Below are 57671 nucleotides of genomic sequence, written 5' to 3'. Positions count from 1 at the left end.
CGATCGCGACGTAATCCGGCACGACGTTCGAGCACTACCGCCCGGATACCTGGCCCCGCGAAAACGGATGGGCGGCGAAGGGAATCGCCCTCGCGGCCGATACCGACATAGCTGGTCGCGGGCACAGCGCTGCCGCGCCGATGACGTTGGCGGGGCAGCGCTGTGTGGAGGTGCTGACCTCGGTCTCGAAACCGGAGGTTCAGTGGAGAATCGGGAAGTTGGCGCGGAATACGCCATGTGGGTCGCGGGCCTGCTTGAGCTTTCGCAATCGGTCCAAGGTGCCGGTGTCGAAAACCTCCGCGACGCTGTCGCCGGCGGACAGGACGGTGTACGGTTTGCGGCCGCTGACTCGCGCGCCCAGATCGGCGATGATGCGCTTCTGAGTGGCGAGTACCGCGGCAACGGTGTCGGGATCCGAGCCGGTGGCCTGCAGAGACAGCGCGTAGGGCTCCGCGAACGGCGGAGCCGCGCCTCGGGTGGGTTCGGCGAGCGCACCGCCCAACTGCCGGAGCTGGATGCCCATCAGCGGATCGATCGGTGCGTGCAGCAGGATTTCGGCGGCGGTCTCGTCCAGTGCGGTCAGCAGTTCGGTTCGCAGCAGTCCGGGGCTTGGGGCGGTGGGCTCGTTGACGATGGCGCCCAACTCGGTCGGGGACAATTCCCGGCGCGTGTCCGCGAGGATGTCGTCGATCGTGTCCAGCCGTCGCAGCAGGTCCCGTCCGCGCGCCGGTTCGCCCAGGTAGGCGGCGGCGATCGCGATCACCGGCGGAGCCTGCGGCAGTTCCAGCCGATTGAGCCAGACCGTGAGTTCGGCCGGTGCGTGATCGGTGATGTCCTGGAAGGCCGCACGGACCGCCTCGGTCTGCGCGGCCGGCCAGGCGATCAGGCCACCGAACAAGGCCGGAGCCGCGAACAGATCGAACTCCACCGCCGTCACCAGTGCGAAATCCCCGCCGCCGCCGCACAGTGCCCAGAACAGCTCCGGGTCGGATTCCGCCGTGACCCTGGCCTGACGACCGTCGGCATCGACGATGTCGAAGACCCGGACGCTGTCGGCCGCCCAACCGTATTTACGGCCGAACCAAGACAATCCGCCACCGAGGGTATAGCCGACAACGCTGACCACCGGGGAGCTTCCGGCCAGCCCGGTCAAGCCGTGCCGGGCGGCCGCCGCCTGCACTTGCCCCCAGTTGGTCCCCGCGCCGACGCGGGCACGTCGCCGGGCCGGATCCACCTCGATCCGATCGAGTCGGCGCGTGCGCACCAGGATGGCGCCGGCGGTATCACCGGAAGCGCCGTGGCCGTTGGGCTGAGCGGTCACCGACAGGCCCGCGTCGCGCGCGTAGCCGACCACGGCGGCCATATCCTCCGCGTCTTCGACGTGCACGACGGCCGCTACCGGCTGGTCGATATTGAGGTTCCAGGGGGTCCGTGCCGTATCGAACGCTTCGTCACCCGGCAGCAGTACCCGTCCGCGCACGGCGGATCGCAATGTGTTGTGTGACATGTAGATTCCCTTCGCTACAGAAATGTTCACCGCGTCGTGCCCGAGCCGATGGACCGAGCCTGGTTCCGGGTGGCCGGGTCGGTTGCCGGGGAGATGGGTGTGGGCATCGGAAAGGCCGCTTCGATATGGGCGGCGGCCGTCAGCGCGCGGCGCTCGGCGAATGGGGCGGTGATCAACTGGACACCGATGGGAAGACCCTCGGCCGATACGCCCGCTGGGACCGTGACCGCGGGCAGGGCCAGGTAGTTGGCGGCGATGGTGAGGCGATGCGCCGCATACATGGTCGCGACTTGTGCGGTGCCGCCGAGGTCGTAGCCGACCGGCCAGGGCAGTTCGTCCGAGACCGGACCGAGCACGATCGGATGCTCCGCGAGGAAGCGGGACCAGGCCGCGCGGCGGGTGAGGCGCTCACCCAGCGCGGTCATGTAGCCCGCCAGATCCAGCGGCGGGAACAGGTCGATCGCCGCGTCCACGAAGGTGTTCAGTCCGGCGCTGCCGACTCGCCGCATGGCTTCGCGGCGCTGGACCACCACCTCGGTGGAAACCAATCGGCCGTAGTCCGCCGCCACTTCGCCCAATTGCGGCGGATCCAGTTCGGCTACCGGATACCCCGCGCGTTCGAGGGCGTCGGCGCAGCCGAGCAGCGCTGCCCGCACCTGCGGATCGATATCGTCACCGAGCGTGACGGCGACCGCGGGCAGGGCGGTATCGGTCGCGTCACGCACTGGAATCCATCCGGGATCGCGCAGGTCAGCGCTGTCGCTGAGTACCTCGAAAGCAGTCGTCAGATCGCGCACGGTGCGCGCCAACGGCCCTGGCGCCGCGAACAATTGATTCGTCGGCGCGGGTGCGGCCCCGGACAGGCTCGAGGCCACCGCCACCCGGCCGGGTGTGGTGCGCAGGGAGGCGACTCCGCAGAACGCGGCGGGTACGCGCAGTGAACCGCCGAAGTCGGTGCCCAGGCCCAGGGGGGTCATGCCCGTGGCTACCGCTGCGGCGTCACCGCCGCTGGAACCGCCCGGGCTGCGAGTCGGGTTCCACGGATTCACCGTCGGGCCCGCCTCGTCGTTGTCGGTGTGCCAGCGAGTGGCGAAGTCCGGCATGTTCGTTCGCCCGATGACGATCGCCCCGGCTCGCCGCAGAGCGGACACCGCGGGTGCGTCCGCTGCCGCGACGGCCTGCCCGAAGGCCGCCACGCCCCAGGTGGTCGGGCTGCCCGCGACATCGAGGTTGTTCTTGATGGTGACCGGGACCCCGTGCAGCGGCCCCGTCGGCGCCCTGCGGTCGGCCGCGGCCGCCTCGGTGCGCGCGGATTCGCTGAATACCGTGGTGAGCGCACCGATCTCGGAGTCGGCCTGCTCGATGCGCTCGAGATGCGACTCGACGACCTGGGCCGCGGTGACCGCACCCTCGGCGATCAGCGTCGCGAGCGAGACCGCGTCCCGCGTCCACAGTGCGCCGTCCTGGCCGGTCTTCACAATGCCTCCTGTTCGGCGAATACCGCTGCGCCTTGTGGTGTTCGACTGTCGTCGATGGATTTGCCGACGGTGATGAAGAAGAGGATCAGCCCGACGGCCAGCAGGATGTGGCCCACGCCCGCGCCGAGCGCGATCGCCTCACCACTGCTCTTGCCCAGCACGGTGAGGGTTCCGTGCAGCGTCATGGCCGCGACGGTGATGGCCAGGCCGATGTTGTACAGCCAGAAGAACCAGCCGTACAGGCTTCCCCGGGCGCTGAGCGTGAACTGTTGCTCCAAGGCCAGCACGATGAGGAAGAACAGCATGCCCAGCGCCAGCACGTGGGTGTGCACGACACCGAGCTGCGACTGCCCGGTGAAATGTTCGACCTTGGTGATCTCGCGGTAGTAGAACCCGGAGACCAGGCCGATGATCATGTAGATGTGCGCGGTATTGAGCAGTGTCTTCATCGGGCGCTCAGCGATTTTCCCGGCGCAGCAGCAGCGCGCCGGCGGCGGCCACCAGGCCTGCGGTGAGACCGTGCACGCTCAGGGCGGTCGCGGTGGAGCCGCGGCGCACCAGGATGGTGAGCATGTCGCCGGTCGGGATGAGGGCGATGGTGAGCAGGGTCGCGCCGAGGGTGCGGCGCTGCCCGGCCGCGAGCAGGACCAGCATGATCAGACCGATGACCACATCGCGGACGCCTTTGACGTTCAGAAAGCCGTTGGCCTCGCCGCGCGGCCAGTCGGTGAAGCCGAACCCCGGGGCCATTCGCTGCGGGGCGAGCAGATAACCGCCGCCGACGGAGATGATGAACCCGGCTCCCAGTACGGCGCCGGCCCTACCGAGACGTTCGCCGAGTCGGCGGGAACCACGCACGGAAGCAACTGTTTCCGTATTCGAAGGAACAGACATGAGCACTCCTGGATCGGTGGGATACGTGTCCCGAGCATCCAGTGCCGCCCGTACCGTTCGCTGACAGCCGTTGTCAGCGAACGGTACGCAGCAGTTCGAGCACCGCCTCGTCCGGAAGCCGGGCGCCCGCGAGGAATTCCGCGCCCAGGCGCACGGGCCCGAGCGCCGCTTCCGCTTGGTCGAGCGCCCGCCGCCGGAACGGGCCGATGCGGATCACCCCGGCCCTCCGGTTGATCCGGTCGGTGGCGCCGAGAATGCGGGCTGCCTGCTCCGGGGCGTCCTTCGCCAGAGCAACCAGGGCGTAACCGATACCGACCTCGGCCAGCAGCGCCGCCGAGGTCTGGGCAGCCAGATCGCGGGGCATGGCCAGCTCTCGCAGCGCGTCGTCCGGCCGGCCCGCCGCGACCAGGGCCGCCGCCTGCGCGGTGCTCACGAAGGCCAGGTTCACGAAGCGGACGGTATCGTGGCGTCCTGCGGGTGGCGGGCCGTCGGGGAGCGGATGCTCGGACATCCGCCGGTACAGTTCCATCGCGCGGTCGTTGTCGCCGCGCAGGTGGGCCAGGTGCGCCTGCGTCGCCGCCAAGAAGCGCCCAGGCGCGGGGATGATGTGCGGGGTGATCAGGGCCTCGGCCTGGTCGATATAGGTTGCCGCGACCTCGGTATCGCCGCCGACCAGGTGCATATCCGCCGCGAAGAGCAGCACGCCCATGCGCTCACCGGCGCCCAGGTCGGCGCTGAGCAGTTCCAGCGCGCTCGCGATCAGCGGGCGGGCGCTGTCCAGGCCGAGCATCCGGGTCCGGTAACTGGCCAGGGAGATCAGGGCGCGGCTGTGTGACCGGGCGTCGCCGTGCGCGCTCAGGCAGGTCAGCGCCGCCTCCAGAGTGGGCAGGGCGCGGGCCGGGTGGTCGCCGCCCAGTTCATCGAAACCTCTTGCTATCAGCGCATTACCGCGTAGCCATGGATCGTCGGATGTGGTGCACGCGGTCAATAGACTGTCGTCGTCGCCGAGTAGGTCACGCAGCGCCAGTATGAGCACGAACATCGGGTGCGGAGGTCGATCCTCGGTGAGGGCCGCGCGGGTCAGCCGCTCGAACTGCCCCGTGTCATCTCGGATCTGGCCCCACCAGATGTTGGTGAAGTACGCCGGCAGCTCCTCGGCGTACCGGCAGGCCAGATAGGCCCCGGTGCACCCCGGCGGCGGTGTGTCGTCGATCAAGGCGAGGACCTCGCGGCGGCGTTCGGAGATGTCGCCGTGCAACCCGCGCAGCAGCCAATACCAGACGAGGTTCGAGTACAGGCGAACCGCGCGCTCGCCGTCGCCGACGTCCAGCGCCCACCGTAGTGCGGTCTCGCAATTGCCGTGTTCGGCGATCAGCCGCGCGAGCCACTCGGGTTGTGCGGTAGTGCGTAATCCGTGGGCGGCGGCGTCAGCGAATTCCGAGAAGCAGTCGGCATGGATGCGGGCGACTTCGTCCGCATCGCCTGCGGCGGTCAATTCCGCTGTCGCATAGGCTCGGATGGTCTCTGCCATTCGATAGCGCTGTCCATCGAAGTCGACCAACGACTTCGTCACCAGTGAGGTGACCGTGTCGATGGCGTCCGGACCGCACACCGAAGTAACGGCGTCCAAGGTCGCGCCGCCGGCGAAGATCGAAAAACGCCGGGCTGCAGTGGCTTCCGCATCGGTGAGCAGTCCCCAGCTCCAGGCGACGGCCGCGTGCAAGGTTCGATGGCGCGGGACCGCGTGGCGAGTGCTGTTGGTGAGCAGCCGGAAGCGATCGGTGAGCCGGGCGCTGAGGTCCGGTAGCGGCAGGCTCCGCAGGCGAGCGGCGGCGAGTTCGATAGCCAGCGGCATGCCGTCCAGGCTGCGTACGATGGCGCGGATATCCGCGGAATTGAGCTCGGACAGTGCGAAATCCGGGAGTGCCGCGGTGGCGCGGTCGATGAACAGCCGGACCGCGGGCGATGCGGTGACCGCCGCGATATCCGAGTCGGCTTCGGGCAGGTCCAAGGTCCGGACCGGATACAGTCGCTCGCCGTCCACGCCGATCGGCTCCCGGCTCGTGGTGAGCACCCGCAGCAGCGGCAGCCGCTGCAGCAGATCGTGAATCAGGCGCGCGGTCGCCTCCACGACATGCTCGCAGTTGTCCAGTACCAACAGCATTCGGCGGCCGGACAGCGTCCGCTCCAGTACATCGGCCCATTCCGTGGACAGTTCATCGGGTCGCTCGAACTGAGCGAGCGCGTTCGCTATCGCCACTCCGACCGCGTTCATGGCCGGCCGGTCGGGCCGCTCCCGCTCGAGTGCGGCGAGTTCGACGAAAGCGAAACCGTCCGCCCAGTCCTCGGCGTGCGCCCCGACCGTCTCGGCGGCCAGCCGAGTCTTCCCCACGCCCCCGGTACCCGACAGTGTCACCAGTCGGGCCTCGCGCAGCGCCCGTCGCACTCCTTCCACGTCGCGTCCGCGTCCGACGAAGCTGGTGAACCGCCTGGGCAGCAGCGGTGCGGATGCGCCGCTGGTTCGCGATGCTTCCGTAACTCCCGTCGGACCCGATCCGTACGCCGTCTCGATCGCAGGTTTGTCGACTGCGGGATTACGGGGTGCGTTCGTGTGAATTTCGGCCAGGGCCGAGCGCAGGACCTCGGCGGGTGTCGTGCCGAGTTCGTCCAGTAACAGGGTCTCGGTTCGCTGAAACTGTTGTATCGCCTCCGAGGTTCGTCCCGCTGCCGCGAGCGCCCGCACCAGTCGTGCGGCCAGCGTCTCCCGGAACGGATGTGCGGCTACCTCCGTGCGGAGCTCACCCAATACCTCGCCGCCTCGGCCCAAGGCTCGAAAGGCGTCCGCTCGCAGTTCGACCGCCTCGAGCCGCTGTTCGGTCAAATGCAGTGCAGCGACCCGCAATGCCTCCGATTCTCCCGCATCGATCAGCGGCTCCCCGCGCCACAAGGCGAGCGCGGCATCGAAGCACGCGATGGCTCGTTCGGGCTCACCGGCCGCCAGCAACGCTCGCCCTGCCTCGACCTCACGCCCGAATCGATGCACATCGACGTCCTCGGGCGTGAGCTCGAGCACATACCCGCCCCCGTCATTCCGCACCGTGCCCGGTGCCGCCGCTCGCAACCGACTCGCCAGAGTCTGCAACGCATTCCCCGCCCCCGCCGGCGGGTTCTCCCCCCACACCCCGTCCACCAGCCGCGTCGCCGGCACCACTCGCCCGGCTTCGAGCGCCAGCAACCCCAGCAATGCCCGCACCCGCGGCCCCCCGACCGACGCCTTCCTCCCGTCCGCGGCCACCACCCGCACCGGACCCAATAGCTCTACCAGCATGAATCGTCCATCTCGCGATAGATCCTGCGTGGCGCCCCGACCTCTCGTCAACCCGAGCGAACCTGGGGTCTCGCCGCATTGCGGCTATCGAACCGCCTCGAACTGTCGGCGCATGCCGACCGGCGCGGCCTGTCGTCGATCATCACCGAGATCGGCGCGCGTGACGTGATGCCGCGCCCACGGATTTCGCTACCGCGTACCCGATCGGGTGCTTGCGCGGCGTGTATTCGTCACAGAGATCGGGCAGGATATTTCTAACCTGGTGAAGTGCTATCGGTGGTTTCCGCGCGGCACTGTGACGTGAGGCTTGACGGCGAATGAGTGACGAAACGGAACCGATTCCGGTCGTGGTTCCCCGGTCCGGTGGTCGTCATGCTCGGCCGGAAACGCCTGTCGAAGGGGTTCGCGAGGTGTCCGCCCGCGCCGCGAGCGCCCAGCGTTCGCACCGGGCGGGAGACCGAGGTGAGTCTCGTGCCGAGCTAGGCGGATCGGCCGCGGACGGTTCGCACGCGGGGCGGGAGAACTCGGCAACCGCGACTCGCGGTGCAGGCACGCGACCGATGGGCTCTGGTGGTAATCGGCGCACGGAGGCGACCGACCCTGCCGAGGGCCCCACCGACCGGTATGTGCCGGTGCGGCCCACCCGCCGCGACCGGACCGCGCAGTCGTCGTGGCAGGCCAGGGTCGCACGGACCGCCCTTCGCCTGGTCGTTGCCGCTACCTCGGTGGTCGTCGTATCGGGCACCGGATTCGCCTACTACACCGAGCGCGCCGTCGATGACGGGTTCGCCCGGTCCGGGGCGATCAGTTCCGAAGACGCCGCCGCGCTCGACGGCGACATGAACATCCTGCTCATCGGACTGGACACCCGCAAAGACCGCAACGGCAACGACCTACCCAAAGAAATCTTGGACCGGTTGCACGCCGGCGACGGCAGCGAGGGCGGCTACAACGCCAATTCCCTCATCCTGGTACACATTCCGAAGGATCTGAAGAAGATCACCGCCTTCTCCATCCCGCGCGACGACTACGTCGCGGTCACCGGGATCCCCGGCTACGACCACGCCAAGATCAAGGAAGCCTACGGACTGAAGAAGGTGGCGGTCGAGCAGAAGCTCGCCAACCAGGGCGTCAAAGACAAGGTCGAACTGGAACGCCAGGGCCGCGAGGCCGGCCGCGAATCCATCGTGCAGACCGTGAAGGCACTGACGGGAGTACCGATCAACCGGTTCGCCGAGGTCTCCCTCGTCGGCTTCTACGACCTGGCCGCCATTCTCGGCGGCGTCGATGTCTGTCTCAATCACGCCGTCGACGACGAGTACTACTCCGGCGCGGTGTTCCCGGCCGGACCTCAGCACCTCGATGCCGCCAACGCGCTGTCGTTCGTCCGGCAACGTCACGAACTCGACAACGGCGATCTCGACAGGACCCACCGCCAGCAGGCGTTCCTCACCTCGGTCGCCAAACAACTCGCGGAGTCCGGCACACTCACCAACATCGGCAAACTGCAGCAATTGATCAACGCCGCACAGAACGATGTGGTGCTCTCCCAAGGCTGGAACGTGCTCGACTTCGCGCAGACCATGGGAAAGGCGGGTTCGATTCCGATCGAATTCCAGACCTTGCCGGTGCAGGGCTACCAGACCATCGACGGCCAAGACGTCAACGTCATCGATCCGGCCGCCATCAAAAAGACGGTGCGCACGGCGTTCGGCGTGCAGGCAGCCACGCCCACCGCACTCACGACCACACCCACCAGTACCGTCGACGTCGTCAACGCGGGCGGACCTGCAGGTATGGCCGCCAAAGTGTCGACAGTCTTGGCCGACAAGGGATTCGGCAAAGGAAACATCGGCAACGCCGCCTCCACCGATGGTTCCGGCTCGGTCGTCTATTACGGCACAGGCGCCGACACCGACGCCACCCAGGCCGCGAACTTGCTCGGCGGGCTACCGACAGCCGTGTCCAAGAATATCGACCCCGGCCACATCAAGATCGTGATCGGCAGCGACTTCACCATGCCCGACGAATTGAGTGCGGGCACATCGACGAACTCCACCACACCGACCGGCGCAGCCTCGCCCACCGGTGCCCCCACCTCCAAACCCGCCGACGCGGCGCCCGACTCCGGTAAACCCGTTACCACCAGCATCGGATCCAACATCCCCTGCGTCGACTGAGGTTGCCGCCGTGGACGCCTCCGGCCCGGCCTGGTCGGTGCGGCATCGGGCAGACGAGTGTGCGCCTACAGCTCGCGAAGTTCCCGGGATCAGCGCGGCTTGCTCGCTCGGCGAGCCGACCGACCGCTCCCTCATGCCGAGTTCAGGGTGTTCGCAGGAGCGTGGACACGATCTCGGCTGCACCGATGAATTTCTTGTGGATCCGTCGTCGATACCTGTGGATACACCGACATCGGTGGGTCAGAGCAATCGATCCGGACAGTGATCCGGCCGGGTGAGCGGGAGGCGCAGTGAGCGGTACCAGGGTATTGGTGGCGGGGGCGAGTATCGCGGGGCCGGCGCTGGCCCACTGGCTGCGCCGGCGAGGGGCCGAGGTGACCGTGGTGGAGCGGGCCCCCGAACTGCGTCCCGGTGGGCAGGCGGTGGACGCGCGTGGGGTGACCAAGGAGGTCATCCGGCGGATGGGGCTGGACGCGGCGGTGCGCGCGGCCCGCACTGAGACGGCCGGCGCGTACACCGTGGACGGGAACGGGAACGTGCTGGAGACCTATCGCGCGGACGACGATGGCGGTGACGGGTACATCTCGGAGATCGAGATCCTGCGCGGGGACCTGTCCCAGGTGCTCTACGACGACACCCGTGACGGTGTCGAGTACGTCTTCGGTGATCGGATCGCCGAGCTCACCCAGGACGCGGACGGGGTCGACGTGGCCTTCGCGGGCGGCGACCGGCGGCGCTTCGAGCTGGTGGTCGGCGCGGACGGGCTGCACTCGGCGCTGCGAGCGATGGTCTTCGGGCCGCGCGAGCGGTTCGTCCGCCACCTCGGGCACGTGCTGGCTTTCTACAGCGTTCCCAACGAGTTCGGGCTGGACCGCTGGCTGATCGACTACCAAGAGTCCGGGCGCTCCGCCGGGCTGCGGCCCATCCAGGACGCCACCCGGGCGATGGCCATGTTTTCCTTCCCCTCGGGGGACTTCGATGTCGACTATCGCGACGTCGCGGCCCAGAAGCGCCTGCTGCGCGAGCGGATGACCGGCATGGGCTGGTTGACCCCGCGCATCCTCGCGCACCTGGACGACACCCCGGACTTCTACCTCGACCAGGTCGCCCAGGTGGTGATGGACCGCTGGTCGAGCGGACGGGTGGGGCTCCTCGGGGACGCGGCGTTCAGCTCGTCGCCGATGTCCGGGCAGGGCACCGGGCTGGCCCTGGTAGGCGCCTACCTGCTGGCGGGAGAGCTGGCCGCCGCCGGGTGGGACCCGGAGGCCGGGTTCGCCGGCTACGAGGCGCGGATGCGCTCGTTCGTCGAGGCCAACCAGGAGATCGCCCAGTTGAACGCCCGCAGCCGCGACGTCCCCGGGCCGGACGCCGAGCCGAGCCCCGATTTCACCGGGGAGTGGTTCGCCGAGTTGGTCGAGCGCGCGATCAACGGCGTCGAGCTGCCCGACTACACCGGGGTGCCGGACTCCGGGGCCACGGCCGGACCGCCGATCACTGTGTCGGCCAAGCCGTAGGTGTCACATAACGTGTCGAGAGGGACGACGCTTCGGTAGGCAACCGCCGGACTACGTCCGCTCATGGCAGCCGCTTAGGGAGCCTCCCACCGGGCACCTGGGACTCGATCCTGGCCGGGATCAAGCCCTGACACCAGTCTTGAGTAGCCGCATACCGCGCGGATCTGCACTGGTCAGCGTAGCCATCGGAAGATAGCGGGCTTTGGGACTTTCGCCGGATGGCGGTGTAAAGCATCTGCCGGGTGCTTCCGGGGCGGCGTGACACCCAGTTGATGTTCAACGATTCCGTTGTGACACTTCGGTACCCGGGTGTCGATCGGGGGTGCGCAGAGGAGCGCCGACATGGTGCAAGTGTCTCAGCGCCTCGCGGTAAGAGCAGATCAACCCGGTTTCGTGGTAGGGCACGCCGATTTCGGCGCAGTAGTCGCGGACGATCACCTGGGCATGACGCAGGTTCGGCGTCGGCATACTCGGGAACAAATGATGCTCGATCTGATAGTTGAGCCCGCCGAGAGCGAGGTCGGTCAACGCGCCACCTCGTACGTTGCGGGAGGTCAGCACCTGTCGACGGAGGTAGTCGAGGCGGTCGTCGCCGGTCGAGGTCGGCATGCCCTTGTGGTTCGGGGCGAAGATGCAGCCCATGTACAGGCCGAAGAGGCCTTGGTGGACAGCGAGGAACGCGAAGGCTTTGTCGGCGGGCAGAACCGCGAACAGTGCGGTCAGGTAGGTGGCGAAGTGGACGAACAGGAGTGCGGCCTCCAACCCGCGGTGCTTTATCGATCGATTTCTGAGCGCACGTACGCCGGCCACATGGAGGTTCAGGCCCTCCAGCACCAGGAGGGGGAAGAACAGGAACGCCTGCGCCCTCCCGATGAGACGAGGCAGACCGCGACTGGACCGTGCTTGCTGCTGTGACCAGACCAGAATGTCGGGCGCGACATCGGGGTCGAGTTCCTCGTGGTTCGGATTGGCGTGATGCCGAGTGTGCTTGTCCTGCCACCAGCCGTAGCCCAGACCGATGCCGGCGTTGCCGACGACTCTTCCCACGAGCTCCGTCGGCTGCCGGAGCCGGAAAACCTGGCGATGCGCGACATCGTGCATGACCAGCGCGATCTGAGCGAACGTCACGGCCATGAACCCCGCGACCAGCAGCGTCCACCACGAATCGCCGATGAGGACGAACGCTGCCCAGCAGGCTGCGAACGCGACCCCGACGAGGCCGAGCCGGACGGCGTAGTAGACGGGACGCCGGTTCATCAGCCCCGCGTCGGAGATCCGGCGCAGCAGACGAGCGTAGTCACCGTCGGCGCCGCGCCGCGGTGACCGTGGAGATGACTCGGGGACCAAGGCAGGTGTCGTCATAGATCTTCCTGAGAGCTGAGCCGGAGACGCCACCCCTATCCGTCGACGATGTCGGCCGGTCGATGTCGGAGCGGGGCGCGGATTTCGATACCCCGAAGCTATCGGCCGGATTCTCGTTACTCGTAACCCTCTGGTATGACATGGAATCGGACTGCGGTGTGATATTCGATGTCCACAGCTGCGGAGGCGGCTGGCCGGTTGTCGGCCGACACATCCGGGTCGCCGGACCGGACGTCCGCTCATGCCGCTGATCGAGCGATGTGGACAGAACCGTTTCGTCGGATCTGTGGCGCTTGCACCGGGCAAAGCGACCGCCACCCTCCGTCGCCGGCACATATGTTGCAGTAGGGTTCCTGGGAGGTGCCGTCACTCGCTGTGATGCGGCCGGAGGCGCTTCTTTGCCGAGGATCCGATTCGAATTCAAACCTGCACTGACGCAATGGTTCTGTGAAATACTCGTGCTGTTCTCCACTGTCCGAGGAGGGCTTGATGCGATCGGTATCGCAGCTTTTTGCGGTCTGTTCCTGCTTGTTGATCGGTGGGCTGGCCGCGTGCGGGTCGCCCGATGCACCGACCACGGTTTCGCCGACCACAACCGCCCCGAAAGCTGATACGTCCAGCGCAGTGACCACCTCTCCCGACTCGGCGACTGCCAGCTCGGTCCTTTCAGCTACTCCGCCCGTATCCTCCGAGACCGGGCGGGTGATCCCCCCAACCGTGTCAGTCTCCGTGGCGAGTAGCACGACCGGAGTCATCATCCCGACAACCCCGCCCACAAACGTGCCACCGACGGTTCCGATTCTTCCGGGCAGGCCGGGCACTGGAGTCGATATCACGACGACTGTGGCGCCTCACCCAGCGACGACCAGTGAGCCCCCTCGATGAGTGGCGAAGACGCCGATTCGACTGGCCGGCACAGTCTTCGTCGAGCTCTGACCGCTGCGGGAGCCATCGCCTCGCAAGGCGCGGTTATCGCCGCAGTGCTCTACTACTTCGGCATGGTGTACACCCGCGCCTGGTACGGCTATTTCGGCGTGGATGTCGGGATGCTCGGTTTGTCCACCCCCGACTACGTCATCGGCAGCCTCACCAGTAGCTACTGGCCCGTGACCATCGTCTTGCTGGTCGTGCTCGCCTCATACGCACTTCGATCGGTTCCGCTTGCCGTTGCCGTGCGCAGCCGACGACCCGTCGCCACGCTCCGGCGCTGGACGATGGCCATCTTGATCAGCGGCGCCGTCCTGGCCACAGTCTTCGCGCTTCTGGTCATCGTCCGCGACTGGCTACCGCCGTGGCTCGGTTCATACATGCCGATCATGCTCATCGCGGCGGTCTCGCTCCTCGGGTACGCCATCGCGCTGCGGGAAACCTATCCCCGCATTTTCGGCCGCCCCGGCGCCGGTCGCAGACGCACACAATCCACCCCATGGCTACCGATCCTGGCCTTGCTGGGCTTAGGTTTCCTCGGCTTCTCGTGGGCGGTGGGCTCCTACGCCCATCAGCGCGCCATTCGCGACGCCCACCTCACCGTCGAGACCGGCTTCGGCGCACGTCCGGTCGTCCTGCTGCTCAGCGTCGATCGGCTCGCGATCGAAGGCGGCGGCTCCCAAGTTCTCCCGATCACCACACCCGGGGAGAAATACCGCTACGCCTACAGCGGGCTCCTACTACTGGCGCGCACTCCTGACCGCTTCTTCCTGATCCCGCACCAGTGGACGAAGGCCAACCACGACCGAGTATTCGTCATCAGCAACAACGACAACGTCCGCATCGACCTCGCACCCCACCCATAACAAAAGCCCACCACGATTCGGGCACAGCACGCCGGTTCCCTGATGCAGGCACACTCTCGATCCGTCGCCCACGCTGCATGCTCGCCCGATATCTGACCGGTCCAACCTACCTGTCAGTCGCCGACGAACAGGAGATATCCGTTGGCGCGAAGCGCGATCGACGATGCCCGCCTCAGCAGGTCGACCGCCTGCCGCTCGGCATCGGTCCGTACCTCGATCCGCTCGATCGGACTGCGGTGTGATACCGGGTGTCGGCGAGGCGACGGCCTCGGTCGCTGGCACGGTGCTCATCCCGATCCAGACGCCGCCACATCGAAGGTCAGCGAGACCCGTAAGGGTTGTCAGGTGGGCGATGGGTGATCGAAGCTGATTACCCGGTGTCCACCAGAAGGGCGTCCCCGACGCATTGCAGCGTACGTGTAGTGGGCTCCGCTGCGCCTTCGGCGGGAAAAGACATCGAGTAACGGCCGCCCCCGAGGTCACGCCAGGAGCCGGTCGTCGCCCGGGCCCGGTCATCGGCGCCGGGACGGTATTCGACGACGGTGCCGTCTTCTCCGAACTCGAGGCCGCACCGGCCACGTGACCGGGGAAACGGGAAGTCACGTGGCCGATAAATCGACACCGTGTCGGTGTCCTCCTCGTGGGAGTGCACCCATATTCCGAGGATGGGGATCGGTCCGGTCACCGGCGATCCTCACCGGGTCCCCGGCGCCGACCAGTGTGGCGCTCGGGCGAGGACGCCGTTGATCTCGTCGAGTAATGAACGCAACAACGCTACCTCGCCCTCGAGGTCGGCGACCGCACCCGCGCCGCCGGAGGAACTCGAATTCGTCGACGGCACGGAACGGGGTGCGGCCGCCTCGCCGCGTCCGGGCGTCGCCTCCGCGACCATGGAGGACACCGCCGGTCGCAGATCCCCGGCCGGAGCGCGAGCGGCGACCAGGAACGAGGCCCTCGGCCCATCCAGGCACGCGTTCATCCGCAAGGATTGGCCGGTGGTGAACATGAACATCGCCGCGTCGTCGGTGTAGTCCATGTAGTTCATGAACATGTCGCCATCGGGGCCGTTGTTGCAGGAAATGTGCGGGAACTGGGGTTTGCCGAAGTTCTGGGTGGCCTGGTTGGGCGTGTCGTCGACCAGATCGCCACCGGAGCAGCCGCTTCCGTCATCGCCCCAGATATGGCGCAGACTCAGCCAGTGCCCGACTTCGTGCGTCGTGGTGCGCCCCAGGTGGAACGGCGCGGTGGCGGTTCCGATTGTGCCGAAGCAGGTTGTCGCGATGACGACGCCATCGGTGTCGACGGGACCGCCAGGGAATTGCGCGTAACCGAGAATCGAGTTTCCGGGCGCGGTCTGCGGATCGGCGCATACCCAGAGGTTGAGGTATTCGTCGCTCGGCCAGGGATCGGCGCCGCCGGTCGCGGTGGCTTTCACATCGTCGGCTTCGGCGCTGAAGAATGTCTTCGCGGTGGCGGTCCGGGTGATGCCGTCGGTCGCATTGCCATCAGGATCGGTTGTCGCCAAGGCGAATTGAATTCGACAGTCGGCGATGCGGTCGGTCCAGACGGTCGGCACGCCGACGCGGTCGAGATTGGTCGCCCGGAAGTCCTGGTTGAGCACCGCGATCTGGCTCTCGACCTGGGCCGCGCTGATGTTCTCGGCCGGGAACGCGGGATTATGGACGACGTGGACGACCACGGGGATCGTGATCGGACCGGTGTGCATCGGTGCGCGCATACGGCCTTCGTAGGCGAGCGCGCGGTTCTCGAACATCGCCGAACGCTGTCGGTAGCTTTCGCTCTGTTGGAGCAGTTTGTGGTGAACTGCCATGGTGCCGCACAATTCGCGGCTTCGCGCACCAGGTGTAGGGAGATCGGCCATCACATATCCTTTCGCGAATCAGTCGGGATGAAAATCGCTCGGTATGGATGCTTCGCTGATTCTGCGGCCGTGACACGAGTAGCGACTACCTGCATCCGAGCTCACACGGCAAAGATCCGTACAACTTTGAAATATGTGGAAGGTCGGTGACGACCCCGCCGCACAGCGGTGGAGTAACAGCTCGCGCCGGTCGGCACCGGACCGCACACGGCCAAGTCCCCAAACGGATCCAGCGATAACCCCGCCCCGCGTCCCGATGAGTATCGCCGGGTAGAAACCCGTAGCCGACTACTCGTGAGACGACGACATCCGAGGCGAAGACTCGGGGAATCGGATCGTCCGTTGCGGGGCGGTTTCACAGGCAGAGAACGTTTACACGAAATGGAGGACATCATGACCGCAGGCATGGATTCGGCAGTCGTTCACACGGCGAACGAGGCAGCCGATATCAAGAAACAGGATCTGCTCGATCAGACTTCGTGGGTAGCGCATTTGTGGGCCGACGTCCCCGCGGCCATCAGCTACGCGAACTCGCCGCCGCTCTCGCAGGCGGGCACCATCGTCTTCAATATCCGGGACAACGGCCAGGTGTGGACGTACGACCTGCACTGACTCGTGTCACCGGTGAATCGTGGATCCGGTTTCACACTTGCGGGCTGTGTGTGACTGGCATGAGTCGCCCGGCTTGGTATGCGAAGTGGCGTCGGCCTCGTCGGCGGGGTCGTCGCCGCTGGTGGTGATGATCCCGAAATAGCCATGGCGCAGAGCAGAAAATGATAGTGCCCTCGGCGGGCCACGCACAACATGGGCAACTGGGAAACTACTGGTCATCGTGGGTACCTACCCGGTCTGATAGTCATGGTGCGCCCGCACGGATCGGTTCACCGCTCCCATATTCGTCGTTCCCCGGGGGCGGGGCATGTCGAACAGGGGAACGGGATCACAAACGCTGGCCGACGTACAAGCTGGCCTACTGATGGGCAATCCAGTTCATCTCTGTTGCAGCTATGCCGCGGCGCCCTGCCTACCAGGGTTTGGCCGTGGTGCCGTCTGCCTCGAGCCCCCACACGAGCAGGCTCTCGTCTCCGCGTGCCTCGGCCAGTGTTCTTCCGGCGGCTGGGCTTCCTGACAAGGGTGACCACTCTGGCGTGTTTATCGCGCACAGCGCTAGCCGTTCGGCTGTGGCATGGTCACCGCGTTGCAGCAGTTCCTGGCCGAGGGCTACCAGTCCAGTGGAGTTTCCTAGCTCTGAGGCAGCCATGGCCAGAGGCTCCGCTTCTTCGAACTCGCCACGGCGCGCGTGGAATCCAGCGAGCGCAGCGTACGCCGTTGCGACTTCCTCGTCCTCCTCGGCGAAGTCCGGCGGCAAGTCGTCGCCGTCGCTCGGCATCGGCTCGCGTGGCTGCTCTGTTTGGTCGATCAAGCGGTGGGCTGCGATGCGCTCGCCCAATGCGGTCAGGACGTCGTGCAGTGACCTGATGAGCTGCGGCCACGCGTCGGCGATGGCCGCAACCTGGTCGTCCAAGTGAAGTGCACCGGACAGTCCTGCCAGCAACTCCCGGGCCGCGTCGTGGGCACCTGCCCACGCGTGGCTAAGCGCGATGCGCAATGTGTCCTCGGGCGTCTTGGGCTGCGGCACGCGTGCGAGCAATCGCCGAGCCGCCTCCTTGTCACCTCTGTGCTGTCGCTCATCGGCGAGTCCTAGGAGCGCGTCGAGGTGACCGCAGCCCGCAAGGGTCATCGCAAGTTGCTCGGCGCCTTCGAAGTCGTCAACGCTGTCCCGAAAGTCGACCAGTGCTGCCATCGCATCCCACCGCATCTCTGCGGGCAAGTCGCGAATCATCTGCTCTGCTTCATCGGGGGAGTCGAAATCTCGACATTCAGCGATGGACACCGTCGCCCTCCATGACCCCAACTCAGTGGCCTCCCGCGCGACCGATTCCGCGCTCTCCTTCTCCCCGGCTTCTTCCAACAGAGACACCAGCCACTCGAATGCTTCTAAGTCTCCCAGGTTCGCGGCCTGACGAAGTAGTGCCATTTTGCTTTTGGGACTTCGACGGTGCCCTGGGCGCGCCAGAGAGGTCAGTGCCTGCGGCATACCTGCGTCGGCGGCGAGTCGTGCGAGTCGTTCGGCGGCGTCGGGGACATTCCAGCGTTCGAAGTGTTCAGCGAGTTCATGTAGACGTTCCGCCGCGGACCCGGCCGTTTCGTACAGGTGCGCCGCGATCCGCAGCCGGAGTCGGTCGGCGGCTCCGTCGGCCATCTGGATTTTGCTGTCCGAATGCGTCTCGGTCTCGGCGACGACCGTCCAGAACTCGGCAGGCGGGAACTCGAACCGGCGTTGAACCCGGCCCGTCTCGTCCAGAAAGTCATCGAGCCGATAGCCGAGGAGATTCCGGTGCAGTACCGGGCCGCTGGCCGGGCCCGGTACGATCAGGTTCGCGACCGCCGCCCCGAACCAGGATGGGTCATCATCGGTGCTTTGGCGATCAGCCCCGGTAAGGTAACAGCGCGCGATAGCAGCCAGGAACGTTTCCGGGAACCATTCGCCGTGCCCGAACCTGCGGGCATCCATCACTGCGTGAACCACTGCCTGTGATGCCGCGCTGGCCGTCTCGTAGCGCTGCAGGAGATCCGGCGTCCCGGCCAGCTCCTGGGTTATTGCTGTACCGGTCACTCGACTCGCTGCGGCCGTAAGCAGGGGGTTGCCCGATTGACGTGCCATGGTGACTTCGGCATTCGTAAAGCTTTCCGGTACACGCAGGTAGTTCCCGTTTAACAGCCGCCGCGCTGCGGCGAAACGGTCGGCCTCTGCTGTTTCTGGTCTGTGGGTGAGCTCCTGCCAGTGCTCAGGCCACAATGTGCCCAGCACAAGCACTGGCGCTCGGGAGTCGTCCGCAATGAGTTCCAGCAGCGCGGTGGCGATTTCGGTTCGGACGTCGGCCCCGGGGTCGTGCAGGTAGCGCTGTGCCTCGTTGAGCCACACGATCGTCCGCGGCCCAACGTGCTTCAACTCGTCCAGGAACCGCCTGGGCGGTAACGGGTTCACCTCTGGCCATACCCGCCATCCGGCCTCAGCCAGGCTCGCCCTCCCTGGATCGGTCCCGCGCCGGTGCAACGCCTCGTAAAGTGCTCTGGTCTTGCCCGTGCAGGACCCGCCGATAAGTACCTTGCACGCCGAACGCGCTGCTGAGCCCATCGCGTTAGCGACTAGTTCATCGAGTTCGCGATCGTGGGCGCGTACGATGTACTCAGGTAGCACGTCGGCGCCCGCTAATGCGCTGTGCACCTCGAGGTCCGCTGCGGCGAAGGTAGTTACCGGCGCGCCAGGCTCTCGGCGTGCCTGGCGGATGCCTTTCACGGCAGCATCGCGTAATGGTTGCACTGCGGACCCGTCCAGGAGGTGGGTTTCCGGCACCCGCAGCTTCCATTGGCTTCCGTTGGACTTCTCGACCGTCGACTCCGTTACCAGCTGCCAATAGCACAGCCGATGTTCCAGGTCGACCAGTACTATAACCACGGGGATCGAGAAGTCGAGCCAGTACTTGAAGTGCATGGCGTCGTCGCGGAACCACCAGCCGCCCCCGGCAGCAGGTGAGTCGAAATAGCTCCGGCCGGCCTTGATCTGCAGTGCCACCAGCCTGCCGAGCACCGTTTCATCGTCGACTACCTCGATGTGCGCGTCGATCCCGTAGTCCTCGAACGGTTGCTCCCGAAATATCCAGCGCATGCCAGTTTCGACCGCGTGCCTGGTCTGGGTGACCCCGGCACTCGCGGTCTGCGCGGAGGCAGGACGACGGACCATCCCGCCATCTTCGCGCAAGCGCGACTACGCGAATTTTCAGGTCGGAAAACTCGCTGAGCACCTGTGTCTCTGGACGGACCGCGAGCACCGTTGGTGTGCAGAGGCTTCGAGGGGCCAGCTACTTGCAGCGGGGCACCTATGCATTCTTCCGATCCGAGCGGCCAGCGGGCAGCGCTGGCCAACCACCGCCACCGCCAGAACGAAGCATGTATGCGCGATCTCAGCGAGGGTCTTTTCCTCAAAATGGTGATGCTTTTCGCGATATCAGCCTGACGGACAAGGCCACAAAGGGAAGGCTCAGTACGACATCCCGTGGTTGAGCGATCTTGGTCGGACGTGGTGTTTCGGTGAAGCAGCAGGATTGACACCGATGGAGGTGATCGCTACGGTCCAGCCATGACTGATGGGGGAGCTTCAGCCTCCGGCGCAAGCATTTCGGTTGTGCCAGAGGAGGTTCGAGAGGTTGGGCAATACACCTACGAGCTAGCGGAATCCTTGCAGTCCGCCCTGCGGTCCGTAGCTCAGGACGTCGCGGCTTTGCTCGACGGGGGCTGGTCTGGCGGCGCAGCGACCGACTTCTCCGCAGGGTGGTCCGAGGTCCGCGATGGGGGAGTTCAGATCATCACGGCGTTGAGGGAGATGGCTGAAAAGCTTGGTGTTTCCGCCCAAACCTACGAAAGCCGCGACTGCACCAACGCATCAGCGTTGAACACCTCGGCATCCAGCCTGGAGCTTCCATGAGCGAGTTCACCGTCGATGTCGACCACCTGGACCAGATCGTCGCTAGGTTGTCCGGCCTGGCCGGATTCATCAGTGATCACCTCGACGACATCGACGACAAGGTAGCAGGACTCACCGGTACCGGTTGGGAAAGTATCGCAGGCCGGGCCTATTTCGAAGCGCATACGAAATGGGTCACAGCCGCACGGGAGTTCGCGGAGGGTGTCCGCGACATGAGCGACGCCGCCCGCAAGGCACACACGAAGTACATCAACGCTGCCGAGGTCAACAAGCAGATGCTCAACGGCGGATAACGCCCATGGGATGGACCATCGATTCCGGCATCTACTTCGATGCGGCCAAGAAATGCCAGCTGCTCGCCAGCGACATCTCTCTCGCGTTGGGTCCATTGCTGTCCACGTTGGTCCACGAGTGCGGCGGAATGGCAGGCAACCACGAGAAGTGCCAGGCATGGATCACCGCCTACGACCAGTACGCCAGCGATATAGTCCAACTGACAGCGGCCCTGGCGAACGCACTGCAGCGATACGGCGATGTGCTTGCCGCCACCGGCTACAACTGGTGGCAGGCTAACCGCTCCACCACCAGCGGCACCGAACCGACACGTCCAACAGAGTCCCAACTGCTGTACGACACCGGGATGAACCTCCCCGCTACCGCCAAGGGAGACAACGGATCCGGAATCGACAGCCCGATCACGGGCCTACTGGAGAAGGTCGGCAAGATTCCCAACGGGGACGTCACCAAGTTGCACACTGCTGCGGAGGCGTGGAAAACGTTCTCCGAGCACACGAACATCACCGGGGCCGCAAAGCGGATCAAGGGCATCAATGCCAAGTTCGCAGACAGTACCGACCCGAACATCATTGCGATCGAAGAGAAGCTGTCAACGCTGCAGAAGGCCGCGGAACTGTTGGCTCAGGCCGCGAAAGCGTTATACGGCCCGGTCCAGGGACACTACGACGCTCTCGACAAAATGCGCTCCGACATCCAGAAAGCTGTCTCCGACGCCAACAAGGAGCTCGCCGCATCGATAGCTGTCACGATCGCGGTCGTCGGAGTCCTAGCCGTCGTAACTGGCGGTGTAGCCGCTGGGCCTGCCGCCGCTGGTGGCGCTGCGGTGACCACAGAAGTCGTCACGGCGACGGCAGCGGTTATCCGCACTGCCGTTCATGCCAGTGACCTCATCCACATCTACGAGGCGGTCACCTCCGTTGGTTCTGCCGGCTCGGGGGTGTTCTCGGCCATCCCCGACCTCTCTCAGGGCGGCACCAAAGCCGCTCTCGACGGTATCGCGGCAATGACGATCAAGCTGACCGATGGTGGCAGTGGCGGGAACCAGTGGGACAAGGTGGAGGGGGCGAAGCCCAACCCGGCGAAGATTACTATTTCTCAGAAACGGCGGATCCATATCCTCGACGGCGACGGGAGTGACGACATCAACGGTGGTGGGCACGCGCCCGGGACTGGAATGCCCAACAAGACCGAGTTCCCTGACACCGATGACTGGGAAGACGACAAAATCATCGACCGAATAGTCGACGTCGCGAAGAATCCGGACCAGCCGCCAGTCCTCCAGGACAACGGCAACTGGAAAGTCAACGGCACCCGCAACGGCGTCCAAATCGAAGTCATCGTCGCTCCTGACGGCTCAGTCGTGACCGGTTACCCCATCGGCGGCGAGGGTGTAGTCAGGAACGACGCGAATGGCGACCCTATCAAATAGGCTAGGAGAGCGATGAATCCGGACAGGGCGGCACGAGAAGCGCGAAAGCGTCAGCGAGACCCGCAAGCTATCGAAGCCCGTAACCGTCGGCTCAACAAGATGAGCAAGGACTCGCGAGACCTTCTCGAGAGCGTCGCCGACCGTCTGCCTCCTGACCTGGTCGACAGCTACCGGACCTATAGCGACGTTGGTGAGTGGGCGATGCTGGTCGACGTGCTGTGCGCCAGTCTGATCAAGCGCCGGATCCCGGTCACTGAAGCGGAACGCGATGCTGTGGCGAACGTGCTCGGCCAGTTCAATCTCCCAGTGGAGGGATACCGCTACCTCAACGATCCCCAAGGCGTGCTCTCAGAGCTTAACGTGGTCACCGCGTAGATCCTTATGTTCCGATCGCGGCGGACGGCGGAGTCGTGCGCGGCGGCGGTGCGGTTCCGACTTATATCTCCGGTAGCGGTTTCTTGGTCAGGGTAGCTGCCGGTACTGCGCCGCAGCAGGCCGGGTGGTTCGACTCCTGAGGGGCTCTAGGGTCCAGGGCGGGTGCGTAGTACATCACCCCGGCTGGATGGTGGGCCTATCGTGTGCCTACAGATTTCGCTACTCCGATCTGGCTGGCGAATCGCCGTCACGGGATGCAGCCATTGCTCGTTCCTGATGAGATTCTTTCGCCGAGAGCGCCTCTGGGCAGTCAGAGCGCCCAAGACGGTGAGGGCGGCGGGATGGCTCGACGGTCTGGCGTCGACAGAAATCAGCAACCCGCGTTGTTGCTGGACGTCGCTCTTCCATCGTCGTCATCCTTGAGTGGGCCTGGTTACTCTTCGGATCTGGAATTTTTGAAGTGCAGTGGATTTTTGATCGGTGACGGATGTCGAGGCCCTTCTGATGGAGGGCTGGCCGCGCTGAGGGTTTCGGGCAGCGCTCGCAACCGAATCCGGCCACGAGCCGCGAACCGAACGCAGCTCTAACCGGTCCTGGATTGCTAACGGAGCTTGAAGATCGGTTATGTGGCCGCTGTTCTGATCTTCAACGGGTTGATCGGGTAGACCGGCCGTCCCGTCCCGTCACGCGCAGCGCGGCCGCCGACGGCCGCAGTCGTTCTCGACCTCAACCGGAATCGGGCCGTCGCCGGCCTGGGCGAGTGGTTCCAGCAACTGGGCGAACCCGAACGTGTCGACGCCGACATGGGCGCGCGTCCCAACCTTGCCGCTGTCGTCGACGACGGCCACATCGTGATGGGCCTTGAGTCAGTCGATGCCACAGTAGGAACTCGATTCCTCACCGCTCCTCCAGTTTCGCACTTTGCGCGAGCGCGGCGGGGTCGAGCGGCACTCTAATGCCTCGTCAAGCAACGTCGCGTAGGTAATCCGGTTGCCGGATTTTCGAGCTGACGGCGAAGTCGCGGATCGGTCCGGCATGCTGGTTATGCCAGCGGATGTAGTCGCCGATGGCGGTGTCCTGCTCGTCGTGGCTGCGTGGTCGGTGCCGTCCAGGGCGAAGTATCGCAGCGCGGCGAACTCGCACTCGATGCGGTTGAGCCAGGACGAATAGGTCGGCAAGAACACCAACTCCATGTCGTTCTCGCCGCACCATTGCCGAACCTCGCGACGCTTGTGGACCGAGTAGTTGTCGCAGATCAGATACAGTTTCTCGCCCGGCCAACGAGCTCGAAGGGACTTCAGGAAGGCCAAGAACTCCGTCCACCTTTTCCGGTCACGGATGCGGTAATACAACTGCCCGGTCGCCAGATCGAGCGCACCGAACATGTGCCGCACGCCGTGGGTGCGCCGGTAGGTGGCCCGCAGTCGTTTGGGTGTGCGGCGGGCGAACCAGCCCCGCCCGGGACGCGGTTGCAGGTTCAACGGCCCGAGCTCATCGACACAGACCACCCGCCCGTCCGCGGGTGGGTGGTCGTAGAGGTCGAGTACCCGGGCCATCTTGGCGATGAAGTCCGGATCGTTGGCTGGCCTTCCATGTCTTCGTGGCCTGCCACGACACCCCACCGGCCTTCAGGATGCCGCGCAGCGTTTCCCGGCTGATGTCGACGATTCCATTGATACGCAACACATCCGCCAGTTTCGACAGACTCCACGTACAAAACGGCCAGCCCAGGCCGGGCGATATGACAGATCCGCTCACGCGTTTTCGGATCCGTCTTGCTCGGCATGCCCGGCTCCATTTTGGGTCCAACGCACCGAACCCGACCTCGTTGAAGTCGTGAATCACTTGCCGCACATAGGCTTCCGAGACCTGCATCAGCTTGGCGATCAACCCCACCGGCTGCCGTTGCGCCGAGGCCATCACCACGATCGCCCGCCGAGCCCGCACCGGTTGCTTGCTGGTCTTGGCAATCCGCGGCACGCGGCGCCCCTCCTCCGGGGACAACTCCCGCACGAACACATCCGGCCTACGAGCCACCGGCACCACCTCCACCGAGCAGCATCGCCGGTCAAACCCCCCGATTCAATCCGCCACCCCGGCGATTACCGCATCAACCTTCTCGGACGAGGCACTAATCACAGCACTCGGCGGTCCCGACATCTCATTAGCCGTCCGTGACCACAGCACACCGCAGGACCTGCTGTCGCAGAGCTCGAAGGCTCAGGAAACCTCCCAGGAGGTCGCTCCTGCGGCGAGCTCGAGCAACGGAATCCCGCCACCAACCAAGGCGATTCTGCCGTCACGCGCGCCGCTCCTTCAGAAGACGTCGAACACCGGAAGCTTCCAGGCATCGCCTGACAGCAACTCCACCGGACCGTCTCGACGTCAGTCAGAACCAATCCCTACTACTGATTATGAGGTCGACTATTCGGTGGATGGTCTTGGGAGATGCTTGACGGTTTGTCGTCAGGAGACGCCGCCCTCAGGTGCGTGATCAGGTTGTCGTAGGTCCCTGCCCGCCGGCGGGGCACATAAGGATGGGGGCCGGGGTTGACCAGCGGTTTTCGTGGGAACGCTGACGATCGAAACGTGGCAACCTCTCGTAAATCTCACTCGACGGCCGGAAGCTCCTGTTGGTATAGCACTGCGGACGCACTTTCGTGAAGAAAAATACTGGACCCTTCCATCGGGATTAAAGGCTACCGAGCCTTATCCATTCAGTATCTTAGTAGCATGCGCCTCGAAATCATTAAGGTCCCACAGGCGAAATGGAACTCCAGAAATTGAAACTGCCTCAGCTACGAGAAGCGGGTGCGCGACACCCCCTCGACTCCAGTCTGGCTTTTTATCGTTGGTTACCATGACAACTGCATCAATATCGGTAGGTTCGACTTTCGCTAGGCCGTAGAGAAAATCTGCCCATACAAAGAAATCTCCATAGTTGCTAGCATCGTCTTTGAACCCGGGAGGCGTCTTTGTTTCTTTGCGAACCTTTGCCAGTTGATAGAACTGCAGACGTGGTACATAACTGGTAGCAGCAACATCGCGGAGGACACTCAGCGTGCGGTCAAAATTCTTTGCCGAATCGGGATCGATCCATTGACCATGAAGTCTAGTAAAGTCTTCGAGTGCATCCTGAACCCTTTCCCCGAGCTCGCCAGTATGCTGGCCAATACCAGCCATTTCCTGCCTTAACTCTTCGAGTTTCTTTCGGACCTTGCTAGCCTTCGGCTGCACGCCAGACAGGGCATTGTTCCAAGTCTCCTGAATGACCTGTCCGGGAATAATCACTGGGCCTTTGTTCTGCCTCAGGTAGTCAACCGCGTTGTCACCTCGCGTGCCGTTCAATCCAATCCGGTAGATGGCGTTGGTATCGAATCCAAAGGCTATTCTGGTATTACCAGAGAGACCCGGCCTTCGCTTTGGCTGATCAAGTCCGTTATACAATTCGTCAAGGGCAGATATTTCGCTACTACGATTCATCACTGACCATACGCGCATTAGCTCGGGCCTGAAAGGTGCGTTGAAAATTCCTCCCGTCCCGTGGCTCAATTCAATCATGTCAGTCATACCAAACGTCCGCCGCTTTCGAGGCCAGCGAGCTCCCCACGTCCTCGATAGAAGCGACGTCCCAACTCTCATAGGATGAAATCTTGTCACGCCACTCCCCGTTGATACCACGAGGCAACAGGTCATCCTTGAAGCCCGCCCAAGTCGAGCTATTCATCGGCCGCCTGGCGGTCGTTGCTATGAAGGTATTGCCAATAGTCGATGCCCAGTATGCAACGCGATCCTCATCCGACTCCGTCCAATCTGGAGCATTTCGAGGCTTGATATAATATAGATAGCCTGCAAGCTCTGGGGTAATTGTATTTTGCAACACCGACAATCGCATGACCTTGAGAAGGCCCTTGTTCATGGACCGGCGTCCGAGTATCTCCTGAAAATCGTCGATCCCAGGATTGAGATCATCCAAGGATTCGATAGCACCTTGCCATGAGCGCTCGCTGGCAATCTGCTTGGCAGCCTGCCCGAATCTCTTTTCCACACTCCCTGTTCCAAGATTTCCGACTACCGCTCGCCTCACTACCAGCTTCAAAATTTCCCGCATTCCGTCGGCGGATTCAGGCGTTTCTAGCATTGCCAGAAGAATGGGGCGGACAGACACTACGTTGAGTTCATTCAGGACAGAGAATACGGCCAACTGGTTTTGGTCAGCCGGCCCAGCGAGAGTTGGATCCATGGTTTGTAGATAACCAAGAAGATTCTCCTGAAGCGTGCCGAGCAGCTCCCCCCCATCGATCGGCTCGGATGGGGTGACGTTCCTACCTGATAAAACGTCGTATAGATCGCGCGGTGGAACATAACCCTTAGCTGGAGTAATAGCGTGGCGAATATAGTTCACAAATGCGCCAGAATTCTGCCCGGAAAACGAGCGGGCTATGCGCTGCCACTCATCGTATCGTCGCCGATGTTCATCACCGGTCACATCTTTTAGGACATAGCTTTTCAGCAGGTCCGCCGTCGTGAGCCCTCTACCGCGAGTATTGACTACTTCAAATACTCGATAAGCTGAAGCGGGATCGGGGTGAGTGAAAACGGCAAAGTACAGCCTGTTAGTCAGAAAGTCGGCCCATAATCCCAATCGCTTAAATGAATCTTCGTCGAGATCTCCAATAAGTAGGTCACTCAGTAGCCGATATGCGTACAGCACCAGCTTTGAAAATGAGTCATCTTCATCTCTGATGTCTTGCAACTTCTCAGCCGGGTGCGCAAGAGTCTTCTGCAATATCTCATTATCAGTCTTCGACGAAAGCGCCAGTCGAGGAAACACCTCTTCCGACTCAAAGTCTATGTCGCGCAAAAAGGTCGAATCAATCCGATCGGCGAGGGCCTTGCGGTTGAATTTAACCGCCTGGTGATAAATGGCCGACGCGAGGAGAGTCAACGTGAAAATTCGCTGCTGGCCATCAACTACGTCCTTAGTTTTACCATCTCCCGTGAAAATCACCAGGCCTAGGAAGTAGGTGTCGTCGCCGAGCGATTTTGATAGGTCACTGAAAAACTCCCGCACCTCGCTCTCGGTCCAGGCATACTCTCTCTGAAACTGCGGGACGCTGAACCGCCCGCCAGCGAACAGTGAACCAGCCGTGGTGGACGAGGCTGCCAGAGGAGTCTCCATGCCGAAACCATATACTGCACAGCTGATTTGAGGGCACTATACGGCAGCGTCGGTGCCAGCCACTGCAGCTCCACAGCCTTTGCCCTGCCGTGAGCTGCGGATTTCATGGCAATGTCGAGGCGGCTTGGGATCCGCCAGCCGGAAACCGCCTTTGGCCGGGATGTTCGACTTCGGAGCAGCTCAGTCCGCTCGACTCCCACCTGGCGGGCGCTGGCGTCGCACGGCCTGGGCGGTGGCGGCGGGAAATGCCTACTGGATCATGACCCGGCAGACCGAACTGTCCTACGGGCGACGCGCTCACCTCGACGAACTCCTCGCCACTTGCTCGGCGATGACCGATCTGGCCTGGCTGGTCGCAGAGTTCGCACAGCTGATGACCGAGCGCCGTCGGCAGCGAGTTGGATGCGTGGATGAAGCAGGTCCGCGAGGCGCGGCTGCCAGAGCTCGATCCGTTACTGCGCGGCCTCGACGAGGACCATGATGCTGCGATCGCCAGGCTCACCCTGCCCTACAGCAACGGCCCGTTGAGGGCGTAGACACAAACCAAGCTGATCAAAAGAGCAAGTGTATGGCCGCGCGGGCTTCCCACTCCTACGCCACCGCGTCCTGCTGGCCTTAAACTCAACGTCCGCCACCGGAAGTGGACCAGAGCCCGTTTACCGGGCTCGGTGCACATTCGGTGGTAGCCGTGGACGAGTGCTCGCCACGCGGATCATGATGGCGTGCCGGGTCTGTCGGCCGGTCCCGGATGTGCCTGGTCGGTAGCACTCATGTTCAGCCGGTATCCGGACCGCAGCCCGGACGACCACCGAATGTGCACCAGAGCCGTTTACCGTACAGTCCCTCATCGGGGGATCCAGGCTTAGAAGAGTGCCTTGATGTGCTGGCTAACCGTCGCCCAGTCGAGGTCGGGTGTGAGGTGGCTCCATGAGATGCGGAGCGCGCCGGCGACTCGCTCGTCGGGGAGGTTCATCGCGGACAGGACGTGGCTTGGTTCGTAGCGCTGTGACGTGCAGGCCGAGCCGTTGGAGATGGCGATGGTGCCCTTGAGCGCAAGCATGACCGCTTCGGAGTCGAGACCGGGCAAGGCAATGTTCAGGGTGTGGGGAACAGTTCGCTCGGGGTCGCCGTTGATTTCGCCGCCGAGCTCAAGAAAGGTGTCGAGTACGGCTTGCCGGTAGCGCAGGTTGGCGGCGGTGCGAGCGTTGTGTTGTTTGCCGGCGAGTTCGGCGGCGGTACCGAGACCCGCGATCAGTGCTACTGGAAGGGTGCCGGGCCGTATCCCGCGTTCCTGGCCACCGCCGTACATGAGAGGCGTGAGGGGCGGTTTGCGGAAGCCGCGTCGTCGGGCGATAAAAGCGCCCACGCCTTTGGGTCCGTAGATTTTGTGCCCCGAAATGCTGATCATGTCGATACGCGGGCTGTGCAGAAGGCTGAGTTCCTTGCCAAAGCCCTGGGCTGCGTCGACATGGAAGTACGCGTCGTGCCCATTGAGTACCGTGGCGATCTCGTCGAGCGGTTGAATGACACCGGTCTCGTTGTTGACATGCATTATCGAGACGAGGAACGTGTCGGGGCGTAGGGCGGCTCTGACGTCGTCCGGATCGACCCAGCCGCCCGGTGTCGGGGGTAGGAGGGTGACCTCGAATCCTCGGTCGCGCAGGACGTCGAGGGGTTCGAGGATCGCTTTGTGTTCAATCTGGCTGCTGATGATGTGTCGTCGACCCACCTGCTGTCCGTGAGGGGCCAGTCCCAGGAGGGCGAGGTTATCGGCTTCTGTTGCGCCGCTGGTGAACACGACTTCGTCGGGGGTGCATGCAACAATGCTGGCGACCTGCTCACGAGCGAGTGTGACCCGCTCCTTGGCGCGTTGCCCGAATTCGTGAGTGCGGCTGCCAGCGTTTCCGAACTCTTGGTCGAGGTAGTAGCTGACCTCTTCCTGGACTCGGGGCTCGATCGGTGCGGTCGCGTTGCAGTCGAGATAGACCGCGCGTGTCGTAGCGTCGTCCGAGGTGTCTGCTGTACCACGAGTCGTTCGTGTCGAAGCTGCCATAGCACGCTAGTGTACGCAGGATGCGCACACCCCGTACGGATCTGGGTGTCTGCTTGTACGCTAGATTTGGCGCGTCAGTATGCTTGACAGGAAGCAAACACCCAAGGAAACATACGTCATGTCGATCAGCCGATTAGACCCGAAGGAGGCTGCGGTGGCGGGTCGTGCCTTCTACGGGTACGTGTTCCCGACCATCCGCGGAGTCCAGGCCGGGCGCGAGTTCTACGTGACCATGTTCCCGCTGCGTCTTATACCCCGGATGTTTCTGTTCGATGAGGAGGAGTTGCAGCCGGCCCTGCGCGCTCAACGAACACTGAACAAATCTCGAATCCCCGAAATAGCGCAGTACATCTTGGATAACCCGACCGGGTACACCTTCTCCGCGCTGACGGCGTCGGTGGATACCGACCTCGACTTCCAACCGTTCGGCGCCTCGGGGGCTGAGGGACAGATCGGGATCATGAGCATCCCGATGTCCGCGCGGTTCGTCATCAACGATGGGCAGCATCGGCGCGCGGCGATCGAGCAGGCGTTGCGGGAGAAGCCCGAAATCGGGGATGAGAGTATTCCGGTGGTGTTGTTCCTCGATGTCGGACTTGCTCGATGTCAGCAGATGTTCACCGATCTCAACCGGTACGCGATCCGGCCGGCCCGGTCATTGACGATCCTGTACGACCAGCGTGAGAGTGCGGCACAGATCGCGCGGGCGATCGTCTTCCGCTCGCCGGTGCTCCAGGACCTGGTCGAGATGGAGCGAAGCAATCTGTCCGCGCGGTCGAGGAAGCTTTTCACATTGTCGGCGCTCTACACCGCAACCAAATCGCTACTCGACGGGTGTGAAACTCGGACGATCGATGAAGCGACAGAGTTGGCGTCGGCCTACTGGGATGTCGTGTTCGGTCTGTTTCCCGAGTGGATACAAGTGCACAAGCGGAAGGTTTCCGCCGGGGATGTTCGGCGAGACTTCATCCACAGCCACGGTATCGTGCTGCACGCGCTGGGCAATATTGGACGCACTCTGCTGCAAGAGACGCACGACCCTACGGTGTGGATGCGGCGACTCACCCCGCTGTCGGATATCGACTGGTCTCGTATGAATACCGCTCTCTGGGAAGGTCGGGCCCTGGTGGGTGGGAAAGTCTCGAAGTCGACCACCAACGTGGTGCTTACGACCAATGTTATCCGCGAGGCATTGGGTATGTCGCTGAGCGAGGAAGAACAGCGCGTCGAAGACGCACATCGACGAGGAGAGAAATGAAACCCGCTGCCTCCCGGAAGAACTCGGCATTCGCAGAAGAAGGCTTCGCAGCAACGTTGGATCGGCTGGCGCGCGAGATCCAGGAGCTCTATCTCGCCGACGGGATCCCTTGGGTTGTCGGCTACAGCGGCGGTAAGGATTCCACGGCCACGCTGCAGCTGGTGTGGATGGCGTTACAGGGGTTGCCAGCCGAGCACCGGACGAAGAAGGTCCATGTGATCTCCACCGACACCCTGGTGGAGAACCCGGTCGTCGCAGCGTGGGTCACCAACTCCCTCAAGCTGTTGGGACAGGCCGCGCAGGAGCAACAGCTGCCGATCGAACCGCACCGCCTGACTCCGGAAGTGAACGACACCTTCTGGGTGAACCTGATCGGGCGCGGCTACCCTTCGCCGAAGCCGAAATTCCGTTGGTGCACTGAGCGTTTGAAGATCAAGCCATCGAACGCGTTCATCCGGAGAGTGGTACGTAAACACGGCGAGGCGATCCTCGTGCTGGGTACCCGCAAAGCGGAGAGTTCCGGCCGGTCGGCCCGCATGTCGTCGTTGGAGAGCAAACGTGTTCGGGACAAGTTGAGTCCGAATGTTAATCTGCCGAACTCGCTGGTCTACACACCGATCGAGGACTGGTCCAATGACGACGTGTGGCTGTCGCTCATGCAGCGTCCGAATCCGTGGGGGTACTCCAACAAGGAACTGCTGACGATGTATCAGGGCGCGTCATCGGATGGTGAATGTCCGCTGGTGGTCGACGCAAGCACACCCAGTTGCGGCGACAGCCGCTTCGGTTGCTGGGTATGCACTCTCGTCGAGAAGGATAAGTCGATGTCGGCGATGATCCAGAACGATGAGGAGAAGGAGTGGATGCAGCCCCTGCTCGAGTTGCGCAATGAGCTGGAGGAGCTGCGGGGAAAGGAACAGCGCGACTTCCGCCGAATGAACGGCTCCGTCCAGCTGTTCCACGATGAGCCGATTCTCGGTCCGTACAAGCAGGATTGGCGTGAACGATGGCTGACCAAACTGCTCGAAGCCCAGACGTGGATCCGGAGGAACGGGCCGACGAATGTCGGAACCATCGAACTGATAAGCTTGCCCGAGTTGGAGGAGATCCGACGCATCTGGGTGATCGAGAAGCACGAGTTCGAAGACACCCTTCCCCGCATCTACGAATCCGCTGTCGGTGAGCCGTACCCCGGGCGCCCGATGGATAACCATCTTGCCCTCGGCCCGGAAGACGTCGCGTTGTTGCGTGAGCTGTCCGAGGGCGACGAGCTGCATTTCGAGCTGGTACGCGAACTACTCGACATCGAGCAGCGGCACCGGTCGATGACCCGGCGCGCTGGCCTCTTCGACGCATTGGAGCGGTCGTTGCGGCGCGGTTTCTACACTGACGCCGACGATGCGGTCGGTCGGGTCAATCTCCGCCGCGATACCCCTCAACAGCTGAGCGAGCAGTACAACCTGGACTTGGGCTTGGAGCCCAGCATCGCAGATGCTGTCGAGACACTCGATGCTGAAGGGGCGGACGCACCGTGATCTTGGATGAGCTCGTACTCCGCAATGTCGGGGTCTTCGGCGGACACCATCAAATCACCCTGACTCCACCGGATCCGCGTCGACCGGTCGTGGTGATCGGCGCGCTCAACGGCGGCGGTAAGACCACCGTCCTGGAGTCACTGCACTTGGCATTGTTCGGTTCGCTGGCCCGCACCGCGTCACGGCGTTCCTCCAGCTATCAAACTTACCTGCGTCGGCTCATTCACAACAGTGTCCCCGGCAGCGAGGGCGCTGGCGTCGAGCTGGCGTTCCATGTCTACCAGGAAGGGCGACGACGCAACTACCGGATCGTGCGAACGTGGACAGCCACCGAATCCACCGTCCGCGAGCGCCTCGACGTGCTGGTCGACGGCATGCCCGATCGGTCCCTCACCGACCGGTGGGCGGAGCAGGTTGAGGCATTCGTGCCGAGAGGTGTCGCGGAGCTGTTCTTCTTCGACGGGGAGAAGATCGAGACACTCGCCGAGCTGGACAACGCCCGCGACATGCTCAAGACAGCGATCGGTGCGCTTCTCGGCTTGGAGTTGGTCGATCGATTGGCAACCGATCTTTCGGTGATAGAACGAAACTACCGCGCCGACTTGGCGCCGCCGTCGATGCACAAAATGCTCGACGCCGCTAACCGTCGCGCGAAGGACGCCCACAAGGCGGCTACTGCCGCGAAGCAAGAAGCCGCCCAGTGTCGGACGATCGCCGAGCGCGCGGAGAACAAGCTTCGACAGCTCGAAGAGCAGCTACGAATGGAAGGCAGTGAGCTGCTAGTCCGTCAGCGCACCCTGGAAGACGAGAAGGTCCGCCTCGAAAAGGCGCTGAAAGCGACCGATACCCGTCTTCTCGACCTTGCGAATAGTGTGGTGCCACTCCGTCTGGTACGTACACAGCTGGTCGACGTGCTGGGCATGGCTGAGCGGGAATTGGTTGCCGATGAGCAGAATCAGGTCATCGGCGTACTCATCAAGCGCGACGCGGACATCCTCAACCGTCTCCGGTCCCAGCGGGTCAAGAAGCAGACCATCGACGACCTGGAGTCGTTCCTGGCGGACGAACGCCACACGCGAGTCGCCGTGGCCGGGATCGAGCGTGTCGTACAGATGGGTGCCGAGGACACCTCCCGCTTGCGGTCGCTGGTCGACCACGACCTGGACCTGGTCGGCGAGCAGGTCACCACCGCTCTGACCGAACGCGACCACCTCGTCCGCCAGCTCGACGAGGTCGTCCATACCCTCGCCGCGGTACCCGACAGTCGCGCGTTGGACACGCTGAGCGCACGACGGGACACGGCGCTGGCTGAGTGGACAGCAGCGAGCAGCGCTGCAGCTCAAGCGGAAGGCTTGGTAGCCGATGCCGACGCACGAGCCGCCGAGCAACAGCGCACGGTGGAGCGACTGCTGCAGAAGGCCACCGAGGAAGTGGCCGAAAACGACGATGCCCGGCGGATCATTCACCACAGTGAGCGGGTCCGCGGCACACTCGCCGCCCTGCGTGTCGAGGCAACCCGCCGCAACCTCCAGCGCATCGAATCGCTCGTCATCCAGGCACTGCAGCGGCTGCTGCGCAAGGAGCGGCTGGTTACCGACCTGAAGATCGATCCGGAGTCCTTCACTATCGAGCTGCGCGGCCACGCCGGGAACGCCGTTCTTCCGCAGCAACTGTCTGCCGGCGAACGGCAACTCCTCGCGGTGTCGCTGCTGTGGGGGCTCGCCCAAGCCTCGGGTCGGCCCCTTCCGGTGGTCATCGACACGCCACTGGGCCGACTCGACGGCATACACCGAAGCCACCTGGTCTCGCGGTATTTCCCGCAGGCGAGTCACCAAGTGATCCTGCTGTCGACCGACCAGGAAATCGACCAGGCCGCCTGGAACCAGCTCCAACCTTACATCGGTCACGCCTATCGGCTCGAATACAACAGCGACACAGGACATACCACCACTGAACCCGGCTACTTCTGGCCCGAGCCGACACCCAGCTGAGCGAGGACAACGATGCCACTCGAGACCATCCGCCTAAGCAAACAGGGCCGCGACCAACTCACCACCCTTAGACGCCGCACTGGAATCGAACACTGGAACACCCTGTGCCGCTGGGCATTGTGCCGATCCCTCGCCGAGGCCGCCCCACCACCCGCGATGAAGATCCCGGCCGACAGCAACCTGGAGATGAGCTGGCGCACCTTCGCCGGCCCACACGGCGCGCTCTACTGGGCACTGCTGCGGCACCGGTGCCACACTGACGGACTGCCACTGGACGACGACACCCTGGCCCAGCAGTTCCGGCTGCACCTGCACCGCGGCATCGGGTACCTCGTCGGCGACCGCCAGGTGCGCAACATCGCCGACCTCGTCGCCACAACAATGGCACCCGACGAACACGACGTCGCATGACGCCACCCCGACTGTTCGCGCAACCAGGCGAACAATAAGCATGAGCATCGTCGTCGCCCGCCATCGAACGGCAATGGCTCGAAACGCCCTGTCGCGCCCACTCGCCGCGGCGATCGCCGATCACGTGCTCGACCAGTCGTCGTCGGTCTTCGATTACGGGTGTGGGCGAGGTGATGACTTGCGCAACCTCTCAGCCCTCGGCTACGTCGTCGACGGGTGGGATCCCAACCACCGACCGCATACTGAGCGTCGGCACGCGGATGTCGTCAACCTCGGCTACGTCGTCAACGTCATCGAACGCCCCGACGAGCGAGCCGAGACACTTCGTACCGCATGGGGATTGGCCAAGAAAGTCCTGATCGTCTCCTCACGATTGACCTGGGACGCACGAGACCTTCTCGGTCGTCCCCTCGGCGATGGGCTGCTCACCAGAACTGGAACCTTCCAGAAGTTCTACCAGCAAGCCGAGTTGGCAACATGGATCGAGGAAACCCTCCGAGTACAGGCGCACGCCGCCGCACCCGGCATCTTCTACATCTTCCGGGAGCCCAGCGTCGCCCAGCAATTCCTCGCCAGCCGCGTCTACCGCTACCGACCACGGGTTCGGATAGACCCCCACACCCTCTACGAGACGCACCGAGACACCCTCGCGCCATTGTTCGACTTCCTGAGCGATCATGCCCGCCCACCTCGTCCCGGCGAACTCAGCGACGGTGCTGCGGAGGCGATCAGGGAGGCAGTCGGCAGTCTCGGACGTGCTGTTTCCCTGATTCGACAGGTCACCGATGACGACCATTGGGAGCAGGTGACTCGCCAGCGGCGGTCGGAATTGCTGATCTATATCGCGCTGTCCAGGTTCGGTCGGCGTCCCCGGTTCAGCCAACTCGGAACCACACTGGCCTGCGACATCCGTACACTGTTCGGCACCTACCAATCAGCGTGCATACAGGCCGATAGAATGCTACTGGCATGCGGCGACCCCACGATGGTCCTCGTGTCCGCGCGAAGCTCAGCAATCGGCAAACAGACACCGACGGCCCTCTACGTCCACCGATCGGCGCTGGCCGAACTCCCACCGGTGCTCCAGGTATACGAGGGGTGCGCGCGCGTGCTCTCGGGGACAATCGAACATGCCAACCTGATCAAGCTGTCGGTCGTGCAGCCACAGGTGTCCTATCTTGTCTATCCACGCTTCGATCGCGACGCACACCCGACCCTCGCAGCGTCCATCACTGTCAACCTGAAAAACCTTGGTGTCGAGTCGCGCGACTACAGCCGCTCCGACAACCCGCCTCTGATCCATCGGAAGGAAGAGTTCGTCGGACGCGACGATCCTCGCCGTGAGCTCTACGCCAAATTGACCCGCGCGGAGCAGCGTGCCGGACTGTACCAGCACCCGGAGCGGATCGGCAGCCTGCGCGGGTGGGAGGCCACACTCGCCGCGGCCGGCGTTCGTGTAAGAGGGCATCGGCTCTTCCACTTGAGGAATGGCGGCACTCCGAACTAACGGACCGACGTTCAGCTCCCGGCCGATTGCACCCTTCGACGGCCGCCATTGCCCAGGCGAGTGGTCGTCCCTAGCCCCTGCGGTCGCATCGAGTGTGTCGGCGCTCACGGAATCCGCAGGCTGATGCCGTTTTCTGAGGGCTCAGAACCTCGGCGACAAGCAACGCTTAGGGCTTGGTTGAAGGTCTCAGGACGTGGTGGACTTGCGAATCCGGTTCGGGGGAATGGTTTCACCTTCCAGCGTCTGACGGGGTGCTGGGTGATGCACGGGCGCAGCGCCACTTCGGCGCCGCCGCAGGTGCCCGGAAATAGGTGTCTTTGACACCGATCGTGGCCGTCTGTCCAGTGTAGGTGCGGCCGATCAGCAGTCGCCGGCGCGCGACCATGACTACGTGCCCGTCGGTTAGGTGGATGCCGCCGATGAGGTCCGGCTGCCGCAGGTGCATCGGCGCTTCTGGCTGCCAGTACCTGTACTTGGGACGGTGCCGCTGCTGCTGGGCCGGATCAGGTCGTTGCGGACCAGGATCCGATGCACCATCGCCCGCGACGGCACTGAATCCGCCCCGCCAGGGCGAGCTCGAACACGATCCGTCGCGCACCCCAGCGCGGGTGAACGCGCCGCACCTCGCATGTCAGCGCTTCGACCTCGGCTGGGATCCGTCTCGGGCTCGTCCGTAGTCGGCTCAACGCCGTTCGCAGCGCCTCCACCTCACCCGGGTCTTTCATTGGTAAACCGACTACGAGACACCCCGTACCGGAGGGCGACCTCGGCGTCCGGGGAACCTTTCCTGTACAGTCAGCACGTCATGAAATAGCCTCTGTACCAACGAATACCGAACCTCCGAGCCTCACCGAGCGGCACGCGCCGAAAGCATCACAACCCGGCCCGAACTTGTCAACAAGGTCACGAGCACGCCGACGCAATCGGGGTCCTAATTTATCACACGACAATTGAGTGCGTGCGTCTCCGCTCGCAGCGTGATGTCCCGGGGGATTCGCAGTCACCAGTCGTTGGCGCCGAGCACCGTGCTGCTCACGATGCCTTGCTCGGAGTCGCGGCGGGTGGATCCGAAGTCGGGTGCCAGCCCGAGATCAGCGAGCCGACACCCGACAGCGGTACGCGCCTGACCAGCACTTTGAACGAAAGTTGCTATGGGCCTGCAACAAACGGCTCTCTCACCCGATCTATATAGGTAGGAGTACCTCGACATCCCGAGTTCGTCGCAGAAGGCACCGAATGTCGGTGGGGCCGAGTACACTGACCGAAACAACTTCACACACAATGCTTCACCACACACGGACGCGTGCCACCGCATGGGGCTCGCCACCAGACCACATGGAGCAACACATGATAAGCGAACCTGTTCAGGCAGCCGTCATCGCACTACAAAACCGGGCTCTCACGACGCGCGACGTGTACGAGCTCGACCGTATCGATCGTGCTCTCGACGAGCTGTTGCGGACTCCGCGGAAAGCTATCACCGGCGCACCCAAAGTGCATATGCGATCAGCGCTTGGACACGCACACCAGGCCATCGAGCGACGTCGAGAGATCGCCCCGGTAGCAGAACTCGGCGAGGACGCGGAGGTCGGCGCGGAAGACCAGAACTTCCGCCTCGCCGAAATCCGCGTCTGGATTCAGTCTGAACCGGCGCTGACGGTCGGTGACCGCGCGATGCTCAACAGCCTGGCGGCCGGCGAAAATGCCGAGAGTCTCGCGCATCGCAACGGATTGCCGGTAACGCATGTCCGTCAGCGCATCAGCCGGGCTCGACGGCACGCACGCCAGATTTGGCACGAGTCGGCGCTCGTCGGATGAGACCACGGCTTCTGCGCCTGCGCCCCTGGCTTATCCGCACACTCATTCCCAGCCATTACATCGGCACATACATGCTGTACAACGACAAGGGCGACCTGATCTACGTCGGCCGCAGCGACACCGACATCCAGCGCCGATTGATTCGCCACAGCATCGATCGCCGAGGCGAGTACTTCACCTACGACATCCACCACTCCGTAACCAACGCATTCGACATGGAGTGCGCACTGTTCCACCTCCATGCCGGGACGCTGTCCAACCGGCTCCACCCCGACAAGCCCGACTTCCACCAGACGGCGTGCATATTTTGCAGTATTCCGCGACAGCGATCCAGTGCGGCAAAGAAGCACCCCTGAAACCTCTATCCGCCCGAACAACTCCCAAAGGATCCTGGAATGACAAGCCAGCCCCTTTTTCAATCAGCCCACGATCAGCGTGCTGACATAATTCAGGTCGACCGAGCGCTGGAGTCCATGCGCGACGCGGGCTTCGACCTGACCGCCGCCGTCGGAGAGCCCTTGGATAACTCCATCGAGGCCGACGCTACCCTCCTACGGGTGCTGCCCGTCTACAGTCGCGGAAAGAAGGCCATCGACAGCATTATCATCGCCGACAACGGCACCGGCATCGACCCCGCGATCATGCACAAGGTCCTGTCCATGGGCTACAGCAACCGCTACAACCAACGGGCAGGTCTCGGCCGCTTCGGTGTCGGGCTGAAGCTAGCCGGACTTAGTCTCGGCGAGCGCATCGACATCTACAGCAAACAACTCACCAGCTCAGACATCCACCACAGCTACATCGACCTTGAGGAAATCCGTGAAGGCCGGCAGCAGTACATCACGACAGAGATCGTTAATGAATGGCCAGATGAAGCGGCAAAACTCATGGTCGGACGTGATGGTAGACCCTTCTCCTCCGGCACGGTGGTGGTCTTCGGGAAGATCGATCGGCTGTCGAGCGGTGGAAAGTTCGCAACCTCCCTTGAGGAGAAGATTTCTGATCTCAGGAAGTTCATCGCCCGGGCCTACCGTACCTTTATCGACACCGGCCGAACCTTCGAACTCGACGGCAAGAAGATCACACTCCACGACCCACTGTTTCAGATGGACAACCCTCGCATCATCTCGCGATACAAGCCAGCCGATCCACGCGGGCAGATGATCGAAGAAGATGACATCGTCATCGACGGACATAAGGTTCACGTCGCCGTCGCCATTGTGCCTCCGGAGTTCAGGCCGTACCGGACGGCCGGAGGTGAAGTTGACAGCAAAGGTCACGACATACGTGAATTCCAGATCAACGCCGAAAATGCGGCGCGGATCAGCATTCTCCGCAACGGGCGCGAGATCTACTACGACGTTGTGCCGCAGCTGGTCGCAGGTGGCCGGACAGACAAGGTGATGCGCTACGTCGCGATCGAGGTTCGCTTCCCGGCCGAGTTGGACGAATACTTCCAGGTTCGTCACGTCAAGCGCGGTGCCGAGCCGGTCAGTAAGCTTCGCGACGAGTTGCGCACCTGGTTGAAACGTCCCGTCCTGCAAGCTCGGTCGCTTGTCCGACGGCAGTGGGATGAGTACGACGCTCGGAATCGTGCCGAGAACGGGGATCACAGTGACAGCATGGACACAGCTGATCGCGTTGACTCTACCCTCCCGAAGGGTCCCGCCGGACGAGCAGCGACCGCGGAAGAGGAAGAACGGATCGTCAAGGAGACCGCCGAGGACCGAGGGCTCGACCCACAGGCCGACGCCGCAGCGATAGAGAAGATCCGCGAACAGGTACGGACCAAGCCGATCACGTTGTTCGACGCTCACTGGCCCGGCAAGGAGTTCCTGGAGATCCACCATCTCAACGGCAAGTCGCACGTGAGGCTCAACCGCCGACATGCCTTCTTTCGGGACGTTTATGAGCCCATTAAGAAGGTCGCCGACGAAGGCGCTACGAATTTGGCCCCTGAGGAGATGGCGGAACTCGCCAGGCGCACCCAGTCTGCGATAGACCTGCTCTTCATGGCCTACGCAAAAGCAGAGAGTATGTACGAAGATCCCGACCAGTTCGACCAGCTGCGGACGTACTGGGGAATGTTCAGTGGAGCTCTGCTGAAAGAGCACTTCAAGAATCAATAGGTGGTAGATTCGGTGGTCTGTGCAGCCCTGCGGGGACCCCCGGAACCGATCGCGCAAGAAGCGCTTCGCAGCCCGGCATTCGTTGCCGGACGCCGACACGTGGGCTATTTTTCCATCTTCATGCGTGTTGGCGTATTAAGGCGAAGTGTGGTTTGGGCACGACCCGATATATAAGAGCACAAGAAAGGCAACGAAGTATGTTCGGTTCCGGCACCAAGCTAACCTTCCGGGACTACGTCCAGGGAACGTGGGGCAGCTTCGACACACCTGCGGGCCGCGTTGACTACATGATGACCAAGGCCAAACTCGGCGGAGACGGCGACGCTCCTGAACGCCAGCTCACCAAGAGCCTGGCGCCGGTCCGGGAGATCATGGACGCTGGCGACCTCGACTTCAACCAGCTATTGCAACGCGACCTCGACGACCATCGGGTCGCTGTCAACCTCATCCCCTACCTTCTCAAGCCCCAATCCACCGGGCCAGCGTTTTTTCCACCGATCGTTGCGGTGCTTCTGCCGTTCCGCAACAAGAAGCCGACCAAATTCCCGGAGATGGGCAATTCTACCGTCACCAACTACGACGACGCGACGTGGCAGGAACAGCGTGCCGGCAACGCATTTCAAATCCACCGGCTACTGGGCGCCGATGGCGAGCCGCACGGCGCAAACGTAGGAAAGCTGTGGTGGAACCGGTCGGAGGCGAGTTTGGTGGTGCTCGACGGTCAGCACCGCGCGATGGCGCTCCTTGCCATCGAGCGGACTCTTTCCAACACCTGGCAGGACACCGCGGGAGTCAAATTCCGGTCATTTTACGAACATCAAGTCAGGCAGCTCATCGAGACCCATGAAACTACTGAGGTCGATCTCGAGAAGATCGAGGTGCCTGTCACGGTCTGCTGGTTTCCACAGCAGACTGGTGAAGCGTCACGTCCCCACGAGGCTGCCCGGAAACTTTTCGTCGACGTCAATAAGGAGGCTCGCCCGCCGAGTGAATCGAGGATAATTCTCCTGTCGGACGCCGAACTCGGCAACGTTCTGACTCGAAGCGTCCTTAGTGCCCTTCGAGGACACAATGATGGTAGGCGACTGCCGCTGTACGCTGTCGAATACGACAATCCGGACGTCAATAGCAGCCGACCGGCACGATGGTCCGTCATCACCAACGTGAATTTGCTGAAGATGGCGGTCAATCGGTGCGTCTTCGGGCATCCCAAGTACCTTACAAACTTGGCTCAACCGATTGTCGGGCGTGAGAGCGCGGAGGAGCGCGACGAGTTCATGCGGACACAGCTCGACCTCCAGACTCTCCTTCCTGACCGAATAGACGACGCGGGCTATGTCTTCGATCGTGAGTCGATCGGAAACCTCAACTTCCCCATAGGTCAGGCCGACGCGATCGGCCGGCGTTTCATGGAGACCTGGGGCGCGGCGATTCTCATGCTGCTTTCGCAGGTCAAACCGTACGCTGATCACGCGACCAGCCTGACGAAGCTCAAGGAGGATTGGCACACTGCGGACACATTCGCTTCACTCGCCCATGATGCGCTCTTCGGGGGAGTGGGTGTATTTTGGACCCTGCGCTCCAGCTATGAACACTACGTCGAAACCAGGCAGTCAGGTGAGCACCGTATGCCGAAATCGGACGTCATCCGGGCCTGGGAGGCACTTAAGGCGAAAGAAGAAGATTTTGACCGGTACCGAGCGCTGGAATATCTCGAGTCCACTCGACCTGAGAATATAAGGAACTGCAAATCAGTCTACGGTGTCTACAACACTCACGCCTGTCAACTCGGACTATTCATGACACTTGGCTCCCTGTGGGAGCTGCGCAAAGATATGGTTACCACCACCAAAATCTCTGAACTTCCTGCATTCGCGGATGCACTCGCTGTGGCATGGAATGCTTTCTTTGCGATCGATCACAAAAAAGCTCGTGATCGCAAGCTTGCGTTCAGTAAGACGATCACCGATCCGATCAATCAAATTGTCAACATGGACACCCCGCAAGCGGTCTACTTCCGTTATTTTTGGATGCAGGCCCTCGCCATTCCTGACGTTTGGAGTCATGTTTCGGACTGGCTTCCTGAGCGTTCCAAATTCGATGTGAAGCTCGGTCAGGCCCGTCACATGTATCTGGACTGGTGCACAAAACAGCAGATGAAGGCTTTGGTGACCAGCCAGCCCGGACTTCCCGAGAGGGACCTTCGTAGTCAGGCTGAAGAGACAGCCGCGACAAACCTCAAGAAGGCGCTGGATCGCTGGTTCTTTGTCTCCGGCGGCGAATTCGATCGCTGGCGGACCGATGCCGATATGGTCGATCCGAGAAGAGCGGACGGTATCGACCCGCAAGGAGCGCTCGACCTGGCATCGGCGATGAGGGAGTCGGCCGATCGGCGGTAGTCCTACAGGTGAATGCGGGTAGCGTAAGTGGTTTTGCTGTACAGGTTTTCATGCCGATCGTACGTCGACAGCGGGGACAATGCGCTAGTCGCGGGCCTAGTGCCGCGTCAGGCAACAGTCGGTAGGTAATCCGGGTGGCGGGTCTTGGATCCGACGGCGAAGTCGCCGACGGGTCCGGCGTGCTGGTTGCGCCAGCGGACGTAGGTGCCGATCGCGTCGTCTTGCTCGCCGTGGCTGCGGTAGTCGGTGCCGTTCAGCGCGAAGTACCGCAGCGAGGCGAGCTCGCACTCGATGCGGTTGAGCCACGACGAGTAGGTGGGCAAGAACACCAGCTCGACCGCGTTGGCCGCGCACCATGCACAGATCTCGGCCCGTTTGTGGACCGAGTAGTTGTCCCAGGTCAGATACAGTGTCTGGCCCGGCCACCGGGCTCGCAGCGATTTCACGAACGCCAGGAACTCCGTCCACCGTTTCCGGTCCCGGATCCGGTAGGACAACTGGCCCGAGGACAGGTCCAGGGCACCGAACATGTGCCGAACCCCCTGGGTGCGGCGATAGGTCGCGCGCAGCCGGCGTGGCCGCCGCGCGCTGAACCAGCCACGGCCGGGGCGCGGCTGCGTGTTCAGTGGCCCGAACTCGTCCACGCAGACCACGCGGCCGTCGACGGGCGGATGGTCGTAGAGGTTGACACCCGCGCCATCTTTGCCTGAAAAGCCGGATCGGCCGGGGCCTTCCACGTTTTCGTGGCCTGCCACGACACCCCACCGACGTTCAGGATCTTCCGTGGTGTTTCACGGCTGATGTCGGTAATCTTGTTGATCCGCAGCACGTCCGCCAGCTTCGACAGGCTCCATGTCGCGAACGGCCATCCTAGGTCACGGGGCAGCACCGGGCGATCTGGCAGATCCGCTTCCCGTGTCGCCTGATCGGTCTTCGCTGGCCTGCCCCCGCTCCATTTTGGGTCCAAGACCTCGAAACCATGCCCGTTGAAGTCGTGGATTACCTGTCGCACATACGAATCCGACACTTGCATCAGCTTCGCAATTAACCCGACCGGCTGATGCTGCGCCGACGCCATCACCACCACCGCCCGCCGCATCCGGATCGGCTGCTTGCTGCGCCGCGCGATCCGGACCAGCTTACGACCTTCTTACGGGGTCAGCGCTCTGACGAACACATCCGGCTTGCGAGCCACCAGCATCACCTCCACCAGCAGCATCACCGCTCACCCGGCGGAGTCTGGCATCGGCTGCGTTGGGGTGCCTACCGCGCCGTCCTAAAGGCGGCGACCCGTCAGCGAACCAGCCTGACGGTGGTGGGAGACCTCGACCAGGACCTGGCCCCGCTGGGGGAGCGGGTGCGGGCGATCGGAGCCGGGCCGGGGCATCCCGAGACGGTGCTGGCCCAAGCCGTGGCCGCTGGAGTGATCTCCGCCGACGCCGGCGAACTCATCGCCGCGTCGCGGTGGGAAGGCCGGTCGCTGACCGCCTTGGCCGCTGAACGTGGTGTGTCGCTGTGGAAGTTGCGCAAGCAGCGGCCCCGCGCCGAACGCGCCCTGCTCGCATGGCTGAACGACCGCACTCGCGACGTCGACCCCGAGCGCACCAGCCCGGTCGAGGCGGCGGCGGTCACCGCCCTCGCACCACCGGATCGGTCACCGCGGCGAGGTCGCCGGCCGAACCGGAACTCGCCAGCCCCGGCGCAGTCGAGCACCGAGCACGGGCAGGTGGCGGCATGAACACCAACCAGGGACATCTCAACCACGCGACGCCACGGTCGGCTCGGCATTGGCTGCGGGTGCTTGCGGTCGCGGCCACGACCGTGGTCCTGCTGGTACCGATCGCCGGATCTGCTTCAGCGGCGCCACCGCACGCCGATGTGCTGGCTATCGTGTCGTCATTGGGGGAGGTGATCGACAACGCCCGCAACTGGTTGGTGGGCATCCTGGCCGGGCTGGCGACATTGTTCTTGACCATTGCCGGAGCCCGCTATCTGCTCGGCGGCGGTGACCCCAGCGAGATCGAGAAGGCCAAAACCGCCTTCCGCGCCGCGTGCCTGGGATATGCGCTGGCGATGCTGGCACCGGTCGTTGTCGCCGTGCTCGAGTCCATCATCGGAGCCTGACCGTGATCACCTCGGCCCAGGCACCCCCGGCACCCGCCCGGTTCTCACCTGTCGCGCGCATCGCTGCCGCGAGCGCAGCGGCGGTGCTCGCCGCGGTCCTGATCGCGCTCACCAGTTCCGCCGGTGCCGCCGCCCAACCCGCCACCCCGACACCGGCCCCGCCGGTGACCACCGCACCGGCCACACCCGCCCCGACAACCACTCCACCGACCACGACAACCCCGCGTCGGTGGGTGACACCGCCCTCGACCACCGCCCCGGCACCGGCCCCGCCGACAACGACTGCGCCCGGCACGACAACGGCACCAACTCCCGGATCCGGTTCGGGATCGGGGTCGGCGGAGTGCGGGGTCACCAACATCAACGGTTGTGTGGAGAACGCGGTCGACGGGTTCTTCCGGCGCATCGTGGAGACCTCGCTCAACCCGCTACTGGAACTGCTCTCGCAAACCCTGCTCACCACACCCGAACCCGGGCAGATACCCGAGATCGGCACTCTGTGGAATCAGTCCTGGCAGATCGTGGTCGCGCTCTACGTCCTGGTCGTGATGGCCGCCGGGGCGTTGTTGATGATGCGCGAGAGCGTCCAAACCCAATGGTCGATCCGCGAACTCGCACCCCGCCTGGTGATCGGCTTCGGGGCCGGGGGATTGAGCATGATGATCGCCACCGCCGGAATCGGTTTCGCCAACGCCCTCGCCGGTGCGCTGGCCGGGGACGGCGTCGCCTCCGGCTCGGCCGCCGACGCGCTGACCGAGCTGGCGGTCACCAGCAACCAGAGCCGAGGCGTGTTCGTGCTGCTGCAACTCGCGCTGTCGGTGATGCTGCTGGTGCTGCTCATCTCCTACGTCGTGCGGGTCACCATCACGATCCTGCTGATCGTGGGCGCGCCTCTGGCGTTGATGTGTCACGGGCTGCCGGGCCTCGACGGCATCGCCCGCTGGTGGTGGCGCTCTTTCGCCGCCTGCTTGGCGATCCAGGTTGTGCAATCACTGACTCTGGTAACCGTCCTGCGGGTGCTGCTCACCCCCGGTGGGTGGCATCTGTTCGGCCCGGACGCCAACGAGATCGCCGATCTCACTGTCGCTTTGGCGTTGATGTTCGTGTTGATCAAGACGCCGATGTGGTTGTTGTCGGTGCTCGAGATCGGGCAAGGCCGCAGCTTTCTCGGGTCGATCGTGCGCGGGTTCATCGCTTACAAGACCCTCGGCATGCTCAAAGGGGCCACATCGAGCAGCGCTCGCACCGCTGCCTCGGCGGCACCGGCACGGCGAACGCCGCGTCCCGCCCGCGCTCCGCGAGCACCTCGCACCGCCGCCAGCAATGGGCCGCCCGATCCGTACGCGCGGGTGCGCTCGACACGGGACGGGCAGCTCATGCTGCCCCTGGAAGGAGTCCGCCGGGTCGCGCGGCAACCCAGCCCGGCACCGGCCGAGGCGACCGGCACTCCACCGCCACGTCCGACCCGGTCGGCGAGGGGACGCCAGCTCGCCTTCGACTTCACTCCGCCGGACCCGTACCGGGGCATCCGCGCCGGGGCCGGGGGACAGTACCCGCTCCCGATCCCGGTGCGCCGGGTCCGAACATCACCACCGGCTCCCGAGCCGCCGCAGGGTCCCGGTCGCCGCGCAACACCGCAACAGCTCGCCTTCGACTTCACCGAGCCCACCCCGGCCGACCCGTACGCGCGTCTTCGCCCGACGCGCAGCGGCCAGTACCTGATCCGGGTCCAGCGGACCTTCGACACCACCGCTCTCGCCGCGGCATTCCCCTTCGACTCACCCCAACTCCCTGCCGCCGACCCCGCCCAGGCTGCCCGGCCCCAGGGCGTCCTCTACGGCCGCGACGCCGCGTCGGGGTTGTTGTTCGTGGACCGGTTCGGGCCTGAGGCTCACAACCACAACCTCGTCGTCCTCGGGCGCAGCGGTGCGGGCAAGTCCTACCTGGTCAAAACCGAGATCCTACGTGCCCTCTATCGGGGGATCGAGCAGGTCGTCATCGACCCCGAAGACGAATACCGCCGCCTCGCCGAGGCTGTGGGCGGTACCCACATCCGCCTCGGCGCACCCGGCGTCCGGCTCAACCCGTTCGACCTGGAAGTCCACATGCGGCCCGACGGCCGCCGCAGTGCCCCGGCTGATGCGCTCACCCGACGGAAGCTGTTCCTGCACACCCTGATTCAGGTACTGCTGGGGAACCAGACCGCCGCGCAACGGGCGGCCCTGGACGCCGCGCTGGCAGCCACCTACACCGACGCCGGGATCACCGACGACCCCGCCACCTGGACCCGGCCTGCGCCCACGCTGAGCGGACTGCGCGATCAGCTCGGTCGGCTCGGCACAGCCGCTGGGACCGAGCTGGCTGCCGGGCTGCACCCCTACACCGGCAAGGGAGCCTATGCCGGGCTGATCGACGGGCACACCACCACAGAACCCGCGGGTGGGATGATCGTGTTCTCGCTGCGGGAGCTGCCCGACGAGCTGAAAACCATCGGCACCCTGCTCGTGCTGGATGTCACCTGGAGGCGGGTATCGAACCCTGGCCAGCGGCGGCCTCGCATGATCACCGTGGACGAGGCATGGCTGCTGCTGCGCGAGCCTGCCGGAGCCGCGTTCCTCTTCCGAGCGGCGAAGAGCTTCCGCAAACACCGGGCCGGACTCACCGTTGCCACCCAGGACTGCGCGGATGTGCTCTCGACCGGTCTGGGGCGCGCGATCATCTCCAACGCCGCGACCCAGATCCTGCTGCGCCAGGCACCTCAGGCCATCGACGAGGTCGCCACCGCCTTCCACCTCTCCGACGGCGAGCAACAGTTCCTCCTCTCCGCCGCACGCGGTTCGGGACTGCTCGCCGTCGGCGGCGACCGCGCGGTATTCGGGTCGCTGGCCTCGGCCACTGAGAACGCGCTCATCACCACCGATCCCGGTGAACTCGCAGCGGCCATGGATTCGCAGGACACCGAAGTCGGCATCGACTCCGACGAGACGGCCCACGAAGCAGTCGACCGATGGGCGGCGTGAGCCCGCCGCCGCTGCCCGCTCCATCGCCAGGGGCGGAATCGTTGCCGGGGGACGGTGGCCGGTCAACGACCGTGCCGCGCCGGTCCCCGCGTGGACCCCGCCAGAACGGCGTTGGCCGCCGCATGCCGTGGTACGGCACCCCGGGTGGGGATGCGGGCGGTCATGGCGGCAGAAACGGTGCAAGAGAAGACATTTGACGCCCTGCCCGCTATGGAGCGTTCATGGATCCCGCTGCACGGGGATCAGGGGCGGTTCCCATGCAGTGCCACAACCCACCAAACAGCCACCACCGGGCCCGTTTCGGAGCGTGTGGTGCCGGAGAAGGAGAACGATTCATGGACGAGGAATTCTCGGATGAGGCCGTGGTGATCCCGCTGAACAGGCGCGCTCGCCGCTCGCGCACCGGCGACGAGGTGCCGGTGCACGTCGATGCCCGCGTGGGTGGACTGACGGCCTCGTTTCAGATCCGCTACGTCAGCGGGGCCGAAGCCGAGCGTGTCGCCGACCGGCAAGCCCGCGCGATCTCGGCGCTGCTGCGCTGGCTCGACGGCCACGACCCGGCCCCCGCCGAGCTGGTCGATCTCGACGCCATCACCGCCGACGGTGAGCAGGAGGCGGCATGAGCCTACCCGCATTCGTCGGACCCGACAGCCCTGGTCTGCTCGGGATGGGTGGTGGGTCCCCGGTCCCGGTCGCGGTGTTCCTGCGCACTTCGACCCGGGATTTGCAGGACCCGACCCTGTCGCTGCCACGCCAGCTCGACAACTGCCGCAAAGTCCTCCCGCCTGGGTTCGTGATTGTCGCGTTCTTCTACGACGTGGAGTCCTCCCGCAAGGACCTCGAACAACGCGGTCGCGGCAACGCGCACGAGGCGTTCGACATCCCGATTCCCCGCGACGGGGGATTGGCCGACCTGCTGGCCGAAGCGCGCCACCCCAATCGTCGGTTCGAGGCGGTGGTGGTGGAGGAGATCGAACGCGCCGCGCGGTGGACCCATCAGTCCACTCAGCTCGAACACGAATTGGAAACCGTTGGCGTGCCGCTGTACGCCGCCGATGAGGGGCCGATCTCGCTGTCGGAGAAACGCGCCACCCAGATCCTGGTGCGGCGCATGAAACAAGGTGTGGCCGAATGGTTCCTGCGCCACACTCTCGAACAGTCCTGGGAAGGCTACCGCGAACACGCCAAACAAGGCTGGAACATCGGCAAACCGCTCTACGGCTACCTCAACGAGCGGGTCCCGCACCCGGTCGCGGCCAAACGAGAAGAGGGACGCACCAAATCCCGACTCGTCGTGGACCCCGAACGCGCACCGGCGGTCGTGCGGATCTTCCAGCTGCGACACGACGAACACCTCGCCTACGAAGTGATCGCGACGCGGTTGAACGTCGACCTCGACCGCTACCCACCCCCGCAACCGAACCGGCCCGAGCGAGCCCGGGGATGCTGGACGCGATCGTCGGTGCGCGAGATCCTGATCAACCCCAAATACACCGGCTACATGGTGTGGAACCGGCGAGCCACCAAGAAAGGCGGCAAGCTCAACCCACCCGAGAAATGGGTCTGGTCACCCGAGCCCACCCACGAACCACTCGTCACCCGCGAAATGTGGGAAGCGGTACAGGCAAAGCGCACCATCCGGCAAGGATCGCGGATGGGCGGCAAGAACTCCCATCCCGCCACCATCCGCACCTACGTGCTGCGCTACTACGTGCACCACCAGCAATGCCACAAACGGATGTTCGGCAAAACCCGTAAGGGCTACGGCTACTACACCTGCCAGCCGCAACTCGACCGCGTCGGCAACCCCGAGGCGTACGCCGATCACCCCCCGACGGTGTACGTGCGCGAAGACGCGCTACTGGAATGCGTACAAACCTTCTTCAACGAGCGCGTGTTCGGCCCCGACCGCGCCACGCTGCTACGCCACCAACTACGCGACCACGACTCCAGCGACCGCGACGACATCGAACAGCAGATCGCCGCGATCGAGAAGACGGTCGCCGAGATCACCCGCCGTCAGAACAACCTCCTCGACGAGCGCGAATCCCGCAGCTTCTCCAGCGGTGAGGAGGTAGCTGATGTCTGGGCTGGACGACTGCGTCACCGGTTCGCCGAACTAGAACACGAACGCCGAACCAAGAACACCGCGCTGGAGGCGCTGCGCGAACAGGCCGCCCGACGACAACCGAACGAGCCCGACCTGATCGAAGACCTACCCCGACTCGCGCTGCAACTCACCATCGCCCCCGACGCCCTGCAACGCGACCTGTACGAGGCGTTCGGTCTCAAGATCGTCTACGACCACAACACCAAACGTGCCACCATCCACGCCACACTGACCACGGAAACACTCCCCGCCGCCGCACAAGCCGCCGCCGCGCTAACCGCTATGGCACCCCCGGAACCCGCCGCCGAACCGCCGCCAGCATCAAACCAAACCAGCACACGGCCCGTCGCAGGTAGGGCAACAACTGAAAAAGTTGCCCATGATGTTGGTGCCCTCGGCAGGATTCGAACCTGCGACACCCGCTTTAGGAGAGCGGTGCTCTATCCCCTGAGCTACGAAGGCTGGGTGGGCTCGAGGCCCGCCCGGGACGTTCGCAGTCTACCGGGTAACGGGCTCGGAGGCCGCATCGCTGTCGTATGGGCGTTGGTGGACGGGATCAGAAGCCCCCGTCGAATCCTCCGCCGTCGAATCCTCCGCCGTCGAACCCGCCGTCGTCGTAGCCGCCGGAGTAGTCCCCGCCCTGGTCGTACCCGCCGGGGTAGTCGCCGCCTTGGTCGTAGCCCCCGGAGTAGTCCCCGCCCTGGCCGCCGTCCCCGCTCTGGCCGTCGTCCGCGGCCAGTCCGTCTTGGAACCCTTCGCCGTAGCCGCTCTCGAAGCCGTGCGCGTCGTAGCCCACTCCGGACATCCCGGAGAACAGGGAGGTGAACAGCAGGGCCGAGCCGAGGCCCCAGGCGCCTGCGACCATGGCGGGTTTCCACCAGGGTTCGGAGTACCACCCGGCGGGTACCGGTCGTCCGGCCACTCGGCCGCCGGGGTAGTAGTTCGGTGTCGATGACGAGGGTTCGGGGGCGGCCTTGATCTGCCTGCCCTCGTACTCGACGACGCGCTTCTCGGTCACTTGCCCCGCGGCGTCCTGGCCGTCGAGGCCGGGGATCGCGGGGCCCGGGTCCATGTTCATCGCGGTCCGTGCGGCCTTGATGTAGTAGAGCCCTTCCAGCGCGGTCTGCTTCGCCAGCCGTGCCTGCGTGGGCGTGCGGGCCTGGTCGAGTTGCGCGCCGGCCGCGAGATGCCGCTCGGAGGCGTCGGCGAGTGCCTGGACGGCGGCGTCGTTGCTGCCGGAGAGGCTGTAGACCTGGCCGCCGAGCCGTTCGTTCACTTGCCTGGCGTCGGCGAGAGCGTCGGCCAACTCGGTAGCTTTACGCTGTTCGCTCTGTTGTGACTGCCATATCAGCAAGACGATCAGCGCGCCGAGTATCAAGGCGATAAGCAGCCAAAACATGGGCACCTCTTCCGCGGGATCTCGGACAAGGCCAGTTTACTGTCGGCTTGCTGAGGTCTCACTGAGTGTGCGGGTCACGGCGTCGCGGCGGGTGCTTGCGCCTCGTCGTAGTCGGCGGGGTCGAAAGTCTTGGTCTTCCAGCGGTACAGCAGGGTCGCGCCGGGCCAGTTGTTGGTGATCCGGCCGGAGGCGTTGCGGTACCAGCTGGAGCAGAAGTTCCAGGGGGTGTCTTTCAAGCGCTTCTGCAACCAGTCGTCCCAGCGCTGCTCGGCGGCGGGGCGGGCGGCGAGGTAGCGGCCGGGACGATCGGCCAGGTACTGCACGACCTGGCGGATGTAGCGGGCCTGGGATTCGAGCATGTAGATGATGGAGCCGGAGCCGACGTTGGTGTTCGGGCCGTACATCATGAACAGGTTGGGGAACTGGGGCACCGAGAGTCCGAGGTAGGCGCGGGCGCCTTCGTCGCCCCAGACGTCGGCCAGTTTGCGTCCGCCGAGGCCGTAGATGTTCATCGGGGCAAGGAACTCGGTGCCCTTGAAGCCGGTGCCGAAGATGATGACGTCCACGTCGTGCTCGACGCCGTCGGCGGTGCGGATTCCGGTCGGCGTGATCGACTCGATGGCGGTGGTCTCCACGGTGACGTTCGGCTGCGCCAGCGCGGGGAAGTACTCGTTGGAGAACAGTCCGCGCTTGCACCCCGCCGCGTAGTCGGGGGTCAGTTTCGCGCGCAGTTCGGCGTCGGGCACCTGCTTTTCCCGGTGCCGGTCGGCCAATGCGATCACGGGGGTCTTGATCGCCGGGATGTCGGTCAGGCCGAGGGCGAGCGCCTCGAAGAAGGACCAGATGGCGAAGCGCTCTGCGAGGCGGCTGGGCGGAAAGTATTTGAACAGTGCGTGATGCAGAGCGCTGTACTCGACGTCGGCCTTCGGCAGCACCCAGGCGGCGGAGCGCTGGAACAGCGTGAGGTGACCCGCGGTCGGCTGAATACGCGGGATGTATTGGATCGCGCTGGCACCGGTGCCGATGCAGGCGATGCGCTTGCCGGTCAGGTCGATGTCGTGATCCCACTCGGCGGAGTGGAACGCCGGACCGGTGAAGGTTTCGATGCCAGGGATGTTCGGCAGGGCCGGGCGCGAGAGCTGGCCGACCGCCGGGACGAGGATGTCGGCGGTCAGTTGCGCTCCGTCGGCCGTGCGGACGGTCCACTGGCCGGTGCGCTCGTCGAACTCCGCGTCGGTGACCTCGGTGCCGAAACGGATGAAGCGTCGCAGGCCGTGCCGGTCGGCGACGCCCTGCATGTACTCGTGGATGTCGCGTTGTTCGGAGAAACGCCGTGGCCAGTCGGACTTCGGCTCGTAGGACCACGAATACAGCGGGGAAGGCACGTCGCAGGCCGCGCCGGGATAGGTGTTCTCCCGCCAGACGCCGCCGAGATCGGTGGCGCGCTCCAGAATCGTGAAGGTGTCCAGCCCGGCCCGCCGCAGCTCCAGCGCGATGCCGAGCCCACCGAATCCGGCGCCGATGATGATGATGGACGGCGTCGTCATCCATACAGAGTACGAGCCGGTATCCGCAGGTCCGAAGACATCCGCGGTCATTGAATCGGCATTTCCGGCCAGCGAGGGCGTCAGTTCCCGGCGAGTTGGCGTGCGATGACCAGACGCTGAATCTGGTTGGTGCCCTCGAAGATCTGCATCACCTTGGCCTCGCGCATGTAGCGCTCGACCGGGAAATCCTGGGTATAGCCGTAGCCGCCGAACACCTGGACCGCGTCGGTGGTCACCTTCATGGCGGCGTCGGTGGCGACGAGCTTGGCCACGCTGGCCTGGCGCGAGTACGGCAGGCCCGCGTCGCGGCGGCGGGCGGCGTCGAGGTAGGTGGCGCGGGCGGAGTCCACGGCGGCGGCCATGTCGGCGAGCACGAAGCCGAGCCCCTGGTGGTCGATGATGTGGCGGCCGAACGCCTCGCGTTCCTTGGCGTACGCGACGGCCTCGTCGAGGGCGCGCTGCGCCAGGCCGGTGGCGACCGCGGCGATGCCGAGACGGCCGGAATCCAAGGCGCTGAAGGCGATCGAGAGTCCCTGTCCCTCGGCGCCGACGCGACGTTCGGCGGGCAGGAACGCGTCGTCATAGGCGGCGGTGGTGGTCGGCACGGCGCGCAAGCCCATCTTCTCCTCGGGCTTGCCGAAGCTGAGCCCCTCGGTATCACCGGGGACCAGGAAGCAGGAGATGCCGCGGGAACCTTCGCCGGTGCGGGCGAACAGGGTGTAGAAGTCGGCGCGTCCACCGTTGGTGATCCAGGCTTTGGCGCCGGTGATCCGGTAGCCGCCCGCCACGGGGGTGGCGCGGCAGCGCAGCGCGGCCGCGTCGGAACCGGCGTGCGGTTCGGACAGGCTGTAGGCGCCGATGGTCTCGCCGGAGAGCATGTCGGCCAGCCAGCGTTCCTTCTGTTCCTCGGTGCCGAAGGCGAACAACGGATGGCAGGACAGGCTGTGCACGCTGACGGCCACGGCGACGGCGGCCCACCGGGCGGCGAGTTCCTCGAGCACCTGGAGGTACACCTCGTAGGGCTGCGCGCCGCCGCCGTATTCCTCCGGATACGGCAGGCTGAGCAGCCCTGCGGCGCCCAGCGCGGGGAAGACGCCATCGGGGAAGATCCCGGTCTTCTCGCACTCGGCCACGCGCGGTTCGAGCACCTTGTCGGCGATGTCGCGGGTCAGCTCCAGCAGGTCCCTGGCCTCGGAGGTGGGCAGCATTCGGTCCACTGGCATGTCGTCTACTCCACGGTCGCTCGGTGCGTCTCTCGTGATTCACAGTAACCGGGCGTGTCCGGCGGCTCCTTCGCGTCGTCGGGCAGTCGTCGGCGAATCCAGCCTGCGGCACGGCGGGACATTCCGGTCCAGACACGATTACGGCGGATACGACGAGTTCGGTGCAGAATGTTCCGACCGGAGCGGCACCTGGTGGCCGAGTGCGATCTGTTGCGGGACGCTCCTTCTGCACGTGCAGTTGTGTGTACAGGTGCGCGTGAACGTCGCTGCGACGCCGGGGTATTCGTGCTGGTAACCGTCGTTGTGCGCGAGGCATGTCCACATCTCGGGAAGGGCGTGCCGATCGGTTTGTCTCAGTCAGGTGATATCGCTTCGCTCGCCTGGCGCACCGACGCCACACTCGACTAAGACAGAAGACTGTCGGGATCCGGGGCCGACCGGTGTGTCGGCGGCAACGCAGGGGGTGCCGCCGCCACACCGGCCCGGAGCGCTGGTGTCGGCGGCTTCGTCTGTTCTAATATCTGCGTATGAATGCAGATAGCCAGGAATGGCGGCCACGTCTCGCGGAGAATCAGGTCGGACTGGTTGTCGAGGTGTTCCGCATGCTCGCCGACCCCACTCGCGTGCAAGTGCTCTGGGCGCTGGTCGACCGCGAACTGTCGGTGAACGACCTGGCCGGACAAGTCGGCAAGCCGGCGCCTTCGGTGTCCCAGCATCTGGCCAAATTGCGCATGGCGCGGTTGGTGAACACCCGCCGATCGGGGACGACGATCTTCTATCGCCTGGAGAACGAGCACGTCCGGCAACTGGTGGTGGACGCGGTGTACAACGCCGAGCACGCGGGCCCAGGCGTTCCCGCGCATCATCGTGGCGCGAGCGCGCTGCGTGAACTCCCCGGCCGAGACGAGGCGAGCGCATGACCCATCGGCACCATCACCCCCACGATGACGGACATCATCATCACCGGCATCCTTCGGGACCGTTCGCTGTGCTGCGGGAGATCTTCGTCCCGCACAGCCACGACGCCGCCGACAGCATGGATGACGCGCTGGAGGCCAGCGCGATCGGCATCCGGGCGGTCAAGATCAGCCTGGTCGTGCTCGGATGCACCGCGGTGCTGCAACTGGGCATCGTCGCCGTGTCCGGCTCGGTGGCGCTGGCCGCGGACACCGTGCACAACTTCTCCGACGCGCTGACCGCGGTTCCGCTGTGGATCGCGTTCGCCCTCGGCCGCAAGGCCGCGACCCGGCGCTACACCTACGGCTTCGGCCGGGCGGAGGATCTGGCCGGGCTGTTCGTCGTCGCGATGATCGCCTTGTCGGCGCTGATCGCCGGATATGAGGCGGTGCGCAGGTTGCTCCATCCGGTGCCGATCGAGCATCTGGGCTGGGTCGCCGCGGCCGGGTTGATCGGGTTCCTCGGCAACGAGACTGTCGCGCTGTACCGGATCCGCGTCGGCCGGCGGATCGGCTCGGCGGCGCTGGTCGCCGATGGCTTGCACGCGCGCACCGACGGTTTCACCTCGCTGGCCGTGCTGCTCGGCGCGGGCGGAGTGGCACTCGGCTTCCCCCTCGCGGATCCGATCGTCGGGTTGCTCATCACCGCGGCGATCCTCGCGGTGCTGCGAACCGCGGCACGCGACGTGTTGCGCCGCTTGATGGACGCCGTCGAGCCCGGGATGGTCACCGCGGCCGAGCGGGCGCTGGCCGCCGAGCCCGGCGTGCAGGGCGTGCGCAGCCTGCGAATGCGGTGGATCGGTCACCGGCTGCACGCCGACGTCGAGTTGGACGTCGCCCCGACGATCACGCTCGCGGACGCGCACCGCGTCGCGCACGAGGCTCAGCACGCCCTCACCCATGTGGTGCCCAAGTTGGACACCGCTGTGGTGCATGCCTATCCGGCGCATACCGAAGTCGCGGTCTCCGGGCCGGGTCGGGCACCGAGCTGACCAGCGCAAACTGATGGCGTATGCCGTCGGATGTGTGGTCGCGGCTCTTGCTCCGCGGCCCCTGCCCACAGCGGCCTACCGTTGGGTAGCATCCCCGGTGTGATGTGGCTCATGGTCGATGCGTGCTGAACCATGACGCCGCGTGTACCGACTCTCCCTGAGCTGCCCGACCTGGGTCTACGCAGTCGCAAGCCGGAATATTTCGACATCGTCGCGTCGATCGGCGCGGAAGTGGATCCGCCCGAAGCCGGTCTTTCCGCGACTATGCGGAGTGTCTATGGCAGCGCGTGCGACCGGTTTATCGCAGCGGTGTGCACCCGGCCATCCAGTTGTGCGTGCGACGGTCCGAGCAAGTCGTTGTCGACCGGGCGCTGGGCCACGCGGACGGCGAGGGTACCGACGCGCCGAATGTGCCGGTCGACATGACCACGCCGTTCGTCACCTACTCCGCGTCCGACTGCGTCACGGCATTCGCCGAGCGCCTGCGCACCGAGCGCGAACTGCTGGAACCGCACGCGCCGATCGGCCGCCGCATTCCCGAATACGTCCGCCACGGCAAGGAATCCAGCACGATCGGGCAGGTGCTCGCGCATCGGTCCGGCGTGGCGAACCCGCCGGGGGAGACGCTCACCGTCGCGGACCCGGGAACTGCTGGTACGGAACCCGATGGTGGCCGAGACCGATGTGGCTTTCTGTGGGGAAGTCATCGATGGAAGAAGGAGTTGCGATGTTGAGCACTATGCAGGACGAGCCGTTGTCGTTGGCGACGTTGCTGCGCTACGCATCGACGTTCGCTGGGGATTCGACTGTGTCGACGTGGACGGGTACCGGTGTGCGCACCATGACCTATCGTGAGGTCGGGGCGGAGTCGGCGCGGTTGGCGAACGCGTTGCGGGGGCTGGGTATCGGGGTGGGTGATCGGGTGGGCACGTTCATGTGGAACAACAACGAGCACCTGGTCGCCTATATCGCGGTGCCCGCGATGGGTGCGGTGCTGCACGCGTTGAACATCCGGTTGTTCCCCGAGCAGGTGGTGTATGTGGCCAACCACGCCGAGGATCAGGTGGTGCTGGTGGACGGCAGCCTGGTGCCGTTGTTCGGGCAGATCCTGCCGCACCTGAGGACGGTGCGGCACGTGATCGTGGTCAACGGTGACGCGGCCACGCTCACCGCGCCCGAGGGCGTGCAGGTGCACTCCTACACCGAACTGCTCGGCGCGCAGCCGGAGGTCTACGACTTCCCGGTGATCGACGAGCGCGCCGCCGCGGCGATGTGCTACACCTCCGGTACCACGGGGGATCCGAAGGGTGTGGTGTATTCGCATCGGTCGAACTGGCTGCACGCGATGCAGGTGGCGGCGAACAACGGGATGGGTTTGCACGGCAGCGATTCGATTCTGGCGATCGTGCCGTTGTTCCACGCGAACGCGTGG

Annotated in this window: 48 protein-coding genes, 1 tRNA gene and 1 pseudogene (1 of these 50 running past the window's edge); 28 read left to right on the top strand and 22 right to left on the bottom strand. The window is 64.5% G+C overall.

All coding sequences use genetic code 11. The annotated features are described in order from the left end of the window. Positions 1-14: the 3' end of a helix-turn-helix domain-containing protein gene (locus ACFV2O_RS25210; protein ID WP_379253929.1), read on the top strand. Its footprint begins 799 nt before the window's first position; the window shows 14 of its 813 coding nt (coding positions 800-813); its start codon lies beyond the left edge, outside the window; its stop codon occupies positions 12-14. A 185-nt stretch (positions 15-199) separates the two neighbouring features. Here the strand turns inward: ACFV2O_RS25210 and ACFV2O_RS25205 are convergent, their stop codons facing one another. The 5 genes from ACFV2O_RS25205 to ACFV2O_RS25185 form a co-directional block, all read right to left on the bottom strand. Next, a complete protein-coding gene (locus ACFV2O_RS25205) occupies positions 200-1507 on the bottom strand; it encodes an FAD-binding oxidoreductase (protein ID WP_379253928.1) in 1308 nt (435 codons plus the stop codon). Between the two features lie 26 nt (positions 1508-1533). Beyond that, the gene (locus ACFV2O_RS25200) at positions 1534-2985 is read right to left on the bottom strand and encodes an amidase (protein ID WP_379253927.1); all 1452 of its coding nucleotides are present in this window, start codon (positions 2983-2985) and stop codon (positions 1534-1536) included. Then, positions 2982-3434, bottom strand: coding sequence for a DUF2871 domain-containing protein (locus tag ACFV2O_RS25195; protein WP_379253926.1), 453 nt, complete (start codon positions 3432-3434; stop codon positions 2982-2984). The genes ACFV2O_RS25200 and ACFV2O_RS25195 overlap by 4 nt, the downstream gene beginning before the upstream one ends. 7 nt (positions 3435-3441) lie before the next feature. Further along, the gene (locus tag ACFV2O_RS25190) at positions 3442-3879 is read right to left on the bottom strand and encodes a DUF4267 domain-containing protein (RefSeq protein WP_379253925.1); all 438 of its coding nucleotides are present in this window, start codon (positions 3877-3879) and stop codon (positions 3442-3444) included. Between the two features lie 73 nt (positions 3880-3952). After that, positions 3953-7207 carry an ATP-binding protein gene (locus ACFV2O_RS25185; protein ID WP_379253924.1) on the bottom strand — a complete coding sequence of 1085 codons (3255 nt, stop codon included), beginning with the start codon at positions 7205-7207 and terminating at the stop codon, positions 3953-3955. Between the two features lie 560 nt (positions 7208-7767). Here ACFV2O_RS25185 and ACFV2O_RS25180 point away from each other — a divergent pair. Together ACFV2O_RS25180 and ACFV2O_RS25175 are read left to right on the top strand one after the other, a co-directional pair. Then, positions 7768-9387, top strand: a complete 1620-nt coding sequence (locus ACFV2O_RS25180; RefSeq protein ID WP_379253923.1) for an LCP family protein — start codon at positions 7768-7770, stop codon at positions 9385-9387. A 290-nt stretch (positions 9388-9677) separates the two neighbouring features. Next, positions 9678-10901 carry an FAD-dependent monooxygenase gene (locus ACFV2O_RS25175; protein WP_379253922.1) on the top strand — a complete coding sequence of 408 codons (1224 nt, stop codon included), beginning with the start codon at positions 9678-9680 and terminating at the stop codon, positions 10899-10901. A 276-nt stretch (positions 10902-11177) separates the two neighbouring features. On the opposite strand, the gene ACFV2O_RS25170 is transcribed toward ACFV2O_RS25175, so the two are convergent. Next, on the bottom strand, positions 11178-12263 hold the full coding sequence (locus ACFV2O_RS25170; protein ID WP_379253921.1) for a fatty acid desaturase family protein: 1086 nt from the start codon (positions 12261-12263) through the stop codon (positions 11178-11180). 881 nt (positions 12264-13144) lie between these two features. Between ACFV2O_RS25170 and ACFV2O_RS25165 the strand changes: the two genes are divergently transcribed. Beyond that, complete coding sequence (locus ACFV2O_RS25165; protein WP_379253920.1) at positions 13145-14056, top strand: hypothetical protein; 912 nt, start codon at positions 13145-13147, stop codon at positions 14054-14056. 694 nt (positions 14057-14750) lie between these two features. Here the strand turns inward: ACFV2O_RS25165 and ACFV2O_RS25160 are convergent. After that, positions 14751-15830, bottom strand: a complete 1080-nt coding sequence (locus ACFV2O_RS25160) for a zinc metalloprotease (RefSeq protein WP_379253919.1) — start codon at positions 15828-15830, stop codon at positions 14751-14753. Positions 15831-16331: 501 nt separating this feature from the next. On the opposite strand from ACFV2O_RS25160, the gene ACFV2O_RS25155 reads away from it, so the two are divergent. Then, positions 16332-16550: a hypothetical protein gene (locus tag ACFV2O_RS25155; RefSeq protein WP_355079985.1), complete on the top strand. Its 219-nt coding sequence runs from the start codon at positions 16332-16334 to the stop codon at positions 16548-16550. 412 nt (positions 16551-16962) lie between these two features. Here ACFV2O_RS25155 and ACFV2O_RS25150 read toward each other — a convergent pair whose 3' ends face one another. After that, positions 16963-19743 carry a DUF4365 domain-containing protein gene (locus tag ACFV2O_RS25150; RefSeq protein ID WP_379253918.1) on the bottom strand — a complete coding sequence of 927 codons (2781 nt, stop codon included), beginning with the start codon at positions 19741-19743 and terminating at the stop codon, positions 16963-16965. A 396-nt stretch (positions 19744-20139) separates the two neighbouring features. Here ACFV2O_RS25150 and ACFV2O_RS25145 point away from each other — a divergent pair, with 396 nt between their 5' ends. From ACFV2O_RS25145 to ACFV2O_RS25130, 4 genes are all read left to right on the top strand, one after another. After that, positions 20140-20484, top strand: a complete 345-nt coding sequence (locus ACFV2O_RS25145) for a WXG100 family type VII secretion target (protein WP_379253917.1) — start codon at positions 20140-20142, stop codon at positions 20482-20484. Then, complete coding sequence (locus tag ACFV2O_RS25140; RefSeq protein ID WP_379253916.1) at positions 20481-20777, top strand: WXG100 family type VII secretion target; 297 nt, start codon at positions 20481-20483, stop codon at positions 20775-20777. The genes ACFV2O_RS25145 and ACFV2O_RS25140 overlap by 4 nt, the downstream gene beginning before the upstream one ends. Before the next feature lie 5 nt (positions 20778-20782). After that, entirely contained in the window at positions 20783-22210 is a 1428-nt protein-coding gene (locus tag ACFV2O_RS25135; protein WP_379253915.1) for an EndoU domain-containing protein, read from the top strand. Positions 22211-22309: 99 nt separating this feature from the next. Then, positions 22310-22585: a hypothetical protein gene (locus tag ACFV2O_RS25130; RefSeq protein ID WP_379253914.1), complete on the top strand. Its 276-nt coding sequence runs from the start codon at positions 22310-22312 to the stop codon at positions 22583-22585. Between the two features lie 683 nt (positions 22586-23268). Here ACFV2O_RS25130 and ACFV2O_RS25125 read toward each other — a convergent pair. The 5 genes from ACFV2O_RS25125 to ACFV2O_RS25105 form a co-directional block, all read right to left on the bottom strand. After that, on the bottom strand, positions 23269-23433 hold the full coding sequence (locus ACFV2O_RS25125) for a hypothetical protein (RefSeq protein WP_379253913.1): 165 nt from the start codon (positions 23431-23433) through the stop codon (positions 23269-23271). 18 nt (positions 23434-23451) lie between these two features. Next, positions 23452-24141: an IS630 family transposase gene (locus ACFV2O_RS25120; protein WP_379253912.1), complete on the bottom strand. Its 690-nt coding sequence runs from the start codon at positions 24139-24141 to the stop codon at positions 23452-23454. Further along, the gene (locus tag ACFV2O_RS25115) at positions 24077-24565 is read right to left on the bottom strand and encodes a transposase (protein WP_379253911.1); all 489 of its coding nucleotides are present in this window, start codon (positions 24563-24565) and stop codon (positions 24077-24079) included. The genes ACFV2O_RS25120 and ACFV2O_RS25115 overlap by 65 nt, the downstream gene beginning before the upstream one ends. Positions 24566-25294: 729 nt before the next feature. Then, positions 25295-26155, bottom strand: coding sequence for a PIN-like domain-containing protein (locus tag ACFV2O_RS25110; RefSeq protein WP_379253910.1), 861 nt, complete (start codon positions 26153-26155; stop codon positions 25295-25297). Further along, positions 26148-27767 carry a DUF262 domain-containing protein gene (locus ACFV2O_RS25105; RefSeq protein ID WP_379253909.1) on the bottom strand — a complete coding sequence of 540 codons (1620 nt, stop codon included), beginning with the start codon at positions 27765-27767 and terminating at the stop codon, positions 26148-26150. The genes ACFV2O_RS25110 and ACFV2O_RS25105 overlap by 8 nt, the downstream gene beginning before the upstream one ends. Before the next feature lie 410 nt (positions 27768-28177). Between ACFV2O_RS25105 and ACFV2O_RS25100 the strand changes: the two genes are divergently transcribed. Beyond that, positions 28178-28303, top strand: a complete 126-nt coding sequence (locus tag ACFV2O_RS25100) for a hypothetical protein (protein WP_379253908.1) — start codon at positions 28178-28180, stop codon at positions 28301-28303. A gap of 326 nt (positions 28304-28629) precedes the next feature. Here the strand turns inward: ACFV2O_RS25100 and dndA are convergent, their stop codons facing one another. Further along, a complete protein-coding gene (gene dndA, locus ACFV2O_RS25095) occupies positions 28630-29820 on the bottom strand; it encodes a cysteine desulfurase DndA (protein WP_379253907.1) in 1191 nt (396 codons plus the stop codon). A 118-nt stretch (positions 29821-29938) separates the two neighbouring features. On the opposite strand from dndA, the gene dndB reads away from it, so the two are divergent. From dndB to ACFV2O_RS25050, 9 genes are all read left to right on the top strand, one after another. Next, positions 29939-31078, top strand: a complete 1140-nt coding sequence (gene dndB / locus ACFV2O_RS25090; protein WP_379253906.1) for a DNA sulfur modification protein DndB — start codon at positions 29939-29941, stop codon at positions 31076-31078. Beyond that, entirely contained in the window at positions 31075-32613 is a 1539-nt protein-coding gene (gene dndC, locus ACFV2O_RS25085; protein WP_379253905.1) for a DNA phosphorothioation system sulfurtransferase DndC, read from the top strand. Before dndB ends, dndC begins: the two co-directional genes overlap by 4 nt. Continuing rightward, complete coding sequence (gene dndD, locus ACFV2O_RS25080; protein WP_379253904.1) at positions 32610-34604, top strand: DNA sulfur modification protein DndD; 1995 nt, start codon at positions 32610-32612, stop codon at positions 34602-34604. Before dndC ends, dndD begins: the two co-directional genes overlap by 4 nt. Positions 34605-34616: 12 nt before the next feature. Continuing rightward, a complete protein-coding gene (gene dndE, locus ACFV2O_RS25075; RefSeq protein ID WP_379253903.1) occupies positions 34617-35015 on the top strand; it encodes a DNA sulfur modification protein DndE in 399 nt (132 codons plus the stop codon). A gap of 40 nt (positions 35016-35055) precedes the next feature. Continuing rightward, positions 35056-36522 (top strand): DNA phosphorothioation-associated putative methyltransferase, encoded by a 1467-nt coding sequence (locus ACFV2O_RS25070; protein ID WP_379253902.1) that lies wholly within the window; start codon positions 35056-35058, stop codon positions 36520-36522. A gap of 1347 nt (positions 36523-37869) precedes the next feature. Further along, complete coding sequence (locus ACFV2O_RS25065) at positions 37870-38340, top strand: hypothetical protein (RefSeq protein ID WP_379253901.1); 471 nt, start codon at positions 37870-37872, stop codon at positions 38338-38340. Beyond that, entirely contained in the window at positions 38337-38696 is a 360-nt protein-coding gene (locus ACFV2O_RS25060; protein WP_067811363.1) for a GIY-YIG nuclease family protein, read from the top strand. The genes ACFV2O_RS25065 and ACFV2O_RS25060 overlap by 4 nt, the downstream gene beginning before the upstream one ends. A gap of 39 nt (positions 38697-38735) precedes the next feature. Next, complete coding sequence (locus ACFV2O_RS25055; RefSeq protein ID WP_067811366.1) at positions 38736-40469, top strand: ATP-binding protein; 1734 nt, start codon at positions 38736-38738, stop codon at positions 40467-40469. A 197-nt stretch (positions 40470-40666) separates the two neighbouring features. After that, positions 40667-42868 (top strand): hypothetical protein, encoded by a 2202-nt coding sequence (locus ACFV2O_RS25050; protein ID WP_379253900.1) that lies wholly within the window; start codon positions 40667-40669, stop codon positions 42866-42868. Positions 42869-42975: 107 nt separating this feature from the next. Here ACFV2O_RS25050 and ACFV2O_RS25045 read toward each other — a convergent pair whose 3' ends face one another. Beyond that, positions 42976-43512, bottom strand: coding sequence for a transposase (locus ACFV2O_RS25045; RefSeq protein WP_379253899.1), 537 nt, complete (start codon positions 43510-43512; stop codon positions 42976-42978). Then, a complete protein-coding gene (locus ACFV2O_RS25040) occupies positions 43491-43967 on the bottom strand; it encodes a transposase (RefSeq protein WP_379253898.1) in 477 nt (158 codons plus the stop codon). The genes ACFV2O_RS25045 and ACFV2O_RS25040 overlap by 22 nt, the downstream gene beginning before the upstream one ends. A gap of 216 nt (positions 43968-44183) precedes the next feature. Between ACFV2O_RS25040 and ACFV2O_RS25035 the strand changes: the two genes are divergently transcribed. Next, entirely contained in the window at positions 44184-44606 is a 423-nt protein-coding gene (locus ACFV2O_RS25035; protein WP_379253897.1) for a hypothetical protein, read from the top strand. After that, on the top strand, positions 44603-44992 hold the full coding sequence (locus tag ACFV2O_RS25030; protein ID WP_379253896.1) for a pilin: 390 nt from the start codon (positions 44603-44605) through the stop codon (positions 44990-44992). Before ACFV2O_RS25035 ends, ACFV2O_RS25030 begins: the two co-directional genes overlap by 4 nt. Here the strand turns inward: ACFV2O_RS25030 and ACFV2O_RS25025 are convergent. Then, positions 44979-45353, bottom strand: a complete 375-nt coding sequence (locus ACFV2O_RS25025; RefSeq protein ID WP_379253895.1) for a hypothetical protein — start codon at positions 45351-45353, stop codon at positions 44979-44981. The two genes, ACFV2O_RS25030 and ACFV2O_RS25025, sit on opposite strands and share 14 nt — an antisense overlap. 10 nt (positions 45354-45363) lie before the next feature. Here ACFV2O_RS25025 and ACFV2O_RS25020 point away from each other — a divergent pair, with 10 nt between their 5' ends. The 3 genes and pseudogenes from ACFV2O_RS25020 to ACFV2O_RS25010 form a co-directional block, all read left to right on the top strand. Next, positions 45364-48012, top strand: a complete 2649-nt coding sequence (locus ACFV2O_RS25020) for a helicase HerA domain-containing protein (RefSeq protein ID WP_379253894.1) — start codon at positions 45364-45366, stop codon at positions 48010-48012. A 335-nt stretch (positions 48013-48347) separates the two neighbouring features. Further along, positions 48348-48635: a hypothetical protein gene (locus ACFV2O_RS25015; RefSeq protein WP_355157942.1), complete on the top strand. Its 288-nt coding sequence runs from the start codon at positions 48348-48350 to the stop codon at positions 48633-48635. After that, positions 48632-49588, top strand: a pseudogene (locus ACFV2O_RS25010) (recombinase family protein); the annotation flags it as partial. The gene ACFV2O_RS25015 and the pseudogene ACFV2O_RS25010, both read left to right, overlap by 4 nt. 357 nt (positions 49589-49945) lie before the next feature. Here the strand turns inward: ACFV2O_RS25010 and ACFV2O_RS25005 are convergent. The 5 genes from ACFV2O_RS25005 to ACFV2O_RS24985 all read right to left on the bottom strand — a co-directional run bounded on the left by ACFV2O_RS25005 (position 49946) and on the right by ACFV2O_RS24985 (position 54291). Further along, positions 49946-50119, bottom strand: coding sequence for a hypothetical protein (locus ACFV2O_RS25005; protein WP_379253893.1), 174 nt, complete (start codon positions 50117-50119; stop codon positions 49946-49948). Positions 50120-50508: 389 nt separating this feature from the next. Further along, positions 50509-50584: transfer RNA gene (locus ACFV2O_RS25000), tRNA-Arg, on the bottom strand. A 94-nt stretch (positions 50585-50678) separates the two neighbouring features. Further along, positions 50679-51521, bottom strand: a complete 843-nt coding sequence (locus tag ACFV2O_RS24995; protein WP_379253892.1) for a DUF1542 domain-containing protein — start codon at positions 51519-51521, stop codon at positions 50679-50681. Positions 51522-51595: 74 nt separating this feature from the next. Continuing rightward, on the bottom strand, positions 51596-53068 hold the full coding sequence (locus tag ACFV2O_RS24990) for a flavin-containing monooxygenase (protein ID WP_379253891.1): 1473 nt from the start codon (positions 53066-53068) through the stop codon (positions 51596-51598). Between the two features lie 80 nt (positions 53069-53148). Further along, a complete protein-coding gene (locus ACFV2O_RS24985; RefSeq protein ID WP_355079979.1) occupies positions 53149-54291 on the bottom strand; it encodes an acyl-CoA dehydrogenase family protein in 1143 nt (380 codons plus the stop codon). A 527-nt stretch (positions 54292-54818) separates the two neighbouring features. On the opposite strand from ACFV2O_RS24985, the gene ACFV2O_RS24980 reads away from it, so the two are divergent. The 4 genes from ACFV2O_RS24980 to ACFV2O_RS24965 all read left to right on the top strand — a co-directional run. Beyond that, on the top strand, positions 54819-55211 hold the full coding sequence (locus ACFV2O_RS24980) for an ArsR/SmtB family transcription factor (RefSeq protein WP_379253890.1): 393 nt from the start codon (positions 54819-54821) through the stop codon (positions 55209-55211). Continuing rightward, positions 55208-56239 (top strand): cation diffusion facilitator family transporter, encoded by a 1032-nt coding sequence (locus tag ACFV2O_RS24975; RefSeq protein ID WP_379253889.1) that lies wholly within the window; start codon positions 55208-55210, stop codon positions 56237-56239. Before ACFV2O_RS24980 ends, ACFV2O_RS24975 begins: the two co-directional genes overlap by 4 nt. A gap of 335 nt (positions 56240-56574) precedes the next feature. After that, the gene (locus tag ACFV2O_RS24970) at positions 56575-56973 is read left to right on the top strand and encodes a serine hydrolase domain-containing protein (RefSeq protein ID WP_379253888.1); all 399 of its coding nucleotides are present in this window, start codon (positions 56575-56577) and stop codon (positions 56971-56973) included. Continuing rightward, positions 56967-57671: AMP-binding protein (locus ACFV2O_RS24965; RefSeq protein WP_379253887.1), on the top strand; the 705-nt coding region annotated here is incomplete at its 3' end. The genes ACFV2O_RS24970 and ACFV2O_RS24965, both read left to right, overlap by 7 nt.

Origin of the sequence: Nocardia sp. NPDC059691 (assembly GCF_042733915.1) — a bacterium.
In the GTDB taxonomy this organism is placed as follows: domain Bacteria; phylum Actinomycetota; class Actinomycetes; order Mycobacteriales; family Mycobacteriaceae; genus Nocardia; species Nocardia sichangensis.
This window is presented reverse-complemented; position numbering and strand designations above follow the sequence as displayed.

What these genes read in the sequence shown, in the direction of transcription:
- ACFV2O_RS25205 (WP_379253928.1), bottom strand. Translation starts at nt 1,507, where the DNA reads ATGTCACACAACACATTGCGATCCGCCGTGCGCGGACGGGTACTGCTG.
- ACFV2O_RS25195 (WP_379253926.1), bottom strand. Translation starts at nt 3,434, where the DNA reads ATGAAGACACTGCTCAATACCGCGCACATCTACATGATCATCGGCCTG.
- ACFV2O_RS25190 (WP_379253925.1), bottom strand. Translation starts at nt 3,879, where the DNA reads ATGTCTGTTCCTTCGAATACGGAAACAGTTGCTTCCGTGCGTGGTTCC.
- ACFV2O_RS25185 (WP_379253924.1), bottom strand. Translation starts at nt 7,207, where the DNA reads ATGCTGGTAGAGCTATTGGGTCCGGTGCGGGTGGTGGCCGCGGACGGG.
- ACFV2O_RS25180 (WP_379253923.1), top strand. Translation starts at nt 7,768, where the DNA reads ATGGGCTCTGGTGGTAATCGGCGCACGGAGGCGACCGACCCTGCCGAG.
- ACFV2O_RS25170 (WP_379253921.1), bottom strand. Translation starts at nt 12,263, where the DNA reads ATGACGACACCTGCCTTGGTCCCCGAGTCATCTCCACGGTCACCGCGG.
- ACFV2O_RS25165 (WP_379253920.1), top strand. Translation starts at nt 13,145, where the DNA reads ATGAGTGGCGAAGACGCCGATTCGACTGGCCGGCACAGTCTTCGTCGA.
- ACFV2O_RS25160 (WP_379253919.1), bottom strand. Translation starts at nt 15,830, where the DNA reads ATGTTCGAGAACCGCGCGCTCGCCTACGAAGGCCGTATGCGCGCACCG.
- ACFV2O_RS25155 (WP_355079985.1), top strand. Translation starts at nt 16,332, where the DNA reads ATGACCGCAGGCATGGATTCGGCAGTCGTTCACACGGCGAACGAGGCA.
- ACFV2O_RS25150 (WP_379253918.1), bottom strand. Translation starts at nt 19,743, where the DNA reads ATGGTCCGTCGTCCTGCCTCCGCGCAGACCGCGAGTGCCGGGGTCACC.
- ACFV2O_RS25145 (WP_379253917.1), top strand. Translation starts at nt 20,140, where the DNA reads ATGACTGATGGGGGAGCTTCAGCCTCCGGCGCAAGCATTTCGGTTGTG.
- ACFV2O_RS25140 (WP_379253916.1), top strand. Translation starts at nt 20,481, where the DNA reads ATGAGCGAGTTCACCGTCGATGTCGACCACCTGGACCAGATCGTCGCT.
- ACFV2O_RS25135 (WP_379253915.1), top strand. Translation starts at nt 20,783, where the DNA reads ATGGGATGGACCATCGATTCCGGCATCTACTTCGATGCGGCCAAGAAA.
- ACFV2O_RS25130 (WP_379253914.1), top strand. Translation starts at nt 22,310, where the DNA reads ATGAGCAAGGACTCGCGAGACCTTCTCGAGAGCGTCGCCGACCGTCTG.
- ACFV2O_RS25120 (WP_379253912.1), bottom strand. Translation starts at nt 24,141, where the DNA reads ATGGCCCGGGTACTCGACCTCTACGACCACCCACCCGCGGACGGGCGG.
- ACFV2O_RS25110 (WP_379253910.1), bottom strand. Translation starts at nt 26,155, where the DNA reads ATGACTGACATGATTGAATTGAGCCACGGGACGGGAGGAATTTTCAAC.
- ACFV2O_RS25105 (WP_379253909.1), bottom strand. Translation starts at nt 27,767, where the DNA reads ATGGAGACTCCTCTGGCAGCCTCGTCCACCACGGCTGGTTCACTGTTC.
- ACFV2O_RS25100 (WP_379253908.1), top strand. Translation starts at nt 28,178, where the DNA reads ATGAAGCAGGTCCGCGAGGCGCGGCTGCCAGAGCTCGATCCGTTACTG.
- dndA (WP_379253907.1), bottom strand. Translation starts at nt 29,820, where the DNA reads ATGGCAGCTTCGACACGAACGACTCGTGGTACAGCAGACACCTCGGAC.
- dndB (WP_379253906.1), top strand. Translation starts at nt 29,939, where the DNA reads ATGTCGATCAGCCGATTAGACCCGAAGGAGGCTGCGGTGGCGGGTCGT.
- dndC (WP_379253905.1), top strand. Translation starts at nt 31,075, where the DNA reads ATGAAACCCGCTGCCTCCCGGAAGAACTCGGCATTCGCAGAAGAAGGC.
- dndE (WP_379253903.1), top strand. Translation starts at nt 34,617, where the DNA reads ATGCCACTCGAGACCATCCGCCTAAGCAAACAGGGCCGCGACCAACTC.
- ACFV2O_RS25070 (WP_379253902.1), top strand. Translation starts at nt 35,056, where the DNA reads ATGAGCATCGTCGTCGCCCGCCATCGAACGGCAATGGCTCGAAACGCC.
- ACFV2O_RS25065 (WP_379253901.1), top strand. Translation starts at nt 37,870, where the DNA reads ATGATAAGCGAACCTGTTCAGGCAGCCGTCATCGCACTACAAAACCGG.
- ACFV2O_RS25060 (WP_067811363.1), top strand. Translation starts at nt 38,337, where the DNA reads ATGAGACCACGGCTTCTGCGCCTGCGCCCCTGGCTTATCCGCACACTC.
- ACFV2O_RS25055 (WP_067811366.1), top strand. Translation starts at nt 38,736, where the DNA reads ATGACAAGCCAGCCCCTTTTTCAATCAGCCCACGATCAGCGTGCTGAC.
- ACFV2O_RS25050 (WP_379253900.1), top strand. Translation starts at nt 40,667, where the DNA reads ATGTTCGGTTCCGGCACCAAGCTAACCTTCCGGGACTACGTCCAGGGA.
- ACFV2O_RS25040 (WP_379253898.1), bottom strand. Translation starts at nt 43,967, where the DNA reads ATGCGGCGGGCGGTGGTGGTGATGGCGTCGGCGCAGCATCAGCCGGTC.
- ACFV2O_RS25030 (WP_379253896.1), top strand. Translation starts at nt 44,603, where the DNA reads ATGAACACCAACCAGGGACATCTCAACCACGCGACGCCACGGTCGGCT.
- ACFV2O_RS25025 (WP_379253895.1), bottom strand. Translation starts at nt 45,353, where the DNA reads ATGTTGGTGACCCCGCACTCCGCCGACCCCGATCCCGAACCGGATCCG.
- ACFV2O_RS25015 (WP_355157942.1), top strand. Translation starts at nt 48,348, where the DNA reads ATGGACGAGGAATTCTCGGATGAGGCCGTGGTGATCCCGCTGAACAGG.
- ACFV2O_RS24995 (WP_379253892.1), bottom strand. Translation starts at nt 51,521, where the DNA reads ATGTTTTGGCTGCTTATCGCCTTGATACTCGGCGCGCTGATCGTCTTG.
- ACFV2O_RS24990 (WP_379253891.1), bottom strand. Translation starts at nt 53,068, where the DNA reads ATGACGACGCCGTCCATCATCATCATCGGCGCCGGATTCGGTGGGCTC.
- ACFV2O_RS24985 (WP_355079979.1), bottom strand. Translation starts at nt 54,291, where the DNA reads ATGCCAGTGGACCGAATGCTGCCCACCTCCGAGGCCAGGGACCTGCTG.
- ACFV2O_RS24980 (WP_379253890.1), top strand. Translation starts at nt 54,819, where the DNA reads ATGAATGCAGATAGCCAGGAATGGCGGCCACGTCTCGCGGAGAATCAG.
- ACFV2O_RS24975 (WP_379253889.1), top strand. Translation starts at nt 55,208, where the DNA reads ATGACCCATCGGCACCATCACCCCCACGATGACGGACATCATCATCAC.